This is a genomic window from Spirosoma arboris, from assembly GCF_009754945.1.
Classification (GTDB): domain Bacteria; phylum Bacteroidota; class Bacteroidia; order Cytophagales; family Spirosomataceae; genus Spirosoma; species Spirosoma arboris.
This window is the reverse complement of the sequence record NZ_WPIN01000005.1, coordinates 115,344-173,014: the sequence shown is the minus strand read 5'-3', so window position 1 is coordinate 173,014 and position 57,671 is coordinate 115,344. Positions and strand designations below refer to the sequence as shown.

Sequence of the window (57,671 nt, the reverse complement as noted above, 5' to 3'; positions counted from 1 at the left end):
CTAAACTGGTGACCACCCAGCTTAATCTGCCACTTATGGTGAACCTGTCGTTCAAATCGGGCTTTAACTGGAGTCTGGGTGCTTATGCTGGCATGCGCTTGGACAGCTACACAAAAGTGAAACCTGAAGGTGGGGCATCTGTTCGGAACCATAATTCCTACAACCTGAACCCGATTCGCTGGGGACTGACAACAGAACTTGGTTTCCGGGGTACGTCTAAGTTGTTCTTCCGCTACGAACCAAACAGTCCTTTCCGTGCAGGCCAGGGTCCCGATACCAGCGTGTGGGCTGTGGGAATTAAACTCTGACCGGGATTTAGCAGATTTATGGATTAACAGGATTTTGTTTTTTAACTGATTCGCTTCGTAGAAGCGCACAACAAAATCCTGTTAATCCATAAATCTGCTAAATCCCGGTTCTGACCATGCAACATTCTGCTTTTGCTTGTGTCTTTAGTTTGAAATTACCTCTCAGAATACCAATCCCCTCGTAAAATCCGCTCATCCTGCCGTTCAGACCGCTTGTGTAAGAACAGGTACTTTGTGATGCCCACTACCTACCTTTGCCATGTACTTGATACAAAGACAAAGCAACCTTCTGAAAACAACACTACTTATGAAGACGTTATTCTCCTTCTCAATACTTATTCTGCTGACGCTGACAACGGCGTTTGGGCAGGTTCTGACGCGGGGAACTGTTAACGGACATGTGGGCACGGTGGCTGGAAAACCACTCGAATTCACAACAATGATGCTCCTAAAGGCAAAAGATTCAACGCTGGTAAAAGGAGCCATCAGCGATATCGACGGGAAATACGCCTTCGAAAATGTTGGTGCAGGACAATATCTGGTAGCTGCTCAACAGATCGGATACCGCAAAACGTATAGTGTACCGTTCGCGATTGATGAAGCACATCCGGCAGTTGAATTGCCCACACTGGCCATGACCGACGAGACGAAAAGCCTGACAGAGGTGAAAGTTGTTGCTCAGAAACCATTCATCGAACAACAGGTTGACCGTACGGTGATGAACGTCGAAAACAGCATTGTAGCGAGTGGCAACACAGCTCTGGAAGTGCTGGAAAAAGCACCCGGCGTAACCATCGACCGCCAGAATGACCAGATTCAGTTAAAAGGCAAAGCGGGTGTCATCGTTTATATCGACGGAAAGCAAACTTACCTTTCGCAACAGGAAGTATCGAATCTGCTTAAAAACACGCCCAGCGACAACATTGCTTCGATCGAGATCATTACCAATCCTGGCTCCAAATACGATGCCGCTGGTAATTCGGGGATCATCAACATCAAGATGAAGAAAAACAAGAATTTTGGCACCAATGGAACCTTCATTCTTGGTACTGGCTACGGCTGGGTGAACAACCTGAGTGGGGCACGTGATGATCTGCCAAAGTTTAACTCCTCACTGAACATTAATCACCGCGAAGGAAAGATCAATTTGTTTGGTAACTATAGCTACGTAAATCGGCAAAGTTCTCAAAGTAATCAGATTACCCGGAATATTCCCTACAACGGGCATACTACCTACTTCGACCAGAATTCGTTTCGGCCTAACCAATTTACTGGCCATTCGTACAAGGCAGGTATGGATTATTTCATCAACGACAAAAGTACGATTGGGGTGTTAGTCAATGGTTTCTCAAATGACTGGCGCTCATCGGGTCTGAACAATACGCTCATCAGCGACGAGAATCACCAACTGACCAGCAAGGCGGTTACGCAGACGAATCAGGGCAACTTTTTGTCAAATATGACGGGTAATGTCAACTATAAATTCGACTATGGTAAAGGTCGCGAATGGACAGTTGATGCCGATTATGTTCATTATAGTGGTAAGAATGGCAATAATCTGGCTACCCAGTATTTTAATTCCGAAAACGCGATTTTCCGCCCTAACCAGGATGTTCGGAGCAATATGCCATCGACTATTAATATCTGGGCATTCAAGACCGATTATGTGCATCCGCTTAAAAATGGAGGTAAAGTAGAAGCAGGTCTGAAAAGCAGCTACGTTAACGCCGATAATAACACCCTATATGATACACTGCAACAGGAAAATCGGCAATGGTTGCCTGATGCCAGTCGCTCGAACCAGTTCCAGTATAATGAAAATATCAACGCTGGTTATCTTAATTACGCTGGTAAATTCGGCAAGTTGAAAGTTCAGGCGGGGTTACGGGCTGAGCATACGCACTCGATCGGTAACTCGATCACACTGAACCAAACCGTTGATCGGAATTACCTGAATCTCTTCCCGACATTGTTCCTGTCGCGGCAACTGGATACCAACAACGTGCTGAACCTGTCGTATAGCCGTCGTATCGACCGCCCTGATTACCAGAATCTGAATCCCTTTGTGTTCTATCTGGACCCGTATACGTATCAGAAAGGAAATCCGTTCCTGCGGCCTCAATACACGAATTCAATTGAGTTGACACACGTATATAAAAATGCATTTACAACAACATTGAACTATAGTCGCACAACGGATTTCATCAATCAGGAAACACCCCGCCAGATTCCTGCTGAGAACATTACCTATGTGACTCCCGAAAACCAGGGTCATATGGACAACCTAAGCCTGAACCTGAGCTTTCCAGTAACGGTCGCTAAATGGTGGCGTATGCAGAATAACATCAATAGCTACTACCAGCACTATCAGACTACGTACTCAGGTACACCCTACGAAGTGAAATTAGTGGCCTACAATTTATACATGTCTAATAACTTCACGATGAGCAAAACGCTGTCGGCAGAACTATCGGGCTGGTACAATTCGGCCTCGCAATATGGGTTCTACCGGGCACAACCAATGGGTGGCTTTAGTGTAGGTGTGCAAAAGAAAGTTATGGATGGCAAGGGTAATCTGAAACTGAATGTAAACGACCCCTTCTGGCTAAATCATTTCAGCGGTCGGGCACTGGTTCAAGACATTGATTTTCGGGTACAATCACGCTGGGAGAGCCGCCAGATCAGACTGACATTCACATACCGCTTTGGTAATCAAAACGTAAAAGGTGCCCGTCAACGCAATTCAGCCACATCGGCCGAACAGAATCGGGTAGGCGGACAGAATTAGAGAGATATAGGATGTATACTATAAGATATATGCCTAGTATACATCCTACATAACAACGGACTTAGTTTAGGTTAAGAAAACGTGAAAGCCGTCCCCGGATTGAGGGGCGGCTTTTTTGTTGACAGGGTTTTCGGTTTGAACCGTGCCACGGTTCAAACCGAAAACCCTGTGTTGATCGAAAATTTGTACTGCCTATTAGTTGCTCAACGAGAATGCCGTTTTCCGTTGAGCAAAACGCCTAACCAGGTATTCCGCACGCCAAACTGGTATGTGACGCCCAATAGAACACTCGTTATGCTCAGAATAAGCAGGAGTTTCAGGGGCCATGCCCAATCGTAGGGAGCCACCAGTACTTGTACTAAAGCCACGATGGATAGGTGGACTAAGTAGCCCCAATACGCCAAATCGGCCAGGTAGCGAATCCGCGGGTTAGACTTGGAGAAGTGAGCCATTATGTAGCCGATAAATGCCCACACTGTTGTCATAGAGGCAAACGCATACAACGTGTTCAAGCCGGCAAGAATCAGTCGGCCATCAGCCGGATTTTTTGGCTCATCAAACAATAAACTTAAGATGATCAGAGCCGCAATTAAGCAAATACTTAGTATCAAATTGATCAGCCTGAATTGACGGAAATAAGCTAAGAGGTGAACTTGTCGATGTAGAAACCATCCCAGCGTAAAGTAAAGTCCATATAGAATAAACGGTGCCCAGCGAGGCACTAAACCTGAGGCCGACGTATCGACTCCGAACCAATCGGTCATACCCAGCATAGGCGCAATCATGATAAATCCCAGTGCTAAACTTCCCCACCAGTGCGTAAGCGCAAACGCCAGACTCTTATCCACCATAGCCCTCAGGCGTTTCGTGGGATCAAGCCAACCATTGACAATAGGACGAACGACGGCTACACCTGCACAAAACAGTACGAGAAAATAAAGGAACCAAAGGTGCATGAGCGGGAAACCATTGTCCCAGTTGAAATAAGCAGGTAGTTTCGTGATGGACTCTTGCCACGGCAGATGTTTAACCCGTTGAATGCCCCATACCCAGATGTGCCAATTGATTGCGTATAGAATTGGCCAGAACAACAGGAAAGGCAGCAAGAGTCGTTTCGTTCGATTGATGATAAATTCGCGCGGTCCACGCCGGTGATAAAGTAGGTGCGCAAAGAACCCCGACATCAGGAAAAATGCCTGCATCCGAAAAACATGAGAGACGTAAAACACAATGTCCAGCACAATACTGCTTTGTGAATCCTGCGTTGCCCAATCCCCATTGGCATAGGAAACAAAGGATTCAATACCGTGATGAACGATACCAATGAGCAAGGCGATGGTTCGGGCGGCATCTAAAGCGTGAAATCGAGGGGATTCAATGGGCGAAATTGAAACTGGTTGGCGTTGGTTGACAGTAAGCATCGTGAACTAAATTTTGAACGAAGCTAGGCCTGCCTACCAGCGAAAACCAAGTCAAAATCGATGCTTTCCGGCGAACTGTAGCAGATTTCTCCCTGAAGTGTAGTTGTAATAACTCCGCCAATGACTATCACACCAATTGAAACCAAGCCTTGAATGCGGGTGCTTTTGTACGGCTCACCTGCAAGGTGTCCGGGAAGTGATCGGTGTTGTAGAGGATTAGGCTGAGCTTGCCGTTTTCGATTCGTTTAAACCCTTCAATGGCTTGCCGATTCAGGATATACTGACGATTCAGGCGGAAGAACGATTCGGACGGAATACTCTGCTCAACCTTATCTAAGGACTGATCCAGCAGATATTTTTTGGACTGCTCAGTTACCAAAACCGTGTAATCACCATCGACATAAACCCCCTTAATTTCCGAAAAAGGAACCGACAATTCCTGCCGACCTGATCGTACCCGAATTCCTTCCTGGCGAATGGTTTTATCATGGGTACGTAGTTGCTCCGTTCGCTGCCATTCACTGTAATAATGAAAGCTAATGTAAAACCCATTGATGCCGATGAACCAGATGACAAAAATGAAGATGTCGTACTGATAAAAACTCATCGGCACGGGTTTGTCCTTCAGTAAGGCATTGAGAATTTCGGTTGAGGCAATAATAATGAACAAACCTATGCTTATAGTCAGGAGGCCCTGGATAGCAATGCGCTTCAGAGGGCGGGCCGTGTACGGTAGCCGTTGGTCTAACCAGAGAATACTACTACGGATGCTCCACCAGACTCCGTAGCCCGTCAACGTGTCGATTGTGTAGGTCGAAATGAGAAACCACCCGAACCGAATGTTCGTATACGTGAGGTAATAATTGTACGCATTAATCAGGGGAATTAACACCAGAAACAGGACTATTTCTGACTGTAGTGCCTGCCTGGTTGACGTAATGGCTGATTGGTTTTCAAGTCTGTTCACCGGTTGTTAGTTGATCAAAGATATAGAAAGCAGGCTGGCCGTTGCGTGAGGATATGGGGAAATCCGTTTTCGCAATTGCCTGAACATTACTTATGTAGGTCTTCTGTAGCACTTTTCGTAACAAAAAGTGAAAGAAACGGAGAAACCCGTACAGATTCGACTAAAGTGTTTATTTTTATGAACCTCCTCCGACTTGTACCCTAATTTCCTAAAAAACTATTCATGAAGAAACGTTTCCTCTGGTTAATTCCTCTTGTCCTCACTATAGTTTCCTATCTGTATCCAACGCCTAAAAAAGATGCCATCGACTTATATGATGGTGCCGATAAAGCGCCAATTAATGACTTAGCCAACTTCCGGAAACTTCCAACATCGACGATTAATACGCAGGGCTACGACTGGACATATATGGTACTCGGTAAGGGACCGAAAACCATCCTTTTCCTACATGGTATGACGGGCGGCTATGATTTCTGGTGGCAGCAGATGAATGCGTTTAGTCCTGAGTATCGAGTCGTTAGCGTTACCTATCCGCCCGTTGATAATCTGTCTGATTTGGGAAAAGGCATTATCGCGATTCTCGACAAAGAAAAAATTGAAACCACAACTGTCGTAGGTAGTTCGCTGGGTGGTTACCTGACCCAGTATTTATTGGCAACCTATGCGCAGCGAATTGAAAAGGCTGTTCTGGGTAATACATTTCCGAAGAATGATGCCTATGAAGAAAAAAATAAAACCAAGGTAATGCTGGCTTCGTGGTTACCGGAATGGGCAGTTATGAATGCACTACGCCAAAACTTGTTTGATCAGGTATTGCCTGCTTCCGAGAACAATCCACTAGTCAAAGCGCAACTGCTCGAAAACACGTACGGGCGTATGTCGAAATCACAGTTTCTTGCCCGCTATCATTGCGTAGTTGATAAATTCAATCCTATCGACGGGAAACAGACGGCGACTCCATTGCTGATTTTTGAATCAGATAATGACCCGCTCGTACCGCCCGAACTGCGTACGCAACTGAAACACTATTACACGACAGCACAGGTGCATACCTTCCGCCAGAAAGGGCATTTTCCGTACCTGAACGCCAGCGACGAATACAATACAGCACTGCGTGAATTCTTGTCAAAATAAGTATGATTTTTTAGTAATCTTTAATTTTATAACCTCCTGATAATCATGAAGTATCTTGTCCTCTCTCTCCTTGTTTTCAGCATCAGTTTTTCCGTATCGGGGCAACAAAAACAAATTGTTAAGCCGCGTAAAGCGCCCGCGATGCCCTATCCATTTAGTATGGGTGTTATCAGTAATGGCCTGTTGTTCGTCTCTGGGCAAGTAGGTACCGATCCGCAAACCACCAAAGTAGTTGCGGGCGGGGTTGAAGCCGAAACCGAACAAACGATCCAGAACATTAAGGGTATTTTGGAAGATGCCGGTGCGTCGCTTGATGATGTTGTGAGTGTGACGGTGTACCTAAGCAACATGGATGACTTTGCGAAGATGAACACCGTTTACAAAAAGTTCTTCAAAGAAGGTGCTTACCCTGCCCGAACAACAGTGGGCGTGGCCAAACTGGTCTTTGGGGCTAGTGTCGAAATGACCATGACCGCTGCCATGCCACAAAAGAAATGAGTGGTTGTTAAGAGGCTGAAAACTAAACGACTTCATTGATGAAACTAGCTACCAATCTACTCACATTTTCTGTTCTTTTTTGTACTCATCTGGGGATTGCTCAGAAACCTAAATTGAGCAAGGCAACTGCCCCGGCACCTGCTCCAGCATTCACGGTGCCGGTTCGATTAGAGCAGGAGCTATTTCGTTTGTCGAATCTATCGGCTGGTAAAGTGGGCATTTGTGCGGTGCATCTTGAAAGTGGAAAAACCATCACCCAAAATGGGAAAGACCATTTTCCGATGGCCAGTTCGTATAAAGTGGCTATTGCGACCCAACTGCTGTCACGCGTAGATAGTGGTAGTATAACGCTCGCTCAACTGGTGCCAATTCTCAAAACAGATTTTCATCCGGGGAGCGGTATGCTATCGGAGCGGTTCAACTGGCCCAATTCCCTAAATTCTGATCTTTCGCTCTCGGTCAGAAGTTTGCTTGAACTGATGCTGCTGATTAGCGACAATAGTGCCACGGATCTTTGCCTGCGTCTGGCGGGTGGACCTGCCGCTGTGAATGCCTGCATGAAACGCCTGGGTGTCGAAGGGTTACAAGTGAATCGCCCAACAGCCTGGCTCATTGCTGACTGCGTGGGTATACCGATGGATATCAATCAGGCATGGTCGCCCGCCCGCTACGACTCGCTGGCAAAATTTAGTACGCCCGCAACGCGGGAGGCCAGTTATGTTGCCTTTGAGAATGACATTCGGGATACCTCGACGCCCGAAGCGATGACTTTGCTCCTGACGAAGCTCTACACTCAGCCAGTGCTCAAACCGGATAGCAAAACCCTACTGCTCGACATTATGAAACGTTGCGAAACAGGCCTTGCGCGCTTAAAAGGTGCCCTGCCACCCGATACCGAAGTACTTCATAAAACCGGAACTATTGGTCTAACGGCCAGTGATGTAGGCATAATCACGCTACCGGGCGATGCGGGCCACGTCGCCATTTCGGTCTTTGTAAAATCATCTAAAAAAGAAGGTCCCGTTCGTGAACGAACCATTGCCGAAGTTACCCGAACGATTTACGACTACTTTCTTTTTCAGTGAGCGGTTATGGTACGGAATCCATTTATTGAGACCGTTCGTCAGTTTACGCCCTTATCGCCCACAAGCGAATCAGCCCTATTTTCCGAACTCCATCGACTGGAGTTCGGAAAGGGGCATGTGCTAGTGCCTCCCGACACGATTTGCCGCTCGATCTACTTTATTGAAACCGGCCTGACCCGGACTTTTTACTACAAGGATGGCAAAGACATTACCGATTGGCTGAGTGCCGAAGGTCAGTTTGCGGTTTCTATAAGCAGCTTCATTACCCAACAACCCGACCGGCGTAGCGTTGAATTGCTGGAACCCTCGGTACTATGGTCTATTTCGCACTCAGCTTTAGAGAAGCTTTACCAGCAGCACCATGAACTAGAACGAATGGGGCGGCTCCTCGCTAATTACGGTCTTCTGCTTGTGCAACAGCGCTTCGATGAACTCCATTTTGCCACGGCTTTAGAACGATATCGAACGCTGATGACACAGAATCCTACCTTCGTGCAGCGGGTACCATTGAGCATGGTGGCTTCTTATCTGGGCATGACGCCCGAGACCCTAAGCCGAATGCGCGCTCAAATTTAGTTTTTGATAATTGTCAAAGGATTGTGTCTGAGCGACGTTCAATTTTGCTGCCAGAACACATAAACAAACACAATCATGAATAGCGCACTCTGGTTTACGCAAGCCTTTTTGGCTGTTGCATTTATGTATTCAGGATGGATGAAATCGACCCGATCTGCTCATCAACTGGTTGCTATGGGGCAGACGGGAGTTGAGCACTTGTCCACGCCACTAATTCGCTTTATTGGAATTTCTGAATTGATCGGTGTTGTAGGTTTACTAGTACCGTGGTATACGCAGCTACTACCAATTCTGACGCCCATTGCCGCACTTTGCTTAGGCCTGATTATGATACCGGCCAGCGTAATTCATTATCGTCGTGATGAGAAGCAGAACGTTTTGCTAAACGTAATCCTGTTCCTGCTCTGTGGTTTCGTCGTTTATGGACGGTGGGTATAAAAATAGAGGGGGCAGTTTTAAGAAACTGCCCCCTCTATTTTTATAAACTGGCTACGAATAATGACCAATTACAACGATTCGCGCCGAATCATGTAGAATGGGTTCTTGATTTTAATGTGTTTATTATCAAGTAATAATGAAGCGGCAGTATAGCCCATTGCTTCAAAATCGGTGGTGATTACCGTAATATTCAGTAGTTCTTTAAGCGTCGTTTCGTTGAACGAGATAATCCCGATTTCATGGCCTAGTTCATAATTCGATTGGCGCACTTTTTTGACTACTTCCGATAAATCGGTTTCTTCGATAACCACATAGGCCGTACCCTCCTGCAAGCTTTCATTCATGGCATTCTCTTTAATCGAGAATTCCTTATTGTAGTTGACACAGAAAGCCCGAAAACCATGCGCTATTTCAACGGGATGGTTACCGTCACCGGGCAGAATAAGGACCATCCGACGGTATTTAGTCAGCAAATCCTGTGCATTTTCCAACGCTTCGCAAATGTCCTTATCGAAGTCCTGATAAACGCTTAGTGGTGAACCTGACAATTCTGAGACGTCTCTATCGAGTAGCACCAGTTCATTGGTCGGGATGGACTCAAGCACTTGCATATAATTGGCTTTATCCAGATCCTGAGTGAAATGTGGCATCACAACATAATAGTTGTATTTGCCCAGATTCTTCTCGATTATTTCCCGAAAATGATAGGCACTGTAATGATGAATCTGAAGGTCGACGGTTGCCTTATCGCCGAGTGCTTTCAGGAAGGAGTAATAAATGATTTTCTTGTAAGAGCTAAGCTTATTAAAAATAAGAAGAATCTTCAGTTTAGGAGCGGCTCCTGTCTGTACATAGTAGCCCTTGCCCTGCACCGACGTTATGTAGCCCTGTTCCCGAAGTTCCCGGTAAGCCTTTTCAACGGTGTCGCGCGCCAGGTAATATTCAACGCTTAACTCGCTGATGGAAGGAAGTTGCTCATTGTTTTTTAGTACCCCCCGTTCAATATCCGTAATTACTGACTGGACAATCTGCTTATACTTAGGCGTCTTGTCTTTCGGGTTAAACTGAAGTTTATAAAGCGGAACTGACGGACTGCAATCCACATCGACAAATCCGTATGTTTGTCGGCGACCCTGAACCAGAGATGAAAGTTTCGCTATCATAGTATTTGGTATTTTCTGGATTATTTGGAGATATGGCTCTTAGTGACGATTCTTATTTATGGCTAATGACTTCTATAAGCTTCTGAAAAATACTAGATATAAAGAAGAAAATATCCGATTATTTTTATGCAAGCGTTGCCGGTAACGTTACCGAAACGCCAGCCTATCTGGTTTAATTGTAGAAAAGAGTGTTGTGAACATCAAAAAGCCTAGATTAATAAGTATCTAAACTGATAAAGCCGGGTTTAGGATTTTGTATTTATCCAAGTGAAATGGCACCAAATGAATAGCCAGAGCTGGATCAATTGATGCCATAAAATTAATGATTTTAATGTGCGTTCGGAAGTAGTTGATCAGCGCTATAAATCACCGTTCTCGGATATGCCATCAGAGATATATCATACTCATTACCGCTTCACTAATTCCTTGATTTTAATTACCTCGGAACCGGCCAGCAGATAAGCGCCGGAACCGTATACTTCCCAGCTATCTGCGTTGAAGTTACGGCGAGGATCACCGCCAATGGGTTGGACCCAACCCACGCGCCCTTCTGGCGAAACCAGCGTATTCAGACCAGCCCAGGCCTTTTGAACAACAGGTAAATAGGTTTTCTTATCCAGAATTCCCTGATTGATTCCCCAGGCCAGCGCATAACAGTCGAAACCAGAGCCACTCCCTTCGCCACCGGGATATGCATCGGGGTCGAGCAGGCTGGATCGCCATAAGCCATCGGCTTGCTGTAAGCCAATAAGCCGTTCGCTCATCTGCTTGTATATAGTTACATACCAGTTTCGAGTAGGGTAGTTTTTAGGGAGTTCCTGTAACAGGAGAGCCAGTCCACCTATAACCCAGCCATTACCCCGAGACCAGAAGATTTTTTTACCATTGCTTTCCAGCTTGCCTTCGCCCGCTGCATTGACGAGGTAATTGGCATCCCGCGCAAACAGGTGTTCTTCCTGATTGTACAGGAGTTTATACGTTTGTTTATAGAGCGAATCATTCAGTGCAAAAGCGGAAGGGTCTTTTAGTTCGTTACCCAACTGCCCCAGCACAGGGGGAGCCATAAACAGTGCATCGCACCACCACCAGGTAATGCCGTGATTTTTAACCTCTTTGCCCGGAATACGACCCAGCTTCTGCACCGTATCAATCGTAGGCTGAATCATCCGGCGATCTTTTTTGAGTCGATACAAATTGATGTAGGTCTGACAGATGGCAATATCATCAGCATGATCATAGCGGGAGCCGGGTTGCCAACCCGTGCGTTCACCCATCGCCATCAGTGAATCCAGTACTACAGGCGATTTCGTGGTTTCGTAAGCCGCAAATACACCCGCATAGAAGGCCCCGTTGGTCCAGTCGGTGGTTTTGTGCTTCGGGTGTTTCAGTTGCCAGTCTACCACCTTAAGCATAGTATTTTTGATATAGTCAGGCGCAAAGACGTTTGGATCGGCCGAAATAAAGGCGAATAACCCGCTAATTAAGAGGCTACTGAGCAGTAGTTTCGCCTTGAGTAGATGAGTCATTTTGTAGGTGGTTTTCTTGAAAGTATTCAGTTCTGAGGCAGGACATTGCTTACGCACACAAGCGGATAGAGGCTAAAATCTACCGGTTTGAGTGAGCTTCACCTCACGGCAGAATGAGCGATTGTAACCCTTTCAGAGTTACGTAGCTTGGAGTAGAACTGAATTAACCAGTAAATCCGTTACGGATGGGGCTTACATGAACGGAGGATAACATAGGTAAAATGAATCATGAACCGACAGTTATCTGTTGAATCTATGCCTTATCTGGAACCTGGAACAGATAAAAAATAATGACTTTAGCTGTTTTTAATTACTTTATAGGAGAGTACAGGAAAGGTTAGGTTCTGGAAAGGACCTATTTTTGTAAGGAGTCTCGTTCTGAGCAGGTGCGAGATAACCAGACATCCGTAATCTCTGATCTGGATTTTTCGAAAAGGCTTTTATTGGATTAATAGAGGCTGATACAAACGAACTCAGCAAGGCATGTAGTTAGCCTGAATGTATATGAAAGTTGGCTTATTTATTCCCTGTTACATCGACCAGTTTTACCCGAAAGTGGCCATTGCCACGCTGAAATTGCTGGAGAAAGTAGGTTGCGACGTAGCGTATCCGTTACAACAAACCTGTTGCGGTCAGCCAATGGCGAACTCAGGTTACGAACACCTGACTGGTGGTTGTAATGATAATTTCGTGAGCAACTTTGCCGGATACGATTACATTGTCTCTCCATCGGGAAGTTGCACCTTGCACATCAAACATCATCTGCATGGAACCAATGAAACAGCGGCTACAGAGATTCGCTCGCGCATCTACGAACTCACCGAATTCCTGACAGACGTGCTCAAAATATCGACTCTGGAAGCAACATTTCCGTATCGGGTTGGGTTGCACCAGAGTTGCCACGGACAGCGTGGCTTGCATTTGGCGCAAATGTCAGAACTGGTTGCCCCTCCCTATTCTAAACCAGTCCAGTTGCTTAATCTGGTAAAAGATCTGGAATTGATTCAGCTCGACCGGCGTGACGAATGCTGCGGTTTCGGTGGTACGTTTTGCGTGACCGAAGAAGCTGTATCAGCCAAGATGGGTAAAGATCGCGTGGCTGACCACCTCCGTCATGGAGTTCACTACATTACAGGGGTAGACGTGTCGTGCCTGATGCATATGGAAGGTATACTGAAGCGGGCCAACTCGAACGTACAGGTTAAACACATTGCCGAAATCCTGACGGCTACGGTATAAATAAGTTAATGGTTTCATGTTCCAAGTTTCAGGTTAGTCAGTAGCAACCAGTCTGAAACGTGGAACATGAAACTTGAAACCTGAACCAACATGAACCAGCTAAATCTAGATCACGCTCATGCCGCCATTGAGTTCAATAAAAACGAACCCAGGGTCGATTGGCACGACGAAACGCTTTGGTTTGTCCGCACAAAACGCGACCGTGCGGTAGCCCAGCTACCCGAGTGGGAGCAGTTGCGTGAGGCAGCTTCGCAGATAAAAAATCATGTGCTATCCAACATGCACGATTTACTGGCGCAGTTTGAAGAAAACGCCAAACGCAACGGCATTACAGTTCACTGGGCCACTGATGGAGCTGAACATAATGCCATCATTCATGACCTGATTCAAAAGGCTGGAGCCACTCGAATGGTCAAATCGAAGTCGATGCTGACCGAAGAGTGCCACCTCAATGATTATCTGACACGGCATGGTATTGAGGTGATTGATAGTGACTTAGGCGAGCGCATCGTGCAAATGCGAAAGGAACCTCCTTCGCATATTGTCTTGCCTGCCATTCACTTGACCAAGGCCGATGTTGGCGAAACTTTTCATGAACACCTCGGTACCGAAAAAGGCGCTACCGATCCTCAATATTTGACCGAAGCGGCTCGTCAGCACCTTCGCGAGACGTTCCTGACCCGAAAAGTAGCTCTAACGGGTGTCAACTTCGCTATTGCCGAAACCGGCGGATTTGTCGTTTGTACCAACGAAGGCAACGCTGATATGGGCGCTCATCTGGCCGATGTGCATATTGCGGCTATGGGTTTTGAAAAAATTATTCCCCGTGCTGAGCATCTGGGTGTTTTCCTGCGATTACTGGCTCGGTCGGCAACAGGGCAGCCTATCACAACGTTTTCGAGCCATTTTCATCGCCCGCGACCTGGCCAGGAAATGCACATTGTTATTGTCGATAACGGACGCAGTCGCCAACTGGGCCGACCTGATTTTCGAAATTCACTCAAGTGCATCCGGTGTGCGGCTTGCATGAACACGTGTCCAGTTTACCGGCGATCGGGTGGGCATAGCTACCACAGTGCTGTGGCTGGGCCAATTGGCTCTATTCTGGCACCCAACCTGGATATGAAACTGAACGCCGATCTGCCCTTTGCATCAACGCTTTGTGGGTCATGTTCGAACGTGTGTCCGGTGAAGATTGACATCCATGACCAGCTTTACAAATGGCGCCAGGTGCTTATGCAGGAAGGCTACGGGCCAACGTCAAAAACCGTGTCGATGAAGGCAATGGCCACGGTGCTGGAATCGCCCCGACTGTATCGGATGGCTGGTAAAGTAGGGCGGGGTGTGTTACGATTTGCGCCCGTTACGGTCGAAAATCGCTTCAATCCGTGGTATAATCAGCGTGAAATGCCCGAGCCACCTGCCGAGAGTTTCCGCGACTGGTACATTAACAACAAAAAAGCATGACCACCCGCGAAAAAATTCTGGCTAGTATTCAGGCCAATCAGCCTTCGTTAATGCCACTTCCGGAGCAGTTTACATTTACATCCCTGTTCCCGGATCTGACGAAGCAATTCAGTGATTCGCTGGCGTTTGTTGGTGGTATGGCTGTTGTTGTTCCCGACTATAAAGCCATTGAAGCTCATTTGAAAGAGCATTATCCTGCGCTCACAAACGTGGCAACGACCTGTCCTGAATTGGCACATATGGCCGATGTTATACTGGACGTTGCCGATCCGCACGAGTTATCTGGGCTGAATCTGACCATTATTGAAGGTCCGCTAGCCGTTGCGGAAAATGCCGCTATCTGGGTCGATGAACGTCAACTGCCGCATCGTGTAGTGCCAATGATTACGCAGTATTTAGTCATTATAATTCGGCAGTCAACCATTGTGGCCAACATGCATGATGCCTATAAGAAAATACAGGTTGATACAACTGGATTCGGTACGTTTATCAGCGGCCCTTCCAAAACGGCTGACATTGAGCAGAGCTTAGTGATTGGCGCCCACGGTGCCCGTTCGCTGATCGTTTATATTTTGCCCTGATGATGGCGCAAGGCTCTGGCCTTGTGTCAATTATTCTCCGGCCTCCGGCCGATTTAGATAATAGACTTTAATACCGGCCAGAGGTCGAAAAATAGTCGGCACAAGGCCAGAGCCTTGCGCCATCGGTTCTAAGAAAAATTACATCGACGCTGGTAGATGCCCGGCGTCGATTTCTTTATGTATTAAGCCGATTTTAATCTCTAATTCCCAACTGATTCGAGCCGATTCATCAGGGCGGGCTACTCAACTATGCACCAGATTGCTCTACGCTTTCACATACTTCTCTTCCTTTTATTACCAACGATGACCTTCGCCCAAGTCAGTAAAACCGAGCATTCGGTTTGGATTCGGGGTGTATTCATTGATGAAGATAATAAGCCCATACCGTTTGCTTCTATAGCGCTCTATCAGGCTACTGGATCTGTTCTGGTGACGGGCGTCGTATCGGATGATGCCGGAAAATTTGAATTGCAGACCAAGCCCGGCCACTATTACCTGAAAGTGACGGCTTTGTCGTATCAGGATAAGACAATTCCCGACATCCATATAGTTAATCAGGACTTGCAAATCGGCACATCTGTACTTAAATCCAGCGCGAAAAAACTGGAGGAAGTCGTTGTGAAAGGCGAAAAAAGCCAGATGGAATTATCACTGGACAAACGAATTTTCAACGTTGGTAAAGACTTAGCGAATGCTGGTGGTACCGCGTCGGATATTCTGAAAAACATTCCATCGGTGGCCGTCGATGGAGATGGCAATGTTAGTTTGCGCGGGAGTAACAGCGTTCGTATTCTGATTGATGGAAAGCCATCTGGTTTAGTGAGCCTCAAAGGTGGAGCTGGCCTACAGCAATTACAGGGCAGTATGGTAGAACGGGTTGAGGTGATTACGAATCCATCGGCCCGGTACGAAGCTGAAGGCATGGGCGGTATTATCAACATCGTCCTGAAGAAAGAACGGAAAGAAGGCTTCAACGGCTCATTCGATGTGATTACGGGTAATCCGGCCAATTTTGGGGCAGCAGCTAACGTCAATTACCGACGTAAAAACCTGAATTTCTTCATCAATTACACAGCCTCTTACCGCAACACACCCGGTCGAAGTTCGCTCTATCAGGAAGTGTATAGCAATGACACAACCTTTGCTTACAGCCAAAGCTCGACCTATAAATTGAAAGGGCAAAACAACAATGCCCGCGCCGGGATTGACTATTTCTTCAATCCTAAAAGTATTTTGACGGCCTCATACACATGGCGCCTTAGTAAAGGCAAACGTTTTTCTGATATCCAGTACCTTGATTATCTGCCTAATACGAAGACACTACAAACGATTACCAATCGAACGCAGGACGAAACGGAAACGGAGCCTAATTCGGAGTACGTGATCAGCTACAAAAAGACCTTTGCCCGTGAAGGTCACGAACTCACTGCTGACGTACGCTATCTGGATAACTGGGAAAAATCGGATCAGTATTTTGCTCAGCAAACAATTCTGCCCAACGGAGCTCCTTCTGGCATTCCGAGTACATTACAACGGGCAATAAATGATGAAACTGAAAAGCAGTTTTTGGTGCAGGTTGATTATGTCCGTCCATTTAAAAAAGATGGGAAACTGGAAGGGGGATTGCGCAGTAGCACCCGGAATATGACGAACGATTATACCGTTATTCAGCAGAACTCCGACGGGAGCTGGTTTCAACTCCCTAACCTGACCAACAATTTTTTGTATGAGGAAAAGATCAATGCGCTGTACGGAATCGTAGGGAATAAGATTCGAAAGTTTTCTTACCAATTGGGGCTTCGGGCAGAGTGGACTGGAGTGACTACCACCCTGAAACAAACCAATGATGTAAATCCCCGTAGTTATGCTAACCTGTTTCCAAGCATACACGCTACGTACGATTTGCCCAGCCAGCACGCCTTGCAAATTAGCTACAGCCGCCGGGTACGACGGCCACAATACAATGATTTGAGTCCGTTTATGACGTTCAGTGATAACCGAAATTTCTTCAGTGGTAACCCCGACCTAAATCCTGAATTTACCGACGCCTTTGAAATCGGGCATATTAAATATGTAGAAAAAGGGTCGATTAGCTCGTCGATTTATTACCGGTACACCACGGGCAAAATTATCCGAATTCGCCGGGTAAATGATCAGGGCTTTTCAACGACCCGCCCCGAAAACCTAGCTACCGAAGACTCATATGGGGCTGAATTTGCCGGTTCATATGCGCTCTATAAATGGTGGAAACTCGACGGCAGTGTCAATTTTTTTAGAGCTACTACAAATGGAGGTAATCTGGATGTAAGCTATCAGAGTGATACATACAGCTGGTTTACCCGCATGACTTCCCGATTTACGATCTGGCGGAATACTGATTTCCAGATGCGGGGTAACTACGAAGCTCCACAAAAAACACCCCAGGGCACCCGACAGGCTATTGCTACACTGGACTTATCGGTTAGTAAAGATATTCTTAAAAACAACGGTACGTTGGTTCTCAATGTTCTCGACGTATTTAATTCCCGTCGGTACCGCTCCATTACCGAAGGAGCTAACTTCTATACCGAAAGCAGCTCACAGGGGCGCTTACGGCAGATCAATCTGACATTCAACTACCGTTTGCATCAGGCCAAAAAGAAGCTGAAAGAGCCAGGCGAAGGGGAGTTTTAGTTAGAAAACATTTATGGATTTTTAGACACTTATACGTATTACTTAATAAGTTTCCGTTAACACTAGGTAAAAATTATCGACTTTTGCTTTTCAAATAACGATTGCCCCAAGTAGAGGCAATTGGGGAAAAACAGATAACATTTACCAATTATGCCAATGAAACTTATTGTGCTTACTCTTGTTGTTTTTTGCAGTTTAGTTGCCGTAACCACCAATAGTGTTGCTCAAAGTAAAGATCAAACTGCTGTTAGTCAGGCTGTTGAGCATTTGAGATTATTGATGATTTCTCCAGATAAAGCTAAATTAGAAGCCATTGCCGCCGATGATTTAAGTTATGGACATTCGAGTGGAAAAATTGAAGATAAAGCCGCGTTTGTGGAGGCACTAACAAGCGGTACGTCTGATTTCGTAAGTATCGAGTTAGTTGATCAGACGATTACAGTTGTTGATAATACGGCTCTGGTTCGCCATAAATTGATGGGTGAGACGCTTGATAAAGGCAAACCAGGGCAGGTGAAACTGAGTGTACTGCTGGTGTGGATTAAGCAGAAAGGAAACTGGAAATTATTAGCCCGTCAAGCTGTAAAAATCTAGTCGGAAATCCCGCTAAACTAAATAAGCCCATCAGACATCTGGTGGGCTTATCCTGTAACAAACCTATGATAAAACGTATTGTACAAAATAAGTTAGTTTTTTGGTACGAACTCTCCTGAACTCACCTGCCTGATTCTCAAATAAATATTGCCTGGCTATCGCTACTTCTTCTGCGTCAGTTGCAATGAACTATCGTTGATTTCAAACGTGTGCTTTTTTAGCATATTTATAACTTCGGCACCTGCTAACAATGCAGGCCCATAACCGTGAGCCGCGTAGGGATTAATGGGGCGGTGGTAATAAAACGCTGGATCAAAACCCATACCCGTGCCTACACAAACACCCTCAACCTGACCGCCTTGGGTAACTTTGGTAGCTACCGCATTCCAGCCTAATAAAGCCGCCGGAGCGTAGGCTAAAGGATCGAGCCAACCCCGGTTAATCGCTCTCGCGAAACAATAAACATAAATGGCCGTGGCCGATGTTTCCAGATAAGAATCATTACGATCAAGTAGTTGATGCCAGAAGCCTGAACCCGATTGTTGAGCGGCTAACCCTTTGGCATGTGCTTTCAGTAAATCCAGAATAGCTGGTCGGCCGGGATGGTTTTCGGGTAGTACATCCAGCAGCTCCACCGCAGTTAAAATTCCCCAGCCATTAGCCCTTCCCCAATGAAACTCTGGATGAACAGCCATGCCTTCGACCCAACCGTGCATATATAATCCTTTCTGAGGATTGAACATCCGCTTGGCAAACTGAGTAACCTGCTTCACCGCTTCATCATAATATTTCTGGTCGCCGGTGAGTTTGCCCATTTGGGCTAATGCCGGAACGCTCATGAACAGATCATCGAGCCAGAGCGTGTTAGGCTGCGGACGATTGCGAGCCAGTGTACCGTCGGCTAAGCGAAATTCTTTCGTTTGGATATAATTGATGTAGTTATCAATGAGTGGCCGCAAATCGGCTTTTATGCCACCCGCCCGACTCGCTTTGATCATAGCTGCACACATAGCCCCGGCATCATCGAGTGCGTGTGGGACCAATACCGACCGCATGGGTGTGTTTGCTTTTGGATCGGCTAGTACCTGAGCCCGGAAATACGGCACCTGATCCGCAATAAATTGGAGTCGTTTGTTAGTGTAATCGGCATAGCGGGCGTCGCCAGTGGCTTCGCTGGCGAGTAGCATTCCCGTATACGTAACACCCCATTCGTAGCTGATTAGCCGAAAATCACCAGGTTTGAAAATGGCATTCGGATTAAACGCACCTCCCGACGGGATGTCTTTCTTCGTCTCCTTGTCAATAAGTTGGGTTGGTGTATTGGCATCCAGATAGGTATAAATCCGCCGTAACACTCCCGTTACTTCATCGACCTTAGGCTGACCATATGGAACGGGGTAATCGGGCTGCAACAGGTGCAAAGGTGTCGTGGAATCATTGGCTTTTGGCGCACCGGGCTGAGCATGAAGCGTAAGGCTAATGCCTAAAGCCGCTATAAAAAAGGGGATACGTGAGGAGAAGGTAAGCATAAAACGATGATAAATACGTACGGAGTCAAGGTGTTTGGAGCAGGATTGATCCTATAAGCTAGGTTTCAATACAGTTTCCGCATCAAATATTACAAAACTCTGTTTGAGTTCTATCATGCACCCTCCTGTGAAGGGTAATTTTTCATCGTTTTATGCTGCTTTCTGGAAGTGGAAATTAGTGTAAAAAACTGAAGTGTCTACTGAAAAATCGAATACCAAAATAGGCATAAACGAGTAATACACCTGTTTCGAGAATAGATTCGATTAAGCTGTGATGATTAACTCCATTAGTATAATCCTGTAACCAATCAATTAATATGACGAAAAAGCCGATGAACGTGGCTATCGATCCGAGTATAAACAACAAAATCAGTAATTTCCTATTCATTTTTTTAAATTAGTCAAAGCGAATTAGAGATGGCCATATGTGACACGAACTATGACATCTACTTCACTATAGAGTTTAATCAGAACCCCATTTTTTTGTTAATAGTAGTAACTCATTGATCAAAACTAGGATTATATAGTCTGTAATTCGAATGATCGCGCAAGGTAGGTAGTTTTAGTAAATTAGTTACTAAAGGTAGTTGCTGAAGAATTTTCAAAACCTGGAAAGCCTGCCCTGAATTAACAATGGGTATAGGCAAGTAAAGAATAGCCTTTTTAATAAATTGTTCTCGTAAGTTAGTTTTTGTTAGTATGATTGCTGTTGTTCAGCGTGTTTCACACGCTTCGGTTACCATTGAAAATCAGATAAAAGGCCAGATTGGAACAGGCTTTTTAGTTTTACTTGGCATTACCCATACCGATACTCATGAGGATGTGGAGTGGCTTAGCCGGAAACTAATTGGCATGCGTATTTTTAGCGATGCCGATGGTAAAATGAACCTGGACCTAGCTGCTGTGGATGGTAGTATTTTATTGATCAGCCAGTTTACACTTCATGCCAGTACCAAAAAAGGGAATCGACCCAGTTTTATTGAAGCTGCCCGCCCGGATGTAGCCATACCACTTTATGAAGCCATGATTGCTCAATTATCAATAGACCTGGGCAAGCCAATCCAGACTGGTGAGTTTGGAGCTGATATGAAAGTGTCGTTACTCAATGATGGACCTGTTACTATTTTAATAGACTCGAAAAATAGGATTTAGTCTAGTTATAGTACCGATTTATGCCAGCTATACGTTACTTTTACTGAAACCAGCCCTTGCCTGTTGTCACAACTGACTGTACAGGTAAATAGCCGAATGGATTTTCTGCCCGCCAACATAAGCGCCTACGCGGAAGCGTTTACCTCGCCCGAAACTGAGTTGCTGCATCAACTTAATCGTAATACCCGTGCTCATATCATAGCCCCCCGAATGTTGTCGGGGCATATGCAAGGCCGTTTTTTGTCGATGATCTCCTGGATGATTCGTCCGCGTCGAATTCTCGAAATTGGTACTTATACGGGCTATTCTGCCCTTTGTTTAGCCGAAGGATTAACGGACGATGGTCTATTAATTACCATTGATCATAACGAAGAACTCGAAGACTTTGCCCGATCTTACTGGGAACAATCGCCTTTAAAGGATAAGCTGGATTTTCGACTCGGTGTGGCAGTCGATATAATTCCAACCCTCAACGAAACGTTTGATCTAGTATTTATCGACGCCGATAAACGCAATAATTCAGTCTATTTTGATCTCATTTTGGATAAAGTCAGACCGGGTGGTTTCATTTTGGCCGACAATGTTTTATGGAGTGGCAAGGTTGTTGAATCAGTAAAATCATCGGACCTTGATACAATGGCGGTGCTGGCTTTTAACCAAAAAGTTCAGGACGATTCGCGCGTAGAAAATGTGCTCTTGCCCGTCCGGGACGGGATTATGGTGATGCGAAAACGATAAGTGCGATTGACAAAATGAGCCGCCATTGCGGTATGATTTATGAAAAAACGAATTCATTTAGTAACGCTTCTTTTTCTGTTGACAGGCTTCATGGCATCGGCGCAAGTGAGCGTGCCAACGGTGCCGGAACAACTGACCTTTGCCGATATATCGGTGCAGTTAGATCCCGACGCCCGCCGTATTGTACAACAGGATGTCAACGCGCTTATGGCAAATCGGCAGTACTGGGTCGCCAAACTTGATCGGGTAGTGCTTTATTTCCCAATGATTGAAGCTATCCTGATTGACGAAGATGTACCCACTGATTTTAAATACCTTGCCGTTCAGGAAAGCTCACTTACGCCCGATGCCGTATCGTCGTCGACAGCCGTAGGATACTGGCAGTTCAAACGCGAGACCGCCATGGACAATGGCATGCGCGTAGATGACGTAGTGGATGAGCGAAAGAGCATTACGGCCTCTACGCACGGAGCCTCTAAGTATTTGAAACGAAGTAATTCTCAATTTAATAACTGGGTAGCCTCCCTCTATTCCTATTACCTCGGTGCGGGAGGTATCGCTAAGTTAATTCCGCCCGATTGGTCGTATGCTCGTGAAGTAGCGCTTGATGGCCATACTGATCGCTATATTTTACGATTCTTTGCCCATAAAATTGCCATCGAAAATGCGCTTCAAACCCACCAGACCAGCAATCGATTTGCGCTGATCGAGTATCCGAACGGAGGGGGTAAAAGCATGAAGGCAATCGCCGAAGAATTGAGTGTTGATGAGTTTGAGCTTCGCAAGTATAATCGTTGGGTATTGGGCGATGCAGTACCTACCGATAAAGCCTACGTAATGGCGATACCGGTAGCGAGTAATCAGATCAATGATGTACGGCAGAAAATAGTTAATGTAGATGCCAAAAAGACCCCCGATTTTGTTCAGAATGACGTTGGATTTCCAGTTTTGCGCCGAGTAACAACGGGCCTGAGTAGTAAGAACGACCCCATTTTGTACGAGATTAATGGCTTGCCAGGTATTCAGGCTCAGGCGGGCGACAACGCGGCATCGCTGTCACGAAAAGCGAAGATTAGTCTGTCGAGCTTTTTGCGCTACAACGATATGAGCGACCGCGATCCGGTGATTGTCAATGATGTATATTATCTGGCTAAGAAACGAAAAAAGGCCCTGGTTCCTTTTCACACTGTTCGTGAAGATGAAACGGCTCGTAGTATATCGCAGCGCTATGGTATCCGGCTTAAAAAACTGATGCGTTATAATCGTCTGGATCGCGTTCAGAAACTGGCAACAGGACGGGTAATGTGGCTTCGTGATCGCAGACCCAGCAACAAACCTGTCGAGATTATTAACGCACCAACTCCTCCTGTTTACGATCAGACGCCAACACCTCCCACTCGGTCAGATGTAGCCGCAAATACACCTGCAGGTGGTGTTCCCCGCTCTGTAAGTGGTAGTGAGAGCGTACCCCGAAACCCATCCGAACGAAAACTGTATCAGCCTAAACTGGTCGGCGGTGGCGTAACCCCGAACGATGGTACCTCTGAACCGGCAACGGCTCCACAGCCAGAGTCAACCCGACCAACCACACCGCCAACAAACAGCCGTTCGGTGCCAGCGCCTGTTTCTACAACGAGTAGTAATGATGGATCGCAACGCGTTGTCATTGTTCGTACACCTGATGGATCGCAGCCTACGAAATCAGTGCCAGTTGCCACTATGCCTGAGCAGGATAAAACGGCCAATAGCTCTACGATACCGCAGAAAGCCAAACCTGCCGATACGTATGCTACTACACAGCGTCCTAAATCTACTCCGGCCGCCGACATCGACATGGGTCGACCAGAAACAAGTAAAGATGAAGGTCCTCGTGAACAACAGGCAGATGGCTCATTGACCGTGCCTTCTGCTGTGCCACCAACGAAAGCACCACCTCGTCCGGCTGCCAAAGTAGAAACACGATCAACAATACCTGTTACCACAACCTCTGAACCTAAACCCGTTTCTCCTTCAGTAACCAATCGTTCCGCTGCTACGCATACGGTCGAAGCGGGCCAAACGTATTATAGTATTTCGAAACTACATGGGCTAACCGTTGATGAACTACTTGCACTCAACAATCTGACAACCAATGACAAACTTGAGGTTGGTCAGCAACTAGCGGTTAAGCCTACTCCGGGCGGTCGACTTGTGCAACCCTCTTCAACTGCCAAAACGGCTACACCAACAGAATCGTCGGCAGTAACGTATCACACCGTTGCGAAGGGCGAAACCATGTTCCGTATTTCTCAGATTTATGGCGTAAGCATTGAACAGATTCAGGCCTGGAATAATCTGTCGGATGTAGGCGTGAAATTGGGCCAGAAAATCAAGATTGTAAAACCGTAGTTTCTTCTCTAGTTGAAGATACAAAAAGCCACTTCGGACAGGAGTGGCTTTTTGTATTGTTCGCTGCATAGTATCTTTACTATAGGATAGGCTGGTTTCCTGCGGAATGTTCTGGTAGAGAATCGCCCATCACCGTCTTACAACTATGATTCTGATTGACAATACCTGCATCAGCGATGACGTTGCTGAAAAATTCTTCGTCTGTAATTTAGATAAATGCAAAGGCGCCTGCTGCGTGGAAGGGGATATGGGAGCCCCGCTTGAGGGCGATGAACCCGCAATTCTGGATCGAATTTATGAAGACATAAAACCGTATCTCTCACCTGAAGGTATTCGGGTTATTGAGCAGAAAGGAGGTTATGAACCTGATGAACACGGTGGTTTCGTGACCAATACAGTGGGTGGTCGGGAGTGCGTATATGCCACCTGGAATGACAAGGGTATTCTTAAATGTGGTATCGAAGAAGCCTATAATGAGGGTAAAGTCGATTGGAAGAAACCCATCTCCTGTCATTTGTATCCGATTCGGGTTACCAAGTATGAATCATTTCATGCGCTGAACTACGACCGTTGGCCTATCTGTAGTCCTGCCTGTAGCTTCGGTGAACAACTAAACGTACCGATCTACAAATTTGTCCGCGAAGCGCTTGTTCGGGCTTACGGTGAAGAATGGTACAGCCGGTTGTCAAAGGCTATTGAAGAGAAAGAATAAATACCTCTTCGATCTAGCTATGGAACAACGTGATTATTTTGAGGAGGTATATGAAGTCGTGCGGTTAATACCCAAAGGCCGCGTCACGAATTATGGAACCATTGCCCGCTACTTAAGCCTACGGGCGGGTGCCCGAATGGTAGGCTGGGCCATGAACGGTTGTCATAACCGCCCCGACGTGCCCGCTCATCGGGTTGTTAACAGTGTGGGTGTGCTATCAGGCAAGCATTTCTTCGGTGAGCCCGATGTCATGCAGCGCCTGCTCGAATCCGAGGGCGTACAGGTCAAAAATGATAAGGTTGTTGACTTTAAAAAAGTCTTCTGGGACCCTGCCGTGGAGTTGGCTTTGTAGGAGTGGTTTTAAACTACCTGACTCTTTTGCTCTACCACTTCCAGTAAAGACGATACCACATCCTGTAATTCCTGAACCAAAACTGGGTCGGTTACTCGATCATCAGCTCCCAATCGTTGCCGAATGAAGGGCACAATGAGCGACGCCTTCTCTGGGGTTTGTGCCATTAAAACCTCCAACGTATGCGACAGCGACGCATGTGCCCGCATGCCACCCGTATCCGATGGGCCTGCGCTGATAATGCCAACTGGTTTATAGACGAACTCACCCGATGAGGCAATCCAATCAAGCATATTTTTCAGAACACCTGGCATACCGTGAATGTATTCTGGCGTACAGATGATTACAGCATCGGCTTCCCGAAGTTGAGTCCGTAGATTAATGACCGCTTCTGGTGCCTGATCGGTATCGCGTTCGGGGCTGAAATGAGGAAGGTTATCGAGGCCGTCGTAGAGCGTGACAGTTATCGTTGAAGGAGCTAATTCGGCAATGGCCCGTAAGAGTGATGTATTGGTGGAAGCCGCCCGCAGGCTACCCGATATAGCGAGAAATTTCATTCGTGTTGGCGTTAATATCTATCGCAACACTTTCGTGATCTCGTTTAGTTTCTCCATTTTTTGCACAAAATCACCTTTGAGCTGATTACGAATGGCGGTCAGATTGTCGAGCGTTTCCTGCAAGCTATCGGGTAGAATATCTTCCAATACTTCGCGGAATCGTTTGGCGAAAGTGGGTGATTTGCCGTTGGTGGAGATGGCGATTTTTAAGTCGCCTTTCTTGACAACTGAACTCAGGTAGAAGTCGCACAACTCGGGCGTATCGGCTACGTTCACCAGAATTCGCTGGCGTTTACAATCGGACTGTACCTGCCGGTTAACGGCCTTATCATTCGTACCAACAATGACTAAGTCTTTACTGGAGAGGTAAATTTCGTGATAAGATTCCTGAATCAGTTGTAGCTTGGGAAACTGACGGGCCATTTCCCGAATTTCGTCTCGTATGTCAGGTGCAACAAGCGTGACTCGGGCTTCTGGTGAATTAGCCAGTAAAGCGGTCAGTTTTTCCAGACCTACATAACCTCCACCCACGATGAGCACATGCAGGTTCTCAGCCTTGACGAAAATAGGGAAGAGGGTATTCATGAAAAAGTTGTAAGGAATGAGTTAACAAGCTGTAAGTAAGAAGTCAAGAACCGATAATTGGCCTGTTGACAAACTTACAACTTGTTAACTTATTCCTTACAACTTACTTCTTTGCAACGTATTAAAACTTAAACCCTAGATTAACACCCAGAATTCGACGTTTGCTGTTACCGCTAGTGAGTACATCGGCGAATCCGTAGTGGTACACGAAGTCCAGCATGATTGGGCCTGCATCGAAGCCAAGATTAACCAGGCCATTGATGGTTGCCGCCTGAAAATCAGCATTACCTAAGTTGAAATCGTTTTTGTCGGTGCTGAGTGGGGTAGCATACTCACCACCAACTGCCAAACGAACCGCCGATACACCCCGATCTGACTGGGCTAATTTGACGCCTATATACGCTGGAATGTGCAAATACCGTTGGTCGATGTTGGCAGTAATATCGCTGACACCGTTTACCTGACCATCGCCCGGTTTAAAGAATTGCGAACTAGACGCCAGATATTCGGCCCCGATCTGACCATAGATGCGTCCACCAGCCCGTACCAGAAAGCCCAGCTGATAACCCAGCCGACCGGTTAAGCCCTGCCCATTTACGGTTTCACCCTCAAAACGGGTTGAATTAGCACCCCCATAAACACCAAATGTAAAGTGCTTATAATTCTGATGATGTTCCTGACGTTCAGAGACTTCCTGGCTACGTTGTCCATCTTCAAACCCTTCGTCGTAAGCTTTGCTCAGATCACGTTCGTCAAACTGGCGATTATCACCAATTCGGCCTTCGTAGCGATTGTCATAGCGTGGGTATTCCTCGTTTCGGCGATTATATTCACGTCGTTCATCAATGGCATTATTGTATTGCCGTTCGTCCCGCTGATTGTAGCGACGCTGGTCCCGGCTATCATTTCGGTTGTAATCGTATCGGTCATTATTGGAATTTTGCTGGCCCAATACGAAACTCGTACTGCAGACTCCTGCCACGAGTAAAGCTGTTTTTGTGAAAGTTTTCATAACCTGTTGAGTTGAGTAAAATGAATACATAGATTCAATTCTAAAACCGTTCAATATGGAGGAATGTTTGTGTAATCATGTCTGAAGGCCATTTTTGCCTAATCATTCCTATAAAAAAAGCCGCCTTCATTGAAAGGCGGCTTTGCTTTGGTCTCCCTTAGGCAGTTTTAAAACTTGAACCCTACACTGGCGCTCAGTATCCGACGTTGCGAACCTGCAAAACCGGTTGATGTAGTGGTGCCATTGGTTGGATTTTTGATCGAATCGCTCAATCCATAGTGGTAAGTCAGGTCAATGAGCAGTGGCCCAATATCGAAACCTAATTGGCCTAAGCCATTGAATGTCCCACTTTTAATCTCTGCATTGGTCAGGTTGAAGTTGCCACTGTTGGAATTGATCCGATTGGCATATTCAAGACCAACCTGCAACCGGATCGCCGAAATTCCCCGATCGGACTGAAGCAGTTTGTAGCCGATGTAAACCGGAATCTGAACGTACTGAATGTTGATCTGATCCTGAATTTGGCTAGCTGACTGACCGTCTCCTTTGGTAAAATAGTTCGAACTGGAGGCAAAGTATTCAGCACCAAGTTGACCGAAGAGCCGGCCACCACCCCGTACGAAGAAACCAGCCTGATAGCCCACACGCCCCGATATATCGCCACCCGTCGATTCACCTTTAAGCTTGGTTGAGTTTAAACCAGCATAAATACCAAATACGAAGTTTTTGTAATCTTTCGCTTTCGTACGTGCCGGACGCTCGGTTGTCGAATACGTTTCCGTCGAGACTGTCGTCGTTGTACCATCGGCAGGTGTTGCCATACTGTTCGTCGAATAGTTTCCGTTCGTGGTTGACGAATTACTATTCGTTGCGTTATTGTCCATCGTCGAATTGCTGTTCGTCATCGGACTCGTTGGTGCTGGGCTGTTGAGTGAACCCGTACTATCGGTTGTCATTTGCGATGAGTACGTAGAATTCGTCGGTGTACTCATCGTAGTCGAATTCGTTGTGGTCGTGGTTTGGGCATTCACGAGCCCGATACCACACAGGCATGCTGCCAGGAGGGAGAATTGCGTTTTCATAATTTTTTTCTCGTTGAGTGTATAACTAAAAAAAGGTGTAGCCTAGACTACACCCCATTAACAGGCCATTACTTAGCAATGTTTTGAACTATTTCAATTTTAATAAACGCAGAGTTACAAAACACATAGAGCGAATAGGGCTCGATTTGACTGATTTCTCTGTGATTCTGTTTCGTTATATTCAATTGGAATTACTCGTTTCGCATTGATTTAAACGCGTTCATTAAACCATTTGTCGAGCTGTCGTGCGAGCTAACCGGTGCGTCGTCCTGCAACTCAGGCAGAATACGACTGGCCAATTGCTTGCCCAGTTCAACACCCCACTGATCGAAGCTAAAAATGTCCCAAATAACGCCCTGGGTGAAGATTTTGTGTTCGTACATGGCAATCAGACTGCCAAGCGTATAGGGTGTTAATTTCTTAAACAGGATAGAATTTGTGGGGCGATTTCCCGAAAACATCTTGAAAGGTGTCAACGCTTTGATCTCCTCTTCACTCTTTCCTGTCTTGCGTAATTCTTCGGCCGCTTCGGCTTCCGTTTTGCCGTTCATGAGCGCTTCTGTTTGCGCAAAATAATTGGCCATTAAAATTTTGTGATGCTCACCAATGGGCCGTTGGCTCACTGCTGGGGCCAGAAAATCGCACGGAATTAATTTGGTTCCCTGGTGAATCAACTGATAAAACGCGTGCTGGCCATTGGTTCCCGGTTCACCCCAGATAATGGGACCGGTTTGGTAATCGACAGGATGGCCAGCCCTATCAACCGATTTGCCGTTGCTTTCCATATCGCCTTGTTGGAAATAGGCGGCAAAACGGTGCATATATTGGTCGTAAGGCAAAATAGCCTCGGTTTGGGCACCAAAGAAATTGTTGTACCAGATACCCACTAATCCCAGAATAACGGGCAGGTTCTGGTCGAGGGGTGTATCGCGAAAATGCAGGTCCATAGCATGAGCACCATCCAGCAACTCCTCAAATTTGTCGAAGCCGACATAGAGTGCAATCGACAGGCCGATGGCCGACCAGAGCGAGTACCGGCCACCAACCCAATCCCAGAAACCGAACATATTGTCGAGGTCGATGCCGAATTTTTCAACGTCTTTCTGGTTCGTCGAGAGGGCCGCAAAATGCTTGGCAATAGCGGCTTCATCTTTGGCGGCCTCTAAAAACCACTGACGCGCCGTTTGGGCATTCGTCATGGTCTCCTGCGTCGTAAAGGTTTTCGACGCAATCAGAAACAGCGTCGTTTCGGGTTTGACGGTTTGCAACGTTTCGTAGATGTGTACACCGTCTACGTTCGAGACGAAGTGAACGCGCAGTTTTTTGTCGTCGGCATAGGGTTTCAGGGCTTCTGTCACCATAACCGGGCCGAGGTCGGAACCTCCGATGCCGATGTTCACGACATCCGTAATGGCCTCACCCGTATACCCTTTCCACTCGCCCGACCGAATCCGTTCCGTGAACGATTTCATGTGGTCGAGCACCGCATTCACATCCGGCATAACATCCACACCATCTACCAGAATAGGTGCATTGGAGCGATTACGCAGCGCAACGTGTAGTACAGCACGATCTTCAGTCCGGTTGATTTTATCGCCCGAGAACATCTTGCCAATGGCATTTTTTAATTCGGCCTGTTCGGCTAGTTGTACAAGCAGATCAAGTGTGTCGGCAGTGATCCGATTTTTTGAAAAATCGAGCAGAATATCCTCAAACCGGCGTGTGAATTTGTTAAACCGTTCCGGGTCTTCGGCAAACAAATCGCGTAGATGGCGAACTTTCAGGCCATCGTAATGAGCTTGTAGTTGGGCATAAGCCGGTAAGTCGGTAAATCGGTGATTGGCGAGCATAAGGGGTTTTATGTTTCAGGTTCTAAGTTCCAGGTTAACGGTTGCCAGAGTTACTGACGCATCAGCTAACCTGGAACTTGGAGCCTGAAACTCGAAACTCATTTCACTGGCGCGAATATCGTGAATCCCCGCAATCTTTTTTCGGCTATTTTTACGCTCCTTTTCCATTCGGGATCGTTGTTTTTCGGCATCAATACATTCATTAATGAATCAAAAACTGTTCTATTCGCTAGTACTGATTGGTTTGGGGGCTTTATTCTTCATCCCGTTTTTGGGGGGCGTCCGATTGTTTGACTGGGACGAAATCAACTTCGCCGAATGTGCCCGTGAGATGATTGTTTTGGGCGACTATTTTCACGTTCATATTGATTTTAAGCCGTTTTACGAAAAACCACCGCTGTTTTTCTGGTTCCAGTCAATCCTGATGAATCTCTTTGGTATCAACGAATTTTCGGCCCGCCTGCCGAATGCAATTTGTGGTATCATTACGCTGGTCTATCTCTATCACATTGGGAAAAAACTGCACGGACACCGCTTCGGATTGCTGTGGGCACTGGCTTACTTAGGCTCGGTATTACCTCATCTTTATTTCCGGTCTGGCATCATCGACCCATTTTTTAACCTGTTTATTTTCATTAGTCTGGTCAACGTAATTTTTGCTTCCTGGAAACGCGAACGACTGGGGGGCGCTATGACTGTACCCAAAAGTGAATGGACTTATATTCTGCTAGGGGGAATTGTGCTGGGCCTAGCTATTTTAACCAAAGGGCCTGTTGCCTATCTCATTGTTGGCTTAGTATTGGGCACGTACTGGCTGTTGAATCGGTTCCGTTGGTTCATTACGCCCCTGCAATTTCTGGCGTTTACTGCAGCCGCTTCGGCAAGTTCACTAATCTGGTACGGCCTCGATATTTACCTGCATGGTCCAACACTTGTCCGCGAATTTCTGGCCTATAGCATCCGGCTGTTTAGTACACCCGATGCGGGTCATGTCGGTTTTCCGGGCTATCATATTATTATTCTGCTGATAGGTTGTTTTCCGGCCTCTATTTTCGGGATTCGGGCGTTTGGGTCATTGTTTATCGAACGGAACTACCAGCGAGAATTTCGACGATGGATGTTGATTCTATTCTGGATAGTGCTGATTCTGTTCAGTATTGTTCAATCGAAAATCGTCCATTATTCCTCGCTCTGCTATTTCCCGCTGACGTATTTCGCATCTCTAACGCTTCTGCAACTGGAAGAGCGAAAAATACAGTTTAACAACTGGATGCGAGCGGGTTTACTGGTTGTTGGCGGAATTTATGTAGCTGCTATTGCAGGCCTGCCGTTTCTAGCCCGTCGGATGGATATTGTGAAGGCGGCTGCCGATCAGGATGCATTTACGCAGGGTAATCTGAACGCGAAAGTAGAGTGGACGGGCTGGGAAGCATTTCCCGGCATATGGCTGCTTATTATTATTACGCTGGTGCTAATTTGGTACAATCAGCGCGAAATGGCCCGTGCTTCGGTGACGCTCTTCATTGGTATGGCGGTGTTCATAACCCTGACGCTCTGGTTTTTCATTGGCCGTATTGAAGGAATTTCGCAGGACGCAGCCATGCGATTTTTCGAGCGGGCACAAGGGCAGAATGTGTACGTGAAAACCTACGGATACCACAGTTACGGCCCTTATTTTTATACGCAGAAACAGCCTGTTACAAACCCAAATGAGTACAATCTCGACTGGTTACTAAAGGGGCGAATTGACAAAGATGTGTTATTCATTCGCCATGCCTCTGAGGAGCCAACCTTACTTGATTCGCTCCCCGATGTTCGAAAAACGGGCGAAGAAAATGGATTCGTTTTTTATCGGAGAAAAGCAAAGTAGGGTATAGCAAATAAGTGCTTATTTTTAGCATAACTAAACGCTTAAGGCTATGAGGAATTCATTTTTCATCCTGATCTCATGCGTATCACTTTCAGCAGCTGCTCAGTCTGTTGATAGTACAAAGACGCCAGCTCCCAAAACGAACGCATTCTCAAAATACCAACAGCCGAGCCAGTTTGGTGTACAACCCGCCCCAGTGCCTACTAAGCCCCAGGGAGCGGGGGTACAACCTGATATGGTCAAAAAGCTTGAAGATAAGCGTGTTAATTCGAGCTATCAATACGAAAATGGCCGAGTTACGGGCGGGAAAACGTCTATTCAACTGGGTAAGAAAAAAGATCAATAACAACCCGATTACGACCAATAATCGAATTTCTTCTTCGTAAAGATCGACTTGGGAATCATCGCATGAACGCCAAGCGTCTGATCAACCACCTGACTCACTTCAAAATCGACGCCCGTGCTGGCAATGGACAACGCTTCGTTGAACGTAAAGCCTAACTCATCTCTGATGAAGGCACAAGCTTCAGAAAGAGCGTTTTTCATGGCCTTATTTAGGTCTTTGTCCAGGCCAACAGCAATAAAATGGGTTGGCGTTTCGGCGCGCGGTTGTTTCAGCGCTTTGCCTTTGTGGACAATAAATTTGACGGTCAGGTTAATGGCCGTCTCGATGGCCACGCCACTTACTTCGCCATTGCCTTGAGCGCCGTGACCATCTCCGGTGGTAAATAATCCGCCCGGTACTGAAACCGGTAGGTGTAATGTCGTGCCTTTTGTTAAGTGTTTGATGTCCAGATTGCCGCCAAAGAAATTAGGTGGAATAGAGCTTTGGCGACCCATATCGGCAGGTGGCGATAGGGCCATGACGCCCATGAACGGCTTCAATGGTATTTCAAGGCCCTCTTTGAGTGTCGCCATCTTACGTTTGGCATCGTACCGGTATACGAACGTTTCCCGAGTTTTTACCTCATCGGGAATACCACCTCCACCAGGCCAGACGCTATTGACACCAAACCCAGCCGGGAAAGTCAGATCAAGGATGCGAATTTCAAGGCTGTCGCCGGGTTGCGCTTCATCGATGTAAACCGGCCCAGTCAGCATGTGTCCCCGAATGCCTGATGGTTCGGGTTTTACATTTTTTAGAATCGCGATAACTTCCTGGGCATGTTGATCGAGAGGTAGGTTATTTTTCGTATAAAACTCTTCGGGATTGGTTCGACTAACACCCGACGGATTGACTGTCTGAATTTCAACCACGTCGCCGTCTTTCACTTTGTAGACGGGCGGGACATCGGCTCCGAAATAACCCCAAACCATGTTTTCTGGTAAGGAGCGGACGACATGATCAGGTTTGACAGGCGCTGATTTGGTCGTCAGTATTTCTGTCTGTTCAGCATTGGATGGAGTGTGATCAAACGCAGTTGCGGTTAAACCGCCTGTCGACAGAATAGCCAACCCATTTCGGGTTGTTTTACGTAAAAAAGTTCGTCTGGACGTGTACATCAGGTTGTTTGATTGAGTTTGCTCAGAGAATAAGCGTAGTAAGATAATAAATCTGAGCAACTATGGATTAGATTGCCATGAACAACCAATCAATTTTGCCAGTTAAGTCGCAGAAATAACCTGAATTACTTGTGTCAGTATCACCCGTCTCAACGGCAACTTCGTCGTCTCCCAATAAATGGATCATTCTGGGGACAATCATGTTCGGTACATTTATGTCGACGCTCGATAGCAGCATTGTCAACATTGCGTTGCCGACGATAAGGCGGGATCTGAATGCGGGCGACAGTGTCGAATGGATTGTATTATGTTACCTGCTGACAACGACGAGTACGTTACTCATCATGGGTAAATTGTCGGACTGGGTTGGGCGTCGGCAGCTTTACATCACTGGCTTTTGCGTGTTTGTGCTGGGATCGTTGCTTTGTGGACTCGCCTGGAATCTATGGTCGCTGGTAAGTTTTCGCGTGCTTCAGGGATTAGGCGCTTCCATGATTTACGCCATTGGGCCAGCTATCATTGGGGATGCCTTCGCTCCTCAGGAACGCGGGCAGGCTCTTGGTCTTATGGGCTCGGTGGTGGCTGCGGGCTCTAGTGCCGGACCTGTAATTGGCGGGCTATTACTAGGAAAATTCGGCTGGTCGAGTATTTTTTTTGTGAACGTACCTATCGGCTTACTAGCCATCTGGCGGGCATGGACCATATTGCCAGAAAGCCCAAAGGTTACGAATCAACGCTTCGATCTGGTAGGAGCGGGGCTATTTCTGATTGGCGTAACTACCTTATTAACAGGTCTGGATTTTGGGCCGGAACCTCAATATGGCTGGCATGATACGCTCGTTGTTGGGTTGTTAGCTACTGGTGCGGTTTTATTGATACTTTTTCTCTTTTGGGAAATGCGGGTCAGCGAACCGATGTTGCGGCTGAGTCTATTTCGAATTCGACCGTACACCGCAGCTATTCTGGCTGCTTTTTGCGGATTCGTTGCCTCAGGAGGAAACCTATTCGTGATTCCCTTCTTTTTACAGCAATTATTAGGACTTAATCCCGAACGAGCAGGTTTAGTATTATTGGCTGGACCGTTGACACTTAGTCTGGTCGCTCCCTTAGGGGGTTATCTGTCCAGCCGAATTAGCACCCGTTGGCTGTCCAGCACTGGCTTGCTAATTACTACCTGTGGTTATTTTGCCTTTTCGTTTCTGGACACAAGTTGGGATTGGACAGATGTTATCTGGCGGAGTTCGCTTGTTAGTCTGGGTTTTGGTTTATTTCAGTCTCCCAATAGTAGCAGCGCCCTTAATGCCGCCCCGCTGGCACAACGGGGTATTGCTAGTAGCATGATCGCTTTCATGCGCAATTTGGGCTTTGTGGTCGGAATTGCCCTGGCCGCTGCGATTTGGTACAGTACGCGTAATAGCTACGCACTGGAGCATGGAGTAACGGCTGAGGCAACGGTCGCGCAACTACTTGGCATGCATTACGCCTATCTGGTAATGGCTGGTCTGGTGCTGCTAGGGGCCATTATTTCCTTTACCCGAGGGAAGCCAGCGAAGGTTTCGCCACCAGTTGTTACTGCACCAGAACTATAGCGTGAACGGCCGACCGGACCGTTCACGCTAGGAAGCTACCGCTTGGGGCCAACGGAATCATAGATGACTACTTTCTCCCACAGTTGTGCATAATTGTTGCGGAAGTCGTCGTGGATAGGGTGCTTCTGATAAGCCTCTTCATCTGCGGGACTATCGAAAAAACACAACCAGGAGTAGGTGTATTTTCGCTCAATGACATCACGGGTTGTACCGGCGGGTGTGCCAATATTTACCAGCTTGATGGTGGGACATTTAGCGAGCTTGTTTAGACCTTCCAGCAACTTGGCTTTATCGGCCTCACTACCCGGATTTTTCAGGTAAAAGAAAACGTGGTGAACAAACATTTCTTTAGGGGCTGATTCGATGACTGGCAACCCGGCACCCAGCCCGGCTGCGACGCTATTTTTGACAAAACTTCTCCGTGATTGCTCGCTCATTGGATGTTCTCGTTTTCAGATTGACAAGGAACTAGGCTCCTTTTGAAAGCAAAAATGCCAAACGATTCGTCGTCAGGCAAATCTGAACGAAAATCATATTGGTTAATAAATTCCTGCCTTTATAATTCCCGCTTTATAGTGCAGTGAGAGGCCATAAGGTGTTGCATTTTAGTCATCTGATAAACTTTTAGTCGATTTAATAGTCAATACTATTAATCCATTTACAAACCATTCACATGGATTCGGTCCATGATTCAACTTATGAAACGTATCATCATTATATTATTTGTAGGATTTGGACTGCCCACGGTGAGCCTGGCCCAAATCAAAATTAACTCTAATCTTATGCAGGCGTTGATGGAAGCTGTGGGTTCTGCCACTATATCCGATGCGCAGGTTGCCGAGCTTTCGCGCCAGGCTATCGTGGAAATGGATGCTAAAAATCCCGTAGCCGCAGCGAATGATCCTTACACTGTACGGCTCAATAAAATCGTGAGCCGCCACCATACCATCAGTGGACTACCCGTCAATTACAAAGTGTACAAAGTACCTGATGTCAACGCATTTGCAACGGCTGATGGCAGCGTACGTGTTTTTAAAGGACTAATGGACATCATGACCGATAATGAGCTACTGGCTGTTATGGGGCATGAAATCGGGCATGTGATTAATCATGACACACGTGATGCCATGAAACGATCGCTTCAACGCTCGGCCATACGGGATGCTGTGGGCTCAACATCGGGTAAATTAGGGGAGCTATCCCGGTCGCAATTAGGCGATGTTGCTGATAATCTATTGGGAGCCTCGTTTAGTCGCCAGCAGGAAACCGAAGCGGACGATTATAGTTATGGGTTTCTGAAACGCTATGGCTATAACGTTCTGGCCCTGGCTACTGCCTTCGAGAAACTGGCCAAATTAAATGGTGGACAAGGTGGTCCCACGTTCTTGTCGTCGCACCCCGATAGTCAGGCTAGAGCGCAACGCGTGCGAGATCGCGCCCGTCGGGATGGATTGGCTAAGTAAGCGCAAAGGTTGAGTTGCATCTATTCAGGCATTTAGCTTTCTTTCGGACGTAAAAACCTATTTACTCCAATGGAATCACAATCCTACCCTGAACGACAACACCCTTTTCTTACCGCCGATCAAGTCAAACGCGAGCAGGCCGCTTTCATGACCCAGGTCTATGGCTGGATGACTGTTGCCCTGCTTGTTACGGCCTCCGTCTCCGTCTGGGTGGCTAGTACCCCAGCGTTGCTGAATATCATTTTTGGCAATCGACTGGTTTTCTACGCACTCCTGATTGGTGAAGTGCTATTGGTAGTCTACTTATCGGCAGCCGTGCAGCGTGTATCGGCGAGAGCGGCAACGGCTATGTTTTTGGGCTATGCCATTATGAATGGCTTAACGCTGGCATCAATTTTTATCCTGTATACCGGCGGTTCGATAGCGTCGACTTTCTTTGTTACGGCGGGAACATTTGGCGCTATGAGTGCCTTCGGCTATTTCACCAAACGCGACCTGACTTCATTAGGTGGTTTTTTGATGATGGCCTTAATCGGTCTGATCATTGCATCGGTTGTAAATCTGTTCTGGCAGAACGAGACGCTGTACTGGATTGCTACCTACGCTGGGGTGCTGATATTTGTCGGGTTGACGGCCTACGACACTCAGAAGATTAAAGAAATGAACGTAATTGGCAATGCGGGTACCGACGAAGATCGCAAAGAAGCCATTATGGGTGCTTTACGACTCTATCTGGATTTCATTAATATGTTCCTCTACATGCTGCGCCTGTTCGGTCGCCGACGGTAGAATTAGATGATTTTGTAAACCAAAAAAGCACTTCTCCCGAAGTGCTTTTTTGGTTGGTGAGGTTTGGGAATAGGGCCTTTGTTATTTGCGTAACCAAGCTGCTAATGGATTCAAATAGTACATTTTTCCATCTTTTTTGAAGTCCCAAACATTACTGACCTCCCGTAGTAAAGCAGGTTCATCAGCTTTTCTAATACGAACACGGTTTGTACGGCGTAGCCGTCGATTTGCCCACCGTTTATCCTGCTTTTCTGTTGAACCTGTAGTAAAGCCAAAGATTGGTGTTTTGCGGAGGGAGCGACTCATTAATTATAAGGAATAATTAAGAAATTTGGTCACATAACTATTTACCATTGTTAATAATTCTGGACCATCAATTAGCTTTAGATAATGCTGATATGCCTTAGTCATATATTTTTTTATGACGTCAGCTGAGAACCTGAAATTCGTAATCATGACCCCAGTACTGGCCTTTAATTCGTTTATTTTAAATAAGAACCGCTCTACTAGTTCAATACCTAAAGGTGTTTTTTTGCGAGTTTTACACTCAATTAAATGAGCTGTCGGGATAATACCATCTTGTACCGCAACCATATCATAACCGCCATCTCTTGTTCTTTTTGTAGGTGTCACATCGTAGCCTAAGCCCATGAAAAGCTTTCTAACAATCCGTTCAAAATCGTAGTGATGGGTACTGTAGATCTTTTTGTTGTTTTTGTAAATTTCTAGAATAAGCTCATCAATATCATCTATTTGTGACTGCTTGCGCAGTTCATTAAGTAAAATAACTGCAGTAATTCCACTTGTGCTTTGCTCTATTGATTCTTTTGTATCCACCTGGACTTTAATATGCCCATCCGTAATCCTGAATAAAAAATTCTCCAAGATAGGTACAATTGGATTGTCAAAACCTACACTATTAATATGCTGTAGATTCTTCAGAAGTACTGATGATGATACAATAAACTTCATAAGGTCATAAAGTTGCTTGCCATAAATATACAAAAAAGCCCGGCTACTTCTCAGTAACCAGGCTTCTCAAAATCAATCAATTATAAGTTCTCGATATGCGCATCCAGATTCGTGAAAGCGATCTCACCGTCGTCGTTTAACTCCATCAGCACGACAGAATCTTTCTTGACTTCGTTGGCTAAAATGGCTTTCGAGAGTTCGTTGAGCACCCGACGTTGTAACACACGTTTCAGCGGACGGGCACCAAAGACGGGGTCGAAACCTTCTTCGCCAAGTTTGCTCAGGGCTTCGTCAGTTGCGTCGAGTTGGATGCCGTTTTCGGCCAGACGTTGCTTGATGCCACGGAACTGAATGTCCACAATTTTGCGGATGTTGGCTTTCGTCAGTGGTTCGAACATCACGATTTCATCGATCCGGTTCAGGAACTCGGGACGAATGGTTTGGCGTAGCAAGTCCATCACTGCCGACTTGGCTTCTTCGATAATCAGCGAATGGTTCCAGCCTTCATCTTCAGCAAATTTCTCCTGAATCAGATGACTACCGATGTTCGAGGTCATGATGATGATCGTGTTCTTGAAGTTCGCCACCCGGCCTTTGTTATCGGTTAGACGGCCTTCGTCAAGCACTTGCAACAGAATATTCCACACGTCAGGGTGTGCTTTTTCGATTTCGTCAAGCAGCACGACCGAATAGGGTTTCCGACGCACGGCTTCAGTCAACTGACCACCTTCGTCGTAACCTACGTATCCCGGAGGGGCACCAATCAACCGGCTCACAGCGTGGCGTTCCTGATATTCCGACATGTCGATCCGCACCATCGCGTTCTCGTCATTGAACAGATATTCGGCCAGTGTTCGGGCTACTTCGGTTTTACCAACCCCCGTGGTGCCCAGGAAGATAAACGAACCAATTGGGCGTTTAGGGTCCTGCATACCAGCCCGACTTCGACGCACCGCATCGGCCACCACCTCAATCGCTTCGGTTTGTCCAGCCACACGCTTCCCGAGTTCTTTCTCCAGGTTGAGCAGTTTTTCGCGGTCGCTTTGCAGCATTTTCGATACCGGAATACCTGTCCATTTGGCTACTACTTCAGCAATATCTTCGGCCGTAACCTCTTCCTGCATCATCCGGTCCGATGCACCTTTAGTCGCACCTTCCTGAGTGAGCTGGTTCAGCTTGTTTTCAATTTCGGGAATATGTCCGTAACGAATTTCGGCCACTTTACCGTAATCACCCGCACGTTCGGCCTGATCGGCTTCCAGCTTCAGTTTATCGAGTTGTTCCTTCAACGTCCGGCCTTCGTTGACTGATGCTTTTTCGGTTTCCCATTTAGCTTTCAGACTGTTTCGTTGCTCGCTAAGGTCTTCGATCTGCTTGTTGAGCATGGTTTCTTTTTCCTTGTCGTTTTCACGACGGATGGCTTCCCGCTCAATTTCCAACTGCATAATGCGCCGGTTTAGCTCATCGAGTTCTTCGGGAACCGAGTCCATTTCCAAACGCAGTTTAGCCGCTGCTTCGTCCATCAAGTCAATGGCCTTATCGGGCAGAAAGCGATCGGTAATGTAGCGCGTCGAGAGTTCAACGGCAGCAATTACAGCGTCGTCTTTAATGCGAACACCATGGTGCAGTTCGTATTTTTCCTTGATACCGCGCAAAATCGAAATAGCATCGGGCATGTCTGGTTCATCAACCACAACAGCCTGGAACCGGCGTTCAAGCGCTTTATCTTTCTCAATATATTTCTGGTACTCTTTCAACGTAGTAGCACCAATGGTGTGCAATTCACCACGCGATAGAGCAGGCTTCAGCAGGTTGGCAGCATCCATGGCACCTTCGCCACCAGCACCCGCGCCAACGAGCGTATGAATCTCGTCGATGAACAGAATAATTTGCCCATCGGAATCTGTTACTTCTTTAATAACTGCTTTCAATCGTTCCTCGAACTCACCTTTATACTTGGCACCTGCAATAAGCAGACCCATGTCGAGCGAGACGATGGTTTTCGTTTTTAGATTTTCAGGAACATCGCCCGAAACGATCCGTTGGGCCAGTCCTTCCACAATGGCAGTCTTACCAACACCCGGTTCACCGAGCAGAATCGGGTTGTTTTTGGTACGGCGACTCAGAATTTGCAGTACCCGACGAATCTCTTCATCACGGCCTATAACCGGGTCGATTTTACCGGTACGGGCGCGTTCATTCAGGTTGACACTGAATCGTTCTAACGATTGATATTTAGCTTCTGCGTTTTGGTCTTTCACCGAATTTCCTTTTCTAAGTTCGTTGATAGCCGCTTTCGTTTGTTTTTCGTTGAAACCGGCATCTTTTAATAACGTTGCAATTTGGTCTTTACCAGCCATTAGCCCCAGCAACATTAATTCGACGCTAACAAATTCATCGCCGTATTCTTTAGTATAGCTACTGGCTTTGGCTAGAGCAGCAGCTGCATCATTACTAAGATACACGCTGCCATTCCCCCCCGAAACCTTAGGGTAAGTAGTTAAGATAGCTTGTAGCGCGGCATTGGTATTCTGTAAGTTGATGCCAGTTTTCTTGGCAATAAAACCAACTACGTTCTCATCTTCCGACAAGATAGCCTGAAGCAAATGCCCTGTTTCAATTCCTTGCTGGCCGTTTCCGAGGGCAATTTCAGATGCCTTCTGTACGACCTCCTGTGCTTTTACCGTGTAGTTTTTGAAGTCCATGACGGTGTAGGTTATAGGTTAATTACCATTTGACTACCTAGTAACAAATCACGGGCCGTGCTGGTTTTTCGGACATTTTGGCGGAAAAATGGACTCTTTTTATATGAAAATCGGACTATTTGTCAAGTATGTATAAGGGCAGAATAATGCTATATATTTATACTCCTTTATGAGTAAGTGAATTACTTATTGATCGTAGCTTGGAATCTTATACAAGTTCAGCCAAAAAGATAAGGTAAGAGATCAAAAAATGACCCTCCAGTAAGTACAGAAAATTTAATTGGGTATTGGCCTAAGGTCGGGAAACTCACACCCTCATTGGCTGCATCTTCCCAAATGTGAGTGAACGCCAGACCCATTCCAGTGGGCCATACTTAAATCGCGCTAACCACCAGCGACTGAATAAAATCTGAGCTGCGAAAACCGGAATCGTTAGCGTAATGGCTATGGCAGAGCTGAATTCGCCAATAAGCCCCAAGCCATATCCATAAAAAATAAGCGTTCCGAAAACAGATTGGAGGATGTAATTAGTCAGCGCCATTTTGCCAACTGTTGCTAACGGTGAAACAAACGGTTGCCAGGAAGTTTGGAGAAATAGCAGTGTTAAGCTGCCGATATAGAAAATGGTCATAGCACCATTACCTAAATCATAAAGTAGGGCATATGTGAAGTCGATACTTTTGGGTGACGGTATGCTGCCATCATAAACACGCCTAATTAATGCTAAAAGAGGGATGGCGATCAGCACCAGGATGGCGCTGTAAATAATGGCTTTCCAAAACAAAGTCCGGTTTTCGTCAGGGCGTTGAAAAAGTTGTCGGCGACCGGCGTATAAGCCTAGCAGAAAGAAACCCAGCGTTATGAAAATACGACCACTGGTGAATTGAAAATCCATTTTCTCCTTAAACTCCCGGAAATTGAACCGAACTACATCCAGGTAGCTACCATGCTTAATTACTTGATAGTTAGCAGCTAGTGCTTTGTCAGAGGCTGCTTCAGTTTGCTCTTTTTGTTCTTTGGTTGGCTGAGGGATGAAACTATCCCAGATCCGTACTGGCAAATTCAGCATAAGCAGTACGGAGACTGCAAGCACTACTGGGAGGGGAACATTGCGGAATAGCAACATTGGAAACCCTAGTAAGGCGTAGATTGTCAAAATATCGCCCCGCCAGTGCAGTTGGTGTAAAAAGCCAATGGCTCCCAAAATCACTAATCGCCAGATAAACCGACGCAAAAATGCACTCCCCGATTCGGTTGATCGGGTTAGCATCAGTGCGAAACTTAGTCCAAAAAGAAAGGAGAAAAAGGTATAAAACTTACCACTAATAAAAACAAGGACGATTCCTACAACAAGCGTATTGGCTATACTTCCAGAATGAGCATGATAGACAGAAGCTGGTAAAGCCCCACCATCGTACCATTTGCATATATGAGCGGATAAAATGCCTAATAATGCAAATCCACGTAGTGCGTCGACCACCTGAATGCGCTTGCTTCTGAGTAAGGGTACCGTAAATGTAGAATCAGCGGCAGGGTTCATAGAAACATGTATGTATACAATTTCTAAAAATACAATGGACTGCCTTCTTCTACTAATAGAGATAAGAAATATTTATTGTTGGGAATGAGATAATTACCCATAAGAAAGCGCACCCTACTTGTAGCAGGATGCGCCTGGTAATAGTAATGTAGATAAGCGATTATTAATCTAAACCTTCGGCTTCTATTGGTTTCATTCGTTCGCGGGCAATTTCAGCCTGATAGGGTTCTTCGGTTTCAACCGGCCCCGCCAATACTTCGGCTTCGGCATCGTACACGACAAAATTGTCATACTCATGAAATTTACCTTTAGGAAGCCAATAAGCCAGTAAACCGATGTAGGCAGCCGCTAGCATCGCAGCTGTCCAGCCAACAATGGGCTGCTTCTCCCATTGCCGCGTGGCAATACCGCCAAAACCAGCTACGAACGGTAGCATATACCAGGGGTCATTGAGACGATTCGCTATAAAATAGCCAGCACCAGCGGTAGCGCCCAGAATCCCTGCAGCTATAGACTCATCCCGTTTCTCATCGGGCTCCCATGCATTCAGCGTCAGTATCGTGTTAGGTGTACCAACGACTGTTGCGGCTGTGAGCCAACCCGCATACAGGCTTACCGGAATGCGAAGGTGTCTCTCAGGCGAAGGCACGTCAGTTGTTCCAATTTCCAGACTCTGATGTAAGGCTAAGGCTGCTGGTAAATTGAACTTCGTTGTAAGATCGGATATAACAATGCTTCGTGGATCATTATCTGAAAAGAAATGACCAAAAATGGCATTGAGTGTCCAACTGGCCCACCACCAGGGTAATGCCTTTTCATAACGTGGATTATGCTCCTGCGAGGGTAGGGCCTGATGGACTACTAAAGCGGCCAGACCCGAATAAATGGTGGACCAGACAACACCAAATGCCCATCCTGCTGGAACAATCATGTTTTTCTCAAAGACATTCTGGTATTCGGTTGGTACGTCATACTCATATTCCGAGCCACCCTGATCTGGGTCATCCTTACTTTGCTGCCGCGATCGATTGCTCGATACGGTTGTATAAATAATGCTGCCAATGGCAAAGGCAGCTGTGGCAATTCGCCAAAATGATGAGTTTTTCATGATTTTAGGCAGCTACTTCTTCTTCAATCTCTTCTGGTTGGGCAACAATCTTCTCCGCTTTAGCCTTTGTGTTCTGATAGGCATCAACCACTGTTTCAACGACCGTATCTAATACAGATGATAAGGTGTCTGACAAGGTATTACCTGCCGATTTAGCTTTATACCGGTACTTGGCCTTCTGAAAATCACTGCTGTTTTTATAGCCGATTGTCAGCGCAATTCCAGCGATAACGGCTATGCCAAAACCAATTCCCCAGGCTAATGAAATCGTTGGTTCCTTTTCTTCTGGCTCCGGCTTTTGCGACATTTTGTCCCGCATAACAGCCGCCAACGTTTCCTGTGGAGCTACATAAGACAATACCTCGTAAGATTTGTTCTTAAAGCCACCGGGAACGGCTTTGGATTTGCCCGCCATCAATGCGACGTAGCCTGCTTTAGCAACTATAACCGGGTCCTGAACTTCATCAGTCACTTTGGCATTTTCGGCGCCAGCTTTATAGAAAAAATCAGTGTCGGTAGCGTTTGGCAGAAGGGCCGTAATACTTACGTTAGTATCTTTTACCTCGTTAATAAGCGATTGAGTAAAATTGTAAACGTAAGCTTTGGTACCCGCATAAACGGCCATTAGTGGCGTAGGCGTGATGGATAATAAAGAAGCCAGATTCAGAATCTTGCCTTCATTGCGTGAAAGCATGTCATATAAAAAAAGCTTTGTCATCTGGGTCAGTGTCAGCACATTGAGATGAATCATTGCCTTTTCCCGTTCCCAATCTGTATCAGTAGCAAAGAGGCCATAGAGTCCTACGCCTGCGTCGTTGACCAGCGCATCGACCGTAATTCCCTTAGCTTTGACCTGATTATAAACATCCTGAGCGGCATCTTCAGTCGCCAAATCTTTGCCGATGACTGTGATTTCCTGTGTACCGTAGTTGCTTTTAAACACATCGGCCAACCGATCCAACTTATCGTCGCTTCGGGCCACCAGCACTAAGTTATAGCCATCCTGGGCAAACAGTTTGGCGAGTTCCTGACCGATACCACTAGAGGCACCCGTAATCAGAGCGGTTTTTCCTGTTCCTGTGTTCATACCGATTAATTAGTTCGTTACTAATCGTTATGAACTGTGCCTGCCAGAAGTTGTTTTGAGAAAACATATAGATTTACAAACAAGCATACGCATCGGCCGAAAAAATACAGCGCATAAAAAAGCCTTTCCAAGAAACTGGAAAGGCTTTTTGGTAATGAAGTCTGGCGGTTATTTTACCACCACTTTCAGGTCAATTTTTCGTAGTGTTGGCTTCGCTATACCAGACGTATCGTTTTTGGCTACGCCGGTACCACGACCAATGGCATCGATCCGAACAAAATCAATACCCGACGACATCAATTGCTGCTTAATCTGATTAACTCGTTTGAATGACAGACTCTTGTTGGTCAGATCACCTTGAGCATCGTTAGCGTATCCTACAAGCTGCACTTGTAGTCGGGGGTAGGTTTTCAGGATGTTGGCCAACTCGCTAATGGTAGCTTGCGATGCAGCTGCCATCGACAACGAACCCGGCTGGAACGTTATCCCGGTTAAGGGAAATACCCGCCCTTTAGGGAGAGCCGCATTACCCAGATAAGGTGTCATTTGCTGCGTTAATCCACCAGTTGGATTGGCGGGCGTAAGTCCTGCCGAACTGGTTGCAGCCGTTGCCACCGTTGATTTGGGGGCAGCTTTTGCAGTTGAGTCTTTGGGAACAGCCAATGAACGTGCAACCGTGTCAGTCTGGATAGTATCCGCTGCTACACTTGTAACATCTCGGGCTTCTTCCTCGCCATTCGAGTACTTTTGCGTATTCTGATACAGGTAATAGCCGCCAACACTAAGCGCCACTGCTATTAAAGCACCTACACCCCATTTGGTTAGAGTTTCGTTTTCAGAGTCAGAATCATCGGCAGGTTCGTAACTGATCACTGGCCGAGTGGTTGTAGTGGTCGAGCGACCCGACGATTCGGCTGTTGACCGGCGGGCGGGCATGGCCAGACCAGCGACTACCTGATGCAGGCCTACTTTCTCGACTAATTGAGGCATGAAATCCTCGGGAACAGCATTAACAAACGCATCGCGCTCGCCAAATAGCGATGCCGCAAGCCCATCGGCATCTAGCTTCTGATCTTTCACCTGTTTCCCCAGCACATGCAGCACGATAGTCGTAGTCAGACCCAATAGAGAAATGGCCGACGAGTTACGAATACCAGCGTAGCCCGAAATCATACTGCCAATTGAGCTTTTCATGGCGGGCAACAGGTGACTGATTACGTCGTTGCCCTGAGTAATGATTGTGTTTGTTAGAGCAGGGTCGCGTAATACAGTTGTCAGACTTTCAGTCAGTGTGCCATCGTACCGACCTTTCTGAATATGATTATAGAGCTGATTGACGCCAATTTCGCTGGTCGTACGCTTCATCAGTCCACCTACAATGGTATAGACAAGCCCATTAACGGCTTTACTGGTTTTTTCGGTGGGCTCGTCGATGTACGTAGCAATACGCGACAGAACGTCCGAGTTTAATACATTCGTTAGATTGGCAAATAAATTCATATAATCAACAGACTCAATCAGGCAGTAAATAGGTACTTGTCTCTTACATCACAACCAAAACCGGGTATATAAGTACCGTAGAAGTTCACACAGGGGATAAAATTAGGCAAGGTTTAGCAAAGGTCGCACATGACCGAATAATAAAATCCCGATTTATCGCTTGGGGAGCCTTTCTATAACTTCCTGATACTCCGTCTCAACAGCCCGAAGTCGCTCCTGGCAGAAGGTAATCAACTCGGCAGCCAGCCTGATTTTGCCAGGCAATTCATCGAGTGGCACTTCATCATTTTCTATTTCATCGACCAGCGTAGTGAGCTGGTCATAAGCTTCCTGGTAAGTCATAATCTTGTGGGAGTCATAAAGTTGGCACATTATAAAGTTTCTGTGCATTCCCAACTTTACAATTCAATAACTTTAGTCATAATACTTCCGTCGTGCATCTGCACCTGGAGTGTTTCGTTAGGCTGGATGGTATCGATTTTTGTCAATATTCGTCCATTACGAAGCACCAATGCATAACCCCGTCGGAGCACATTAGACGGGTCTAGATGACGGATAGTCACGGCTTTCTCTGTCAGGTCAGTGTGGCGCTCCCGAAAATAGGTTTGACTTGTAAAACGTAGTCGTTCAGTTTCACGATCCAGATTCTCCCGAGCTGTTTGCATGGCTTCGCGGGCAACTACCCGCAATCGTTCGTGCAGTTGCAAACAGGTTGCTTCAAACTGCCGGTTGTGTTCAATCAGGAACGCAGCTGCTTTGGTGGGCGTTTTCACGCTCTGGTGGCAAAGTAAATCGGTGATGCTAACGTTTCGTTCGTGACCGATGCCGGCTAGAATTGGAATGCTGAAACCTGCCACTGTCTCGCCCATTAGATACGTATCAAATGAGCCGAAATCTAACTGCGAGCCACCACCCCGAACAATCACAACAGCATCATAAGTTACGCCACTGGTACGAATTCGCTCTAATTGTCCACAAATGGCACGTTCAGCACCTTGTCCCTGTACTTGAGTCAGATATTCATCGACCACAAAATCGTAGCCGAATGGATTCTGGGTCAGTTCGTGTCGGAAATCGCGCCAGCCATCTGAATTGGGGGCCGCAATGAGTGCCAGCCGTTGCATAACAACGGGTCGTGCCAGTAATTGATTAGCCGTAATATAATGCCCTGCTTCAACCCAGATCAATTCAGGATGATTTTGCACAAGCGAATCAAGGACAGCCTGTCGCTCGCGCTCCAAATTGCCAAGGGTATACGATGGGTCAATTTTCAGAATCTCCAGGCGTAGGCCATACACGGGACTGAAACTGACCGATACCAGTAATAAGAGCTGGATATTACGAGCGAAGGCCACACCTGTTGCCTGCTCAAACGCGCTAATCGTATGATAATTTCTACGCCAGATACAGGCATCGAGTTTAGCCAGCGTTTCGCGTCCCGCAGATTCCCGCTCTACGAGTGTCAGAAAGCAATAACCCCGGTCTGGATAATTCTTAATGTCACTCGTTTCGGCCACTACCCACACGGCTTTCTGTCCGAATGCTTCGTCTACAACGGCTTCGAGCGTAAACGCTAAATCAGAAAGGCGAATGGGCGACATGGTAAAGAGTTATAAAGTTGTAAGTTGTAAAGTTGTAAGTTGTAGAGTTAGGCTAACCCACTTACAACTTTATAACTCTTTACAACTTACAACTCGTTTAAAGTCCTTCAAACTGACGGAGAAACCGCACATCGTTTTCGGTGTAGAGTCGCAGGTCGTTCACCACGTATTTTAATTGCGTGATCCGCTCGATACCCATTCCGAAAGCGAAACCGGTATATTCTTCAGGGTCGATGCCACAATTGGCAATCACCTGTGGGTCAACCATGCCCGATCCGGCAATTTCGACCCAGCCTGAATGCTTACAGATATTACAACCCTTGCCCCCACAAATCTGACACGAGATGTCAATTTCTGCGCTGGGCTCCGTAAACGGAAAATACGAAGGACGAAAGCGAATCTGCGTCCCCGGCTCGAACATCTCCTTCACGAAATGATAGAGCGTATCTTTTAAATCTTTGAACCCTACATTCCGATCGATATAAATGCCTTCAACCTGGTGGAACATACAGTGCGCTCGTGCCGAAATGGTTTCATTCCGATAAACCCGACCAGGCATTATAGAACGAATTGGAGGTTTCTGTCGCTCCATCAATCGAATCTGTACATTGGATGTATGCGTCCGCAGTAACATGTCCGATGATGTTTCCCCATTGGTCGCTTTCTCGACAAAAAATGTATCCTGCATATCGCGGGCAGGGTGATTGTCGGGAAAATTGAGCGCGCCAAAGTTGTACCAGTCTGATTCAATTTCAGGGCCATCGGCCACGTTGAAGCCAATCCGTTCAAAAATCTGAATGATCCGCTGACGAACCAGACTCAGTGGATGCTGAGTCCCCGTTAGATTGGGTATTGTTGGCAGTGTCAGATCAACAGGAGGGGCACTATTGGCTGTTGTTTGTTGCTCCTCAATTAACTGGCTAAAGCTGTCAAAACGCTCTTGAGCCAGATTTTTCAGGCCGTTTAACTCCTGGCCAACGGCTCGTCGGTCGGCTTGTGGAACGCTTTTAAGCTGTTCAAACAATTCAGTAATGACACCCTTTCGGCTGATGAATCGCATTCGAAACTGTTCCAGCTGTTCCGGCGATGTAATGTTGTATTGGTCAATCTCGACGTGGAGATCTTTTACTTTATCCAGCATACGCTACTCGTTTCGCTATTCGCTATCACAAAGGTAGGCAAAACTGGGAAGAGCATACGAATGTGTTGGATAAGACTCTGATCAGGGCAGGCTATTTATAGCCTAAGTAGGTAGCGATACTTGTTGAAAGGATTGATTTTTTATTTGTTGAGTAAACGGTAGAATTATGCTGAATATTAATAACTTAGCGGGGCGGCACTAATTATATGGATAAAGCTTAATAAGTAGGACTGATTCTTGTAGATTGATTCGATGGGGAACACATGGTAATCAATGAATCCAGCATATGGATCGGCCTGGTAAGCTACTGACTATCAACCTATAAATAGAACTAATCAACTACATAATCAAACCACTATGAATGCATTCGCTAACGACTCTATTTTTGATACACTGTCTATGCCTTTCCACAATAGTGTGGAAAAAATTGCCGATTCAACCTGTTTGCAAAAATTGCTCATTCCATTTTATGATCGTAAACGTACAGTATCTGTCGATGAAATTGTACGACTGGAAGGGTGCGGGAACTATACTAAGTTTTTTCTGAAAGATGGTACCAAAATGTTGGTATCGCGGACTCTAAAAGAATACGAAACTTTACTTGATGGTCAGGCATTTGTTCGAGTACATAAATCCTGTATTGTAAATCTCGGTTTTGTACGTAAATTTTTTGTTAAGAAAGAAGGTGAACTTGAGCTGACCGATGGACAACAAGTGAAAATATCACGTCGGCGAGCACAAATGTTTATAGATCGTATTCGGAGTTTTCAGCCTGTAGCGCTAGTATAGTTGAATTGGCCGGGATTTTCCGAAAATTATAGCGCAAATTCACATAGTTCTTTAATGCGTAGTTTTACGCAATAGGGTGGGTAAATTCACCCAATAAGTAGACGAATTTCATTCGTAATGTCCTGGTTAACAATTGGTTGCTATGTTTTGGCGGCCCTTGTTGATCAGGGCATTTTTTTTGAGCTAGTGGTCGTAAAGTAGTTTTGTTTCATCAATCAGGGACTAAAAACCGAACCAAAACCATACTCTCTACCATGGAAGCCAAAATTTTTTCATCTGCTCAACCACTATCGGTTGTTCCTCATTTTCCTTCTTCTTATCAGCGTAGTGCACAGCGTATCGCATTACCCTACCTGAATCGGACAATTTTTATTTCAGTAGATGATATTTTGTGCCTCCAGGGAGAAGGTAATTATACGTTTTTGCACACTCGCGACCGGAAACGATTTTTAGTGTCTAAAACACTTAAAGAATTCGAAAAAACACTGGACGGAACAATGTTTTTGCGTGTCCATAAATCATACATTGTCAATCTGGCTTACGTACAACGGAGCATCTTTAATCGGGATCGCCAGGTTCGACTAGCCGATGGTCGTGAAGTTGCCATATCTCGTCGACGTATGAAAGATATTTCGTTTCAGTTGGCGCAATACTGGCAACGTCTTTACAATTAAGTCGGGGTTCGGCTATCGACGTTTAAATTTTATTGGGTTAATTTTAAAATAACAACCGTTGCTGCAAACTCCTGCTAAAGGGGTGGACAGCAACGGTTTGTTTATGTAATAGTCGTAAGTCTTGGCCAATACTTACGACTCATTTTAGAACAGCCGATAAGCGAGCGTAATTTGCCATGATCTCATGCCCTGGCTAAACTTAGCACCGCTATCTTTAATCTCGGCGATATCCGAAATATTGCCCTGATAACGAACATCAAGCCCAAACGAGCCGATGTCCAGCCCACCACCTACCTGGTATCCATAATACGCTTGTGCCCAGGCGTCATTCAATGACCCATTCGTGTATTGATGCAGTGCATCGCCCAAAGACTGGTTATCATTAATTCTGAATGAAGCTACTGGGCCAGCCACAATTCGGATGGGGCCACCTTTAATACCCAACAGCAACGGCACATCGAAACTGGTGGTTTTTATAGTCGACGTTTCCGTTTGCCCATTCCGAATGACATTAAATGAACCCGATCGAGTGGAATACAACAATTCTGGCTGTATGAACAGATTACGACCAAAACGCATATATATCCCAAATGATGTACCCATTTTGCTGTCAAGGCTCGCTTGTAAGTTATTCCGAAATGTCTGGCCGTCAACACTAACATTTGGAGATCCATTGGCATTTGTGCCTGTAGAGACGAAATCGCCAAACGTAAGTTTAGAGAGGTTTACCCCTCCTTTAATACCAATCTGAAAGCCTTGTGCAAATGTCAAAGCAGGCAGAAAAATTAATGAAGTAAAAAGCAGGATTTTTTTCATAGCTGGTTGCAAAATATAGTACTGTTTGTTAAACGTAAATCGGTTCAATACGGTACAGAAAGCCAACTTATTTCGAGGAAACGGCGTTGATATAATGAGCAGTTATCCGTAAACAGTTATCCGTATTTTTCCTGATGCGGGTTGGATGGATGGTTAGCAAAAAGGTTTAATCTGTCGCTAACCGAATCGCTGATAAATGGTGCTGCTCTCTGTTAACTGCGAAAAATGGCCAAATTAAAAACTACCTATTTCTGTCAAAGTTGTGGGCATCAGTCTGCTAAATGGATGGGGCGTTGCCCTGCATGTGGCGAGTGGAATACAATTGTAGAGGAGCTCGTTCAGAAAGACGAACCCGAAAAAGGCGGCTGGCGAAGTCCATCATCTGGACCGGGCGGGCTAAAAATTGCAGCTAAACCCAAGGCGATCCACGCCATTAATTATGAAGAGCAACCCCGTGTTCATACTACCGATGCCGAACTAAATCGCGTGCTCGGTGGTGGAATTGTAGCGGGGTCATTGGTGCTCATTGGCGGAGAACCGGGCATTGGGAAATCTACACTGCTTCTGCAGATAGCGCTTAGTTTAGCGGGGATGCGGGTATTGTATGTGTCGGGGGAAGAGAGCGAGCAACAGATAAAAATGCGCGCTGAACGACTCGATGCACCCACCAGCGATTGCCACGTTATGACCGAAACATCGACCCAGAATATTTTTCGGACGGTAGAACATTTCGAACCAGAAGTCCTGATTATCGACTCGATTCAGACCATGCAATCGTCATTGGTAGAATCAGGGGCGGGAAGTGTGTCGCAGGTGCGGGAATGCACGGCGGAGTTCATGAAATATGCCAAAGAATCGGGTGTACCTGTGTTTATGATTGGCCATATTACTAAAGAAGGTTCGCTGGCTGGTCCGAAAGTGCTGGAGCACATGGTCGATACCGTGCTGACGTTCGAAGGCGACCGACACACCACTTACCGGATTCTGCGTACAACAAAAAATCGTTTCGGGAGCACAGATGAATTAGGTATTTACGAAATGCTCGGTAGTGGCCTAAGGCAAGTAACCAACCCATCTGAAATCCTAATCTCACAGCGCGACGAAGCCCTGAGTGGCGTGACTATTGGCTCGATGCTGGAAGGGAATCGTCCGCTTATGATCGAGACGCAGGCCCTGGTCAGCGTGGCCAATTATGGTACACCGCAACGTAGCAGCACGGGGTTTGACGCCAAACGGCTGAATATGCTGTTGGCAGTTTTAGAAAAACGAGGAGGTTTCCGGCTTGGTCAGCAGGATGTCTTTCTGAACATTGCAGGTGGACTGCGTGTCGAAGATCCCGCCATTGATCTGGCTGTGTGTGCCGCAATCGTATCGAGTTACGAAGACATTGCTATTCCACCATCCGTGGCGTTTGCCGCAGAAGTTGGCTTAGGGGGCGAGGTGCGGGCTGTTAGCCGAATTGAATCGCGCATTGCCGAAGCCGAAAAGCTGGGCTTCAAACAGATGTTTATCTCCAAGTACAATATGAAAGGGTTGGATACGAAGGGCTACAAAATTCATATCAGGCCGGTGTCTCGATTAGACGAGGTATTTCAGGGTGTGTTGATGTAAGGTTTTGATTACTCTTTCATAATAGCCTTAAAGCTTCCTAGTACACTTGGCTATTAATTAGTCTTACTCTTGTTCAAATACTCGATTGTAAAGTGTTCCTTATGCTTTGGTTTAGAAAATTTCTCGGCATTTAACTCTTTTGATTTTCCCTTTGGAACCGAAAGGGATGTCCAGCTATCATCACAAATCATTTTTCCGATAAATACGATTTGCCCAATATGATACGGATAGTGAGCAAGCTGACGGTTTATGGCCTCTACCACTGTGTGTCCCTGGTTTCGAATATAAATTTCCGTTTGTAAATCGTCTTGTGTCAGTGAATTGAGTGCGTCAAACAGGCAATTCCACCCTGCATTCCATTCATCGAGAACCTCTTGTTTTGTTGTAAGAATATTCTCGAATTCATTGTCCCGATTTCGCCACTCTTTTTCACCATCGGTAGCTAAAAAATCGGTCCAGCGAGAAAGCATATTGCCGCACAAATGTTTGACAATTGTGGCTATGCTGTTGCTTTCCTGATTGTATTGCCAGAACAATTTATCATCAGGAAGCTGGGCGAACGTCTTCTCTCCAAGCAGTTTATAATAAGTAAACTGCTTTTTCACGCTGTCTAAATAGTCATTCATCATTTTGTTTAAAGTTGTTCTTCGTGCAAATTGCTCAGAAAATCATATAGCGCTGTCTGACTGGTCTACCTTTGTTCACTCAATTCCTGAAACGAAAACTGTGTCCAATAGGTGATTTAACGGGTCAGGTTGGTTAACTAGAGGTGAGTAGCGATTGCTTCATAAAAGAATGATAGAATTATCATTAAAACTGATTGAACGGGAAATTTACCGAAAACCATTCTCTGTAGCTATAGTTCTATTAACTGAATAGAGTAAAGAAATAACTCAACAAAACAAGGTAAACACGTTATGAGCTACATTAAAGCAGGCACGGATGCGTCCGGCAACGACATTAAGCTTTTCTATCAGGATCTGGGTACTGGATCTCCCGTTGTATTAATTCATGGCTGGCCGTTGAGCCACGAAATGTGGGACTACCAACTGGCCGAATTGCCCGCTCATGGTCTTCGCATCGTTGCTTATGATCGACGGGGATTTGGTAAATCGTCTCAGCCCTGGGGTGGCTATGATTACGATACGCTGGCCGATGATCTGAAAGCAGTACTCGATGAATTAGATCTGCAAAATGTAACGCTGGTCGGATTTTCGATGGGTGGAGGAGAGGTAGCTCGGTATATGAGTCGCCATGGTGGTGCACGAGTAGCAAAAGTGGCGTTTATCAGTGCTGTAACGCCTTATTTATTGAAAACCGATAATAATCCGGATGGAGTTGATCAGGACGTTTTTGACGAGATACTGACTAATTTACAGAAAGACCGGGCCGATTTCCTTAAAACATTCAGTAAGCAATTTTATGGCGTAAATCTGGTGAGTCAACCAGTTAGCCAGGCACATCTTGACGGTGATTTTGCCCGCGCTTATGTGGCCTCGCACAAGGCCACAATTGAATGTGCCAAGTCGTTCTCATCAACAGATTTTCGCGATGATCTAGCTGAGATTCAGGTACCAGCGTTAGTTATTCACGGCGATTCGGATAAGACGGTACCCATTGAAGCATCGGGTGAACGGACAGCTAATGCACTGCCAACGGCTCAATATATCGTCTATGAAGGGGAGCCGCATGGCCTGTTTGTAACACAAAAAGATCGCCTGAACGAGGATTTGCTTTCGTTTATTCTGGAGGGAGTGTCGGTGCGTCAACCAGTCGGAACAACAACGTTGTACTAGGCTTATTTTATTTTTCTTTATACCAAAGCGGCCCATCTTTTGGAAAGATGGGCCGCTTTGGTATAAAGAAGCTATTGGAATTAACAATGTTTGACAATCTCTGTCTAAGCATGACAATTACATGACTAACTAGTTAAAACTGCCGGTATGTTTTCACATAAGTTGAGGGTGTCTGACCCGTAATGTCTTTAAACTGCCGGTTGAAGTTAGATAAGGTTCGGAACCCACTTTCAAAGCTGATTTGGGTGATTGAGTGCTTGCCATTCATCAATAGCTTACAGGCATGACCAATGCGAACTTCGGAGACAAACTCCGAGAAGGTTTTATTCGCCCGGGCCTTGAAATACCGACAGAAGGCAGGTGATGTCATCCCCGCCAAGTCAGCAACTTTGTCCAGACTAAGGTCGTCGGGGAAGTGACCAAGTACATAATCATGGACTAATTGCATACGGTCAGTTTCCGTCGGTTTAACTGTATTTGTATAGCCTGCGCTGGTCAGATATTGATAATCGGTAGCGTGAGAAAGTTCATTCAATAAGGTTAGCAAGCTGAGAATACGCTCAAAGGTAATGGGCTGTTGAGTCAGTTGGCGGAGGGCTGCTGCAGCTCGGTGGCGAGTAGGGCCGTTCCATTCCAACCCTTGCCGGGCATGGCCGAGCAACTGACGCAACGGGGCCATCTCCTGCTGTTCGAAAAAAGTAGTGCCCAGGAAATCTCCGGTGAAATACACGACAATTCCCTTTGTTGAAAGTCTTGACTGTTTATCGAAATAAGCTTGATCACTACGCCAGAGATGAGGGAGATTCGGCCCCAGAAAAACCAGATCTCCGGGGCTAAATGGCTTAATTGAATCACCGATAAAACGTGTCCCCGTACCTTCCTCCACCAGAAATAATTGATAATGTGGATGGAAATGCCAATTTGGATCGAAATGAGGCTCCACCAGTTCTTTCACCGTGAATGATGCCGCAACAGGTTCGAGGTCTTTACGAAGGGGTTGTTTCATTGAATTACTTCTTTTTAACGCAAATAACGAATAAACCCTCTGATTCATGTAAAAATATAGTCGGGATTGGCCAATAAAAGCTACACCTTGAATTTTACTACTGCTTAGATTTGTGTAATTTTATGCAGATGCAATATGAATAAGATAGGAATGAATATGTTCGTCTGGACAATGACAATGGACGAGGATCTGTCCGATACGCTGTCATTTCTGAAAACGAGCGGATTTGATTTTGTTGAAATCCCCATTAGTGAACCGGTTTCTACGCCGGTCAAATTAGAGAAGTGGGAGCATCTTGGTCGGGAGTTGAAAGACTTGGATCTGGGCGTTCAGACCTGTACAATCTGTGGGCCTGAATATAGTCTCATTAGTACTGATGAGTCTGCACGTCGGGCCGCAGTTACCTACCTTAAACACATTGTCGATTGCTCTCGGGCGATTGGGTCCGCTATTCTGATGGGTCCGATGTATGCTGGTTTCAAAACCTTTACAGGTAAGCCGGCTACAACTGAAGAATGGAATTGGTCGGTAACGGGTATGCGTGAGGTGGCCGAACATGCCCAAACACAAGGCGTTACGCTGGCTATAGAATACCTTAATCGATTTGAAACCTATCTGCTTACGTGTGCAGATGACCTGGTCCGCTATGTTGAGGCCGTAAATCATCCGAATTGCCGGGCCGCATTCGATACGTTCCACGCCAATATGGAGGAGAAAAATACGGCTAATGCCTTACGGAAAGTAGCTCCTTATCTGGTTCATGTTCAGATTTCGGAGAATGACCGGTCCACACCAGGTCAGGGCCATATCAATTTCGATGAGGTATTTGACGTGTTGCAGGAAGTTGGTTATGATGGCCCGATTGCCATTGAAGCCTTCGGGCCGAACCCGCCTGAACTCGCAGCCGCTACTCATATTTTTCGACCTATGTTCGAGTCTCCGGAACAGTTGGCGGTAGATGGTCTGAAATTTATAAAAAGCCATATAGTGCCGACTGTGCCAGTTGGCAGCGAATTATAAATCCTAAATTTTACAGCTGACCGAGATGGTCAGTACTACAATGAAACTAAACATTGCTATCGTCGGTCTGGGCTTTGGTGCCGAATTTATCCCGATTTATCAGCGTCATCCGAACGCGAACATGTATGCAATTTGCCAGCGTAATGTCGAAAAACTAAACGAAATCGGCGATGCGTATGGTATTGAGAAACGCTATAGTAACTACGATGAACTACTGGCCGATCCGAACGTCGACGCGGTTCATATCAACTCCCCAATTCCAAACCATGCTGAGCAAAGCCTGAAAGCGTTGCGGGCGGGTAAGCACGTTGCCTGTACAGTTCCGATGGCTACTACTGTTGAGGAATGTCTTGAAATCGTGAAAGCCACAAAAGAAAGCGGCAAAAAATACATGATGATGGAAACGGTGGTTTATAGCCGCGAGTTTCTGTTTGTCAAAGAGTTGTATGAAACAGGTGAGTTGGGGAAAGTGCAGTTTTTGAAAGCCAGTCACCAGCAGGACATGGACGGTTGGCCTGACTATTGGCCTGGTTTACCGCCGATGCACTATGCCACGCACTGCGTTGGTCCGGTGGCCGGATTACTCAAACTCGAAGCCGATTATGTATCCTGCTTTGGTTCAGGAACGATTCGGGAAGAGTTGGCACAGATTCACAACTCGCCATTTGCCGTTGAA

54 protein-coding genes (2 of these 54 cut by a window edge) are annotated in these 57,671 nt (G+C 46.2%); 28 read left to right on the top strand and 26 right to left on the bottom strand.

Annotated elements, in window-relative coordinates:
• Together GO755_RS14855 and GO755_RS14850 are read left to right on the top strand one after the other, a co-directional pair.
• A protein-coding gene (locus tag GO755_RS14855) for an outer membrane beta-barrel protein (RefSeq protein WP_157585964.1) crosses the window boundary here: on the top strand, positions 1–308 show its 3' end. It extends 406 nt beyond the left edge of the window; only the last 308 of its 714 coding nucleotides appear in the window; the start codon falls outside the window, past its left edge; its stop codon occupies positions 306–308.
• A 307-nt stretch (positions 309–615) separates the two neighbouring features.
• Complete coding sequence (locus tag GO755_RS14850; RefSeq protein WP_157585963.1) at positions 616–3,096, top strand: outer membrane beta-barrel protein; 2,481 nt, start codon at positions 616–618, stop codon at positions 3,094–3,096.
• Positions 3,097–3,299: 203 nt separating this feature from the next.
• Here the strand turns inward: GO755_RS14850 and GO755_RS14845 are convergent, their stop codons facing one another.
• Together GO755_RS14845 and GO755_RS41995 are read right to left on the bottom strand one after the other, a co-directional pair.
• Entirely contained in the window at positions 3,300–4,517 is a 1,218-nt protein-coding gene (locus GO755_RS14845; protein WP_157585962.1) for an acyltransferase family protein, read from the bottom strand.
• 127 nt (positions 4,518–4,644) lie between these two features.
• Positions 4,645–5,484, bottom strand: a complete 840-nt coding sequence (locus GO755_RS41995) for a LytR/AlgR family response regulator transcription factor (protein WP_157585961.1) — start codon at positions 5,482–5,484, stop codon at positions 4,645–4,647.
• Positions 5,485–5,706: 222 nt separating this feature from the next.
• On the opposite strand from GO755_RS41995, the gene GO755_RS14835 reads away from it, so the two are divergent.
• The 5 genes from GO755_RS14835 to GO755_RS14815 all read left to right on the top strand — a co-directional run bounded on the left by GO755_RS14835 (position 5,707) and on the right by GO755_RS14815 (position 9,215).
• Positions 5,707–6,618, top strand: a complete 912-nt coding sequence (locus GO755_RS14835; protein WP_157585960.1) for an alpha/beta fold hydrolase — start codon at positions 5,707–5,709, stop codon at positions 6,616–6,618.
• Positions 6,619–6,663: 45 nt separating this feature from the next.
• On the top strand, positions 6,664–7,116 hold the full coding sequence (locus GO755_RS14830; protein ID WP_157585959.1) for a RidA family protein: 453 nt from the start codon (positions 6,664–6,666) through the stop codon (positions 7,114–7,116).
• Between the two features lie 38 nt (positions 7,117–7,154).
• The gene (bla, locus tag GO755_RS14825; RefSeq protein ID WP_157585958.1) at positions 7,155–8,201 is read left to right on the top strand and encodes a class A beta-lactamase; all 1,047 of its coding nucleotides are present in this window, start codon (positions 7,155–7,157) and stop codon (positions 8,199–8,201) included.
• A gap of 6 nt (positions 8,202–8,207) precedes the next feature.
• On the top strand, positions 8,208–8,777 hold the full coding sequence (locus GO755_RS14820) for a Crp/Fnr family transcriptional regulator (RefSeq protein ID WP_157585957.1): 570 nt from the start codon (positions 8,208–8,210) through the stop codon (positions 8,775–8,777).
• 75 nt (positions 8,778–8,852) lie between these two features.
• Complete coding sequence (locus tag GO755_RS14815) at positions 8,853–9,215, top strand: DoxX family protein (RefSeq protein WP_157585956.1); 363 nt, start codon at positions 8,853–8,855, stop codon at positions 9,213–9,215.
• 68 nt (positions 9,216–9,283) lie between these two features.
• Here GO755_RS14815 and GO755_RS14810 read toward each other — a convergent pair whose 3' ends face one another.
• Entirely contained in the window at positions 9,284–10,378 is a 1,095-nt protein-coding gene (locus tag GO755_RS14810) for a GntR family transcriptional regulator (RefSeq protein WP_157585955.1), read from the bottom strand.
• A gap of 407 nt (positions 10,379–10,785) precedes the next feature.
• Complete coding sequence (locus GO755_RS14805) at positions 10,786–11,904, bottom strand: glycoside hydrolase family 88/105 protein (RefSeq protein ID WP_157585954.1); 1,119 nt, start codon at positions 11,902–11,904, stop codon at positions 10,786–10,788.
• 504 nt (positions 11,905–12,408) lie between these two features.
• On the opposite strand from GO755_RS14805, the gene GO755_RS14800 reads away from it, so the two are divergent.
• From GO755_RS14800 to GO755_RS14780, 5 genes are all read left to right on the top strand, one after another.
• Positions 12,409–13,143 carry a (Fe-S)-binding protein gene (locus GO755_RS14800; protein ID WP_157585953.1) on the top strand — a complete coding sequence of 245 codons (735 nt, stop codon included), beginning with the start codon at positions 12,409–12,411 and terminating at the stop codon, positions 13,141–13,143.
• A gap of 90 nt (positions 13,144–13,233) precedes the next feature.
• Positions 13,234–14,610, top strand: a complete 1,377-nt coding sequence (locus tag GO755_RS14795; protein WP_157585952.1) for a lactate utilization protein B — start codon at positions 13,234–13,236, stop codon at positions 14,608–14,610.
• Positions 14,607–15,191, top strand: a complete 585-nt coding sequence (locus GO755_RS14790; RefSeq protein WP_157585951.1) for a LutC/YkgG family protein — start codon at positions 14,607–14,609, stop codon at positions 15,189–15,191. Before GO755_RS14795 ends, GO755_RS14790 begins: the two co-directional genes overlap by 4 nt.
• A gap of 303 nt (positions 15,192–15,494) precedes the next feature.
• Positions 15,495–17,864: an outer membrane beta-barrel family protein gene (locus GO755_RS14785; RefSeq protein ID WP_227686962.1), complete on the top strand. Its 2,370-nt coding sequence runs from the start codon at positions 15,495–15,497 to the stop codon at positions 17,862–17,864.
• A gap of 156 nt (positions 17,865–18,020) precedes the next feature.
• On the top strand, positions 18,021–18,458 hold the full coding sequence (locus tag GO755_RS14780) for a nuclear transport factor 2 family protein (protein ID WP_157585949.1): 438 nt from the start codon (positions 18,021–18,023) through the stop codon (positions 18,456–18,458).
• A gap of 161 nt (positions 18,459–18,619) precedes the next feature.
• Here GO755_RS14780 and GO755_RS14775 read toward each other — a convergent pair whose 3' ends face one another.
• The gene (locus GO755_RS14775) at positions 18,620–19,987 is read right to left on the bottom strand and encodes a glycoside hydrolase family 88/105 protein (RefSeq protein WP_157585948.1); all 1,368 of its coding nucleotides are present in this window, start codon (positions 19,985–19,987) and stop codon (positions 18,620–18,622) included.
• Positions 19,988–20,686: 699 nt separating this feature from the next.
• Here GO755_RS14775 and dtd point away from each other — a divergent pair.
• From dtd to GO755_RS14750, 5 genes are all read left to right on the top strand, one after another.
• Positions 20,687–21,139, top strand: coding sequence for a D-aminoacyl-tRNA deacylase (gene dtd, locus GO755_RS14770; protein WP_157585947.1), 453 nt, complete (start codon positions 20,687–20,689; stop codon positions 21,137–21,139).
• A 96-nt stretch (positions 21,140–21,235) separates the two neighbouring features.
• The gene (locus GO755_RS14765; protein ID WP_157586371.1) at positions 21,236–21,877 is read left to right on the top strand and encodes an O-methyltransferase; all 642 of its coding nucleotides are present in this window, start codon (positions 21,236–21,238) and stop codon (positions 21,875–21,877) included.
• A gap of 39 nt (positions 21,878–21,916) precedes the next feature.
• Positions 21,917–24,265: a LysM peptidoglycan-binding domain-containing protein gene (locus GO755_RS14760; protein WP_157585946.1), complete on the top strand. Its 2,349-nt coding sequence runs from the start codon at positions 21,917–21,919 to the stop codon at positions 24,263–24,265.
• A 145-nt stretch (positions 24,266–24,410) separates the two neighbouring features.
• Complete coding sequence (locus tag GO755_RS14755; RefSeq protein ID WP_157585945.1) at positions 24,411–24,977, top strand: DUF3109 family protein; 567 nt, start codon at positions 24,411–24,413, stop codon at positions 24,975–24,977.
• A gap of 19 nt (positions 24,978–24,996) precedes the next feature.
• On the top strand, positions 24,997–25,329 hold the full coding sequence (locus GO755_RS14750; protein ID WP_157585944.1) for an MGMT family protein: 333 nt from the start codon (positions 24,997–24,999) through the stop codon (positions 25,327–25,329).
• A gap of 8 nt (positions 25,330–25,337) precedes the next feature.
• Here the strand turns inward: GO755_RS14750 and GO755_RS14745 are convergent, their stop codons facing one another.
• The 6 genes from GO755_RS14745 to GO755_RS14720 form a co-directional block, all read right to left on the bottom strand.
• Complete coding sequence (locus GO755_RS14745) at positions 25,338–25,886, bottom strand: NADPH-dependent FMN reductase (protein WP_157585943.1); 549 nt, start codon at positions 25,884–25,886, stop codon at positions 25,338–25,340.
• An 18-nt stretch (positions 25,887–25,904) separates the two neighbouring features.
• Positions 25,905–26,471: a precorrin-2 dehydrogenase/sirohydrochlorin ferrochelatase family protein gene (locus tag GO755_RS14740; RefSeq protein ID WP_157585942.1), complete on the bottom strand. Its 567-nt coding sequence runs from the start codon at positions 26,469–26,471 to the stop codon at positions 25,905–25,907.
• A 121-nt stretch (positions 26,472–26,592) separates the two neighbouring features.
• Positions 26,593–27,483: a hypothetical protein gene (locus tag GO755_RS14735; RefSeq protein WP_157585941.1), complete on the bottom strand. Its 891-nt coding sequence runs from the start codon at positions 27,481–27,483 to the stop codon at positions 26,593–26,595.
• 167 nt (positions 27,484–27,650) lie between these two features.
• Entirely contained in the window at positions 27,651–28,565 is a 915-nt protein-coding gene (locus GO755_RS14730) for an outer membrane beta-barrel protein (RefSeq protein WP_157585940.1), read from the bottom strand.
• A 191-nt stretch (positions 28,566–28,756) separates the two neighbouring features.
• Positions 28,757–30,415 carry a glucose-6-phosphate isomerase gene (gene pgi / locus GO755_RS14725; RefSeq protein ID WP_157585939.1) on the bottom strand — a complete coding sequence of 553 codons (1,659 nt, stop codon included), beginning with the start codon at positions 30,413–30,415 and terminating at the stop codon, positions 28,757–28,759.
• A gap of 15 nt (positions 30,416–30,430) precedes the next feature.
• Positions 30,431–30,583, bottom strand: a complete 153-nt coding sequence (locus GO755_RS14720; protein WP_157585938.1) for a hypothetical protein — start codon at positions 30,581–30,583, stop codon at positions 30,431–30,433.
• A 37-nt stretch (positions 30,584–30,620) separates the two neighbouring features.
• On the opposite strand from GO755_RS14720, the gene GO755_RS14715 reads away from it, so the two are divergent.
• Both GO755_RS14715 and GO755_RS14710 read left to right on the top strand, forming a co-directional pair.
• Positions 30,621–32,285, top strand: a complete 1,665-nt coding sequence (locus GO755_RS14715; RefSeq protein WP_157585937.1) for an ArnT family glycosyltransferase — start codon at positions 30,621–30,623, stop codon at positions 32,283–32,285.
• Between the two features lie 49 nt (positions 32,286–32,334).
• A complete protein-coding gene (locus tag GO755_RS14710; RefSeq protein WP_157585936.1) occupies positions 32,335–32,631 on the top strand; it encodes a hypothetical protein in 297 nt (98 codons plus the stop codon).
• 8 nt (positions 32,632–32,639) lie between these two features.
• On the opposite strand, the gene GO755_RS14705 is transcribed toward GO755_RS14710, so the two are convergent.
• Entirely contained in the window at positions 32,640–33,788 is a 1,149-nt protein-coding gene (locus tag GO755_RS14705) for an acetamidase/formamidase family protein (protein ID WP_157585935.1), read from the bottom strand.
• A 131-nt stretch (positions 33,789–33,919) separates the two neighbouring features.
• Here GO755_RS14705 and GO755_RS14700 point away from each other — a divergent pair, with 131 nt between their 5' ends.
• Positions 33,920–35,377 carry an MFS transporter gene (locus GO755_RS14700; protein ID WP_317165877.1) on the top strand — a complete coding sequence of 486 codons (1,458 nt, stop codon included), beginning with the start codon at positions 33,920–33,922 and terminating at the stop codon, positions 35,375–35,377.
• A gap of 35 nt (positions 35,378–35,412) precedes the next feature.
• Here GO755_RS14700 and GO755_RS14695 read toward each other — a convergent pair whose 3' ends face one another.
• Positions 35,413–35,814, bottom strand: coding sequence for a Dabb family protein (locus GO755_RS14695; protein WP_157585934.1), 402 nt, complete (start codon positions 35,812–35,814; stop codon positions 35,413–35,415).
• Positions 35,815–36,075: 261 nt separating this feature from the next.
• On the opposite strand from GO755_RS14695, the gene GO755_RS14690 reads away from it, so the two are divergent.
• Positions 36,076–36,840 carry a M48 family metallopeptidase gene (locus tag GO755_RS14690; RefSeq protein ID WP_157585933.1) on the top strand — a complete coding sequence of 255 codons (765 nt, stop codon included), beginning with the start codon at positions 36,076–36,078 and terminating at the stop codon, positions 36,838–36,840.
• A 69-nt stretch (positions 36,841–36,909) separates the two neighbouring features.
• Entirely contained in the window at positions 36,910–37,629 is a 720-nt protein-coding gene (locus tag GO755_RS14685) for a Bax inhibitor-1/YccA family protein (RefSeq protein ID WP_157585932.1), read from the top strand.
• Between the two features lie 81 nt (positions 37,630–37,710).
• On the opposite strand, the gene GO755_RS14680 is transcribed toward GO755_RS14685, so the two are convergent.
• The 10 genes from GO755_RS14680 to pheS all read right to left on the bottom strand — a co-directional run bounded on the left by GO755_RS14680 (position 37,711) and on the right by pheS (position 49,283).
• Positions 37,711–37,935, bottom strand: coding sequence for a hypothetical protein (locus GO755_RS14680; protein ID WP_157585931.1), 225 nt, complete (start codon positions 37,933–37,935; stop codon positions 37,711–37,713).
• A gap of 3 nt (positions 37,936–37,938) precedes the next feature.
• Positions 37,939–38,601 carry a restriction endonuclease gene (locus tag GO755_RS14675; protein ID WP_157585930.1) on the bottom strand — a complete coding sequence of 221 codons (663 nt, stop codon included), beginning with the start codon at positions 38,599–38,601 and terminating at the stop codon, positions 37,939–37,941.
• 80 nt (positions 38,602–38,681) lie between these two features.
• Positions 38,682–41,306 carry an ATP-dependent chaperone ClpB gene (gene clpB, locus GO755_RS14670; RefSeq protein ID WP_157585929.1) on the bottom strand — a complete coding sequence of 875 codons (2,625 nt, stop codon included), beginning with the start codon at positions 41,304–41,306 and terminating at the stop codon, positions 38,682–38,684.
• 307 nt (positions 41,307–41,613) lie between these two features.
• Positions 41,614–42,846: a DUF418 domain-containing protein gene (locus tag GO755_RS14665; protein WP_157585928.1), complete on the bottom strand. Its 1,233-nt coding sequence runs from the start codon at positions 42,844–42,846 to the stop codon at positions 41,614–41,616.
• Between the two features lie 163 nt (positions 42,847–43,009).
• Entirely contained in the window at positions 43,010–43,954 is a 945-nt protein-coding gene (locus tag GO755_RS14660) for a TspO/MBR family protein (protein ID WP_157585927.1), read from the bottom strand.
• A 4-nt stretch (positions 43,955–43,958) separates the two neighbouring features.
• Positions 43,959–45,041 (bottom strand): SDR family NAD(P)-dependent oxidoreductase, encoded by a 1,083-nt coding sequence (locus GO755_RS14655; RefSeq protein ID WP_157585926.1) that lies wholly within the window; start codon positions 45,039–45,041, stop codon positions 43,959–43,961.
• Positions 45,042–45,209: 168 nt separating this feature from the next.
• Positions 45,210–46,541, bottom strand: a complete 1,332-nt coding sequence (locus GO755_RS14650) for an OmpA family protein (RefSeq protein ID WP_157585925.1) — start codon at positions 46,539–46,541, stop codon at positions 45,210–45,212.
• A 153-nt stretch (positions 46,542–46,694) separates the two neighbouring features.
• Positions 46,695–46,883, bottom strand: coding sequence for an exodeoxyribonuclease VII small subunit (gene xseB / locus GO755_RS14645; RefSeq protein ID WP_111348655.1), 189 nt, complete (start codon positions 46,881–46,883; stop codon positions 46,695–46,697).
• Positions 46,884–46,939: 56 nt separating this feature from the next.
• Positions 46,940–48,142 (bottom strand): exodeoxyribonuclease VII large subunit, encoded by a 1,203-nt coding sequence (locus GO755_RS14640; protein WP_157585924.1) that lies wholly within the window; start codon positions 48,140–48,142, stop codon positions 46,940–46,942.
• Positions 48,143–48,239: 97 nt separating this feature from the next.
• Complete coding sequence (gene pheS, locus GO755_RS14635) at positions 48,240–49,283, bottom strand: phenylalanine--tRNA ligase subunit alpha (RefSeq protein ID WP_157585923.1); 1,044 nt, start codon at positions 49,281–49,283, stop codon at positions 48,240–48,242.
• Positions 49,284–49,640: 357 nt separating this feature from the next.
• On the opposite strand from pheS, the gene GO755_RS14630 reads away from it, so the two are divergent.
• Positions 49,641–50,072 carry a LytR/AlgR family response regulator transcription factor gene (locus GO755_RS14630; RefSeq protein ID WP_157585922.1) on the top strand — a complete coding sequence of 144 codons (432 nt, stop codon included), beginning with the start codon at positions 49,641–49,643 and terminating at the stop codon, positions 50,070–50,072.
• 254 nt (positions 50,073–50,326) lie between these two features.
• On the top strand, positions 50,327–50,746 hold the full coding sequence (locus tag GO755_RS14625; protein WP_157585921.1) for a LytR/AlgR family response regulator transcription factor: 420 nt from the start codon (positions 50,327–50,329) through the stop codon (positions 50,744–50,746).
• A gap of 144 nt (positions 50,747–50,890) precedes the next feature.
• Here the strand turns inward: GO755_RS14625 and GO755_RS14620 are convergent, their stop codons facing one another.
• Positions 50,891–51,562, bottom strand: coding sequence for a porin family protein (locus GO755_RS14620; RefSeq protein ID WP_157585920.1), 672 nt, complete (start codon positions 51,560–51,562; stop codon positions 50,891–50,893).
• Positions 51,563–51,787: 225 nt separating this feature from the next.
• Between GO755_RS14620 and radA the strand changes: the two genes are divergently transcribed.
• A complete protein-coding gene (gene radA / locus GO755_RS14615; protein ID WP_157585919.1) occupies positions 51,788–53,173 on the top strand; it encodes a DNA repair protein RadA in 1,386 nt (461 codons plus the stop codon).
• A 53-nt stretch (positions 53,174–53,226) separates the two neighbouring features.
• Here the strand turns inward: radA and GO755_RS14610 are convergent, their stop codons facing one another.
• Positions 53,227–53,802 carry a DUF1572 domain-containing protein gene (locus GO755_RS14610; protein WP_157585918.1) on the bottom strand — a complete coding sequence of 192 codons (576 nt, stop codon included), beginning with the start codon at positions 53,800–53,802 and terminating at the stop codon, positions 53,227–53,229.
• A 288-nt stretch (positions 53,803–54,090) separates the two neighbouring features.
• On the opposite strand from GO755_RS14610, the gene GO755_RS14605 reads away from it, so the two are divergent.
• Positions 54,091–54,969 (top strand): alpha/beta fold hydrolase, encoded by an 879-nt coding sequence (locus GO755_RS14605; protein WP_157585917.1) that lies wholly within the window; start codon positions 54,091–54,093, stop codon positions 54,967–54,969.
• A gap of 133 nt (positions 54,970–55,102) precedes the next feature.
• On the opposite strand, the gene GO755_RS14600 is transcribed toward GO755_RS14605, so the two are convergent.
• Positions 55,103–55,975, bottom strand: coding sequence for an AraC family transcriptional regulator (locus tag GO755_RS14600; RefSeq protein WP_157585916.1), 873 nt, complete (start codon positions 55,973–55,975; stop codon positions 55,103–55,105).
• Positions 55,976–56,110: 135 nt separating this feature from the next.
• On the opposite strand from GO755_RS14600, the gene GO755_RS14595 reads away from it, so the two are divergent.
• A complete protein-coding gene (locus GO755_RS14595) occupies positions 56,111–56,995 on the top strand; it encodes a sugar phosphate isomerase/epimerase family protein (RefSeq protein WP_157585915.1) in 885 nt (294 codons plus the stop codon).
• A 40-nt stretch (positions 56,996–57,035) separates the two neighbouring features.
• Positions 57,036–57,671, top strand: partial view of a Gfo/Idh/MocA family protein gene (locus GO755_RS14590; protein WP_157585914.1) — the 5' portion only. It continues 483 nt past the right edge of the window; 636 of the gene's 1,119 nt are visible here — the first part of the coding sequence; it begins with the start codon at positions 57,036–57,038; the stop codon falls past the right edge of the window.

Bases quoted from the DNA above. Each gene is read 5' to 3' on its own strand.
- GO755_RS14850 (WP_157585963.1), top strand. From the start codon at position 616: ATGAAGACGTTATTCTCCTTCTCAATACTTATTCTGCTGACGCTGACA.
- GO755_RS14845 (WP_157585962.1), bottom strand. From the start codon at position 4,517: ATGCTTACTGTCAACCAACGCCAACCAGTTTCAATTTCGCCCATTGAA.
- GO755_RS14835 (WP_157585960.1), top strand. From the start codon at position 5,707: ATGAAGAAACGTTTCCTCTGGTTAATTCCTCTTGTCCTCACTATAGTT.
- GO755_RS14830 (WP_157585959.1), top strand. From the start codon at position 6,664: ATGAAGTATCTTGTCCTCTCTCTCCTTGTTTTCAGCATCAGTTTTTCC.
- bla (WP_157585958.1), top strand. From the start codon at position 7,155: ATGAAACTAGCTACCAATCTACTCACATTTTCTGTTCTTTTTTGTACT.
- GO755_RS14820 (WP_157585957.1), top strand. From the start codon at position 8,208: ATGGTACGGAATCCATTTATTGAGACCGTTCGTCAGTTTACGCCCTTA.
- GO755_RS14815 (WP_157585956.1), top strand. From the start codon at position 8,853: ATGAATAGCGCACTCTGGTTTACGCAAGCCTTTTTGGCTGTTGCATTT.
- GO755_RS14810 (WP_157585955.1), bottom strand. From the start codon at position 10,378: ATGATAGCGAAACTTTCATCTCTGGTTCAGGGTCGCCGACAAACATAC.
- GO755_RS14805 (WP_157585954.1), bottom strand. From the start codon at position 11,904: ATGACTCATCTACTCAAGGCGAAACTACTGCTCAGTAGCCTCTTAATT.
- GO755_RS14800 (WP_157585953.1), top strand. From the start codon at position 12,409: ATGAAAGTTGGCTTATTTATTCCCTGTTACATCGACCAGTTTTACCCG.
- GO755_RS14795 (WP_157585952.1), top strand. From the start codon at position 13,234: ATGAACCAGCTAAATCTAGATCACGCTCATGCCGCCATTGAGTTCAAT.
- GO755_RS14790 (WP_157585951.1), top strand. From the start codon at position 14,607: ATGACCACCCGCGAAAAAATTCTGGCTAGTATTCAGGCCAATCAGCCT.
- GO755_RS14785 (WP_227686962.1), top strand. From the start codon at position 15,495: ATGACCTTCGCCCAAGTCAGTAAAACCGAGCATTCGGTTTGGATTCGG.
- GO755_RS14780 (WP_157585949.1), top strand. From the start codon at position 18,021: ATGAAACTTATTGTGCTTACTCTTGTTGTTTTTTGCAGTTTAGTTGCC.
- GO755_RS14775 (WP_157585948.1), bottom strand. From the start codon at position 19,987: ATGCTTACCTTCTCCTCACGTATCCCCTTTTTTATAGCGGCTTTAGGC.
- dtd (WP_157585947.1), top strand. From the start codon at position 20,687: ATGATTGCTGTTGTTCAGCGTGTTTCACACGCTTCGGTTACCATTGAA.
- GO755_RS14765 (WP_157586371.1), top strand. From the start codon at position 21,236: ATGGATTTTCTGCCCGCCAACATAAGCGCCTACGCGGAAGCGTTTACC.
- GO755_RS14760 (WP_157585946.1), top strand. From the start codon at position 21,917: ATGAAAAAACGAATTCATTTAGTAACGCTTCTTTTTCTGTTGACAGGC.
- GO755_RS14755 (WP_157585945.1), top strand. From the start codon at position 24,411: ATGATTCTGATTGACAATACCTGCATCAGCGATGACGTTGCTGAAAAA.
- GO755_RS14750 (WP_157585944.1), top strand. From the start codon at position 24,997: ATGGAACAACGTGATTATTTTGAGGAGGTATATGAAGTCGTGCGGTTA.
- GO755_RS14745 (WP_157585943.1), bottom strand. From the start codon at position 25,886: ATGAAATTTCTCGCTATATCGGGTAGCCTGCGGGCGGCTTCCACCAAT.
- GO755_RS14740 (WP_157585942.1), bottom strand. From the start codon at position 26,471: ATGAATACCCTCTTCCCTATTTTCGTCAAGGCTGAGAACCTGCATGTG.
- GO755_RS14735 (WP_157585941.1), bottom strand. From the start codon at position 27,483: ATGAAAACTTTCACAAAAACAGCTTTACTCGTGGCAGGAGTCTGCAGT.
- GO755_RS14730 (WP_157585940.1), bottom strand. From the start codon at position 28,565: ATGAAAACGCAATTCTCCCTCCTGGCAGCATGCCTGTGTGGTATCGGG.
- pgi (WP_157585939.1), bottom strand. From the start codon at position 30,415: ATGCTCGCCAATCACCGATTTACCGACTTACCGGCTTATGCCCAACTA.
- GO755_RS14720 (WP_157585938.1), bottom strand. From the start codon at position 30,583: ATGGAAAAGGAGCGTAAAAATAGCCGAAAAAAGATTGCGGGGATTCAC.
- GO755_RS14715 (WP_157585937.1), top strand. From the start codon at position 30,621: ATGAATCAAAAACTGTTCTATTCGCTAGTACTGATTGGTTTGGGGGCT.
- GO755_RS14710 (WP_157585936.1), top strand. From the start codon at position 32,335: ATGAGGAATTCATTTTTCATCCTGATCTCATGCGTATCACTTTCAGCA.
- GO755_RS14705 (WP_157585935.1), bottom strand. From the start codon at position 33,788: ATGTACACGTCCAGACGAACTTTTTTACGTAAAACAACCCGAAATGGG.
- GO755_RS14695 (WP_157585934.1), bottom strand. From the start codon at position 35,814: ATGAGCGAGCAATCACGGAGAAGTTTTGTCAAAAATAGCGTCGCAGCC.
- GO755_RS14690 (WP_157585933.1), top strand. From the start codon at position 36,076: ATGAAACGTATCATCATTATATTATTTGTAGGATTTGGACTGCCCACG.
- GO755_RS14685 (WP_157585932.1), top strand. From the start codon at position 36,910: ATGGAATCACAATCCTACCCTGAACGACAACACCCTTTTCTTACCGCC.
- GO755_RS14680 (WP_157585931.1), bottom strand. From the start codon at position 37,935: ATGAGTCGCTCCCTCCGCAAAACACCAATCTTTGGCTTTACTACAGGT.
- GO755_RS14675 (WP_157585930.1), bottom strand. From the start codon at position 38,601: ATGAAGTTTATTGTATCATCATCAGTACTTCTGAAGAATCTACAGCAT.
- clpB (WP_157585929.1), bottom strand. From the start codon at position 41,306: ATGGACTTCAAAAACTACACGGTAAAAGCACAGGAGGTCGTACAGAAG.
- GO755_RS14665 (WP_157585928.1), bottom strand. From the start codon at position 42,846: ATGAACCCTGCCGCTGATTCTACATTTACGGTACCCTTACTCAGAAGC.
- GO755_RS14660 (WP_157585927.1), bottom strand. From the start codon at position 43,954: ATGAAAAACTCATCATTTTGGCGAATTGCCACAGCTGCCTTTGCCATT.
- GO755_RS14655 (WP_157585926.1), bottom strand. From the start codon at position 45,041: ATGAACACAGGAACAGGAAAAACCGCTCTGATTACGGGTGCCTCTAGT.
- GO755_RS14650 (WP_157585925.1), bottom strand. From the start codon at position 46,541: ATGAATTTATTTGCCAATCTAACGAATGTATTAAACTCGGACGTTCTG.
- xseB (WP_111348655.1), bottom strand. From the start codon at position 46,883: ATGACTTACCAGGAAGCTTATGACCAGCTCACTACGCTGGTCGATGAA.
- GO755_RS14640 (WP_157585924.1), bottom strand. From the start codon at position 48,142: ATGTCGCCCATTCGCCTTTCTGATTTAGCGTTTACGCTCGAAGCCGTT.
- pheS (WP_157585923.1), bottom strand. From the start codon at position 49,283: ATGCTGGATAAAGTAAAAGATCTCCACGTCGAGATTGACCAATACAAC.
- GO755_RS14630 (WP_157585922.1), top strand. From the start codon at position 49,641: ATGAATGCATTCGCTAACGACTCTATTTTTGATACACTGTCTATGCCT.
- GO755_RS14625 (WP_157585921.1), top strand. From the start codon at position 50,327: ATGGAAGCCAAAATTTTTTCATCTGCTCAACCACTATCGGTTGTTCCT.
- GO755_RS14620 (WP_157585920.1), bottom strand. From the start codon at position 51,562: ATGAAAAAAATCCTGCTTTTTACTTCATTAATTTTTCTGCCTGCTTTG.
- radA (WP_157585919.1), top strand. From the start codon at position 51,788: ATGGCCAAATTAAAAACTACCTATTTCTGTCAAAGTTGTGGGCATCAG.
- GO755_RS14610 (WP_157585918.1), bottom strand. From the start codon at position 53,802: ATGATGAATGACTATTTAGACAGCGTGAAAAAGCAGTTTACTTATTAT.
- GO755_RS14605 (WP_157585917.1), top strand. From the start codon at position 54,091: ATGAGCTACATTAAAGCAGGCACGGATGCGTCCGGCAACGACATTAAG.
- GO755_RS14600 (WP_157585916.1), bottom strand. From the start codon at position 55,975: ATGAAACAACCCCTTCGTAAAGACCTCGAACCTGTTGCGGCATCATTC.
- GO755_RS14595 (WP_157585915.1), top strand. From the start codon at position 56,111: ATGAATAAGATAGGAATGAATATGTTCGTCTGGACAATGACAATGGAC.